The sequence below is a fragment of the Porticoccus sp. W117 genome, assembly GCF_030341905.1.
Classification (GTDB): Bacteria; Pseudomonadota; Gammaproteobacteria; order Pseudomonadales; family Porticoccaceae; genus SCSIO-12696.
The window spans coordinates 1-55410 of sequence record NZ_JATAAF010000008.1 but is presented as its reverse complement, the minus strand read 5'-3'; the positions used below and the strand labels follow the sequence as shown (position 1 = coordinate 55410).

The window sequence follows — 55410 nt, the reverse complement described above, 5'->3', positions numbered from 1 at the left end:
GACGCCCGCGGCCGTATCAAACTGACCATGAAAGATATTCAGGAAGAAGGTGGTGCCGCTGAAGAATCAGCCACAGAGGCGCCTGCAGGGGAATAATTCTTCTGATTAAAGGTGTGATGAAAACGGGGCTTCGGCCCCGTTTTTTGTTCGCCCAGCGTCATCCTGAGGAGGCGTAGCCGACGTGAGGATCTCACAATTTGCAGGCTCTGAGATCCTCACGCCGCTACGCGGCTCAGGATGACAGTATTATCCAACGTCATTGCGAGTCGCGCAGCGACGTGGCAATCTCGTGTCTTGTATTCCGCAATCAGGTTTCTTCATGAAATTCGCCAATCGCTGCCGCGATATCACCTCTTTCAAAGCCATGGATATTCTCGCCGCTGCCATGGAGCTGCAGGCGCAGGGTAGGGATATTGTGCGCATGGAGGTGGGAGAACCCGCGTTTGCCACGCCACAGCCGGTGCTTGAAGCAGCGCAGCAGGCCATGGCAGCGGGCCACACCAAGTACACCGCTGCCTGTGGTATTCCTCAATTGCGCGAGGCGGTGGCGGAGTTGTATCGGCGGCGTTATGGAGTAACCGTGGCACCCGGGCGGGTGGTGATTACCACCGGCAGTAGCGCCGCTCTGGGTATGGTGTGCGAATTGCTGCTCAACCCCGGAGACGGCTTACTGCTTTCTGACCCCGGTTACCCTTGCAATCCCAACTTTGTTCGCCGTCTTGATGCCGAGCCGCAACGTGTGCCTGTAGATGCCAGCAATAATTTTCAGCTGACCGCAGACTTGGCGCGCAGCCATTGGCAGACAAATACACGCGGTGTGATGGTTGCTTCGCCCAATAATCCCACCGGAGAAATTATCACGCGCGAAAATCTGGTTGCCCTGCATCAGCTGACTGCAGAAAAACAGGCAGCATTAGTGGTAGACGAGATTTATCATGGTCTTACCTACTCTGATACAGAAAGTGATGCCACCGACGTTGCCTCCATACTGGAAGTGACCGATGACGCTTACGTCATCAACAGCTTTTCCAAATACTTCGGTATGACCGGCTGGCGCTTGGGCTGGGCAATTGTGCCGGAAGTTGCGCAGGAAAAGATCAATACCCTGGCGCAGAACTTCTACATCTCCAGCCCCGCTATTTCCCAATATGCCGCACTGGCTGCGCTGCAACCGGAAACTGAAGAAATTCTTGAACAGCGCCGCCAGGAATTTCAGCGCCGCCGCGATTTTCTGGTGAACGGGTTAAGAGAAATCGGCTTTGGCATCAACCATCTGCCCGCCGGGGCTTTTTACGTATACGCCAATGTGGAAAAACTCACCGACAATGGCGAGGGGTTTTGTTGGCGAATGCTCAGAGAGCAGGGTGTGGCATTTACGCCGGGCACGGATTTTGGCGTGCACAATGCCAATAAATATGTGCGTTTTACTTATACCGCTGAGATGGACAGGTTGGAAGAAGCGTTGGAGAGATTGGCGGTGGGGGTGCTGTCATCCTGAGCGTAGCGAAGGATCTCTTTGCTGGATCAAGCGTCGAGATCCTTCGCTACGCTCAGGATGACAGCAAAGAATTATTCGCTGGCCTCACGTAAAACCTTAAACAATTTCCGACTCGCCGCTGGCGACTTTTGCTGCGATTGTTCTTTCTGGGCCTGGCGAATCAATTGTCGCAGCTGGTGTCGATCTGCATCGGGGTGCTCGGCCATCCATTCATTAAGGGCACTATCACCTTCGGCAACCAGACGATCGCGCCACTGTTCCAGCTGATGGAAGTGCTGGCGAAAGGCACGGCTCTGCTGGTCAAACTGTTCCAGCTGTTGGCGGATTTCTGTCACGTCGATATCGCGCATCAGCTTGCCAATAAACTGTAGCTGGCGGCGGCGCCCCTCCCGGTGTTTGAGTCGACGAGCCAGGTATATGGCGTCGCTTAGTTGTTCCGGCAGGGTAACTTTTTCCAGTTGCTTTTCTGGCAGATCAACCAGGGTTTCTCCCAATTGTTGCAGTTCCTGCATGTCCCGTTTCAGCTCAGTTTTGCTGACCAGAATTACTTCTTCCGGGTCTTCAGGGTCTTTGCCATAGTCGTCAGGAAAATCAATCATAAAAGCACCTCTAAAAATGCGCTATTTCCGCGATAGCTGCGTTGGCAGCGTACTCGCCTCCTCATGTATGCCTTATACACTGCGGGCCTCCGTGCGCTGCCGCCTCGCCTAAAGCGCCTACTTTTGGTGCTCTCACGAAAATATCACTATTTTTAGAGGCACTTTTCGCTTTTATTGTTTCAGTTACGGGAGCAGGTATATGGTCGCCAGCCCCAGGAAAGCGAGGAAGCCCACCACGTCGGTGATGGTGGTTAGTACTACACTCCCCGCCAGCGCAGGATCAATATTGATAGCGCGCAGGAATATGGGAAGCAGGGCGCCAAACACGGCGGCGGTAATCAGGTTGATCACCATGGCCGCCGCGATTACCCAGCCAATGTTTTCAGTGTCAAAATAATAGCCTGCAGCCATGCCCATAACCGCCGCCCATAGCAGGCCGTTGAGCAGGCCAACGCCGAATTCTTTATTCAGCAACCAGCCCAGGTTGCTGCGGCCAATCTGGCCCTGGGCCATACCGCGTATCACCACGGTCAGTGTCTGGCTGCCGGCGACACCACCCATGCTGGCGACAATAGGCATCAGTACTGCCAAGGCGACAATGGTCTCGATGGAATCGGAAAACTGTTTGATCACCAGAGAGGCAATAATCGCGGTAATCAGGTTGATGCCCAGCCACAGGGCGCGGCGCGGTGCGGTGCGGCGCACGGAGCCGAAGGTGTCTTCTTCATCACTGAGGCCCGCCAGACCCAGCAGGGAGTGATCCGCTTCTTCGATGATCACATCCACCACATCATCGATGGTGATACGGCCGAGCAACTTGCCGTCATCATCCACCACCGCTGCCGATAGCCAGTCATGGCGCTCAAACAGGTGCGCTACTTCGGCGTCTTCGAGAGTGGCGGGAATGGCTTCCACTTCGGTATCCATCAGCTCCCGCACAGTGATGCTGTCGGAGGAGGTGAGCACTTTACGCAGTGGCAGGATGCCGAGAAAAACGTCTTTGCGGTTGACCACAAACAGGTTGTCAGTGCCTTCGGGTAATTCCTCGTGGCGACGCAGAAAGCGCAGTACCACGTCGATGGTGAGGTCGGGGCGTACGGTGATGGTGTCGGTGTCCATCATGCCGCCGGCGGTGTCTTCGTCGTAGGTGAGTACGGTTTCCACCCGTTGACGGTCTTGATCACTCATGGCCTGCAGCACTTCTGCGGTAATGCGATCCGGCAATTGCTGCAGAATATCCGCCATATCGTCCACGTCCATGCCTTCGGTAAGGCTGGCCAGTTCCTCGCTGTCCATATCTTTCAGGAACAGCTTTTGGACGTCCTCATCCAGCTCTTGCAGCACATCGCCTTCGGACTCCTTGTCCACCAGCTCCCAAAGCACATGGCGCTCTTTGGGTGGGGAGGACTCAATCAGGTCGGCGATTTCCGGCGCTGACAGGGAGTTCAGCATATGACGGGTGTGGTGCAGGGTGCCAGAATCCAGAGCCTCGCTGATAAGCTCCAGTTGCTCGAGGTGGTTAGCGGTGTTGGTAACCGATGGCATCGCGTATTCCCCCTCATTGACTGGTCTGAACAGTAAGTAACTGGATAGATGGCGGGTAGTGTACTGATTTTGCTGGAAAATATATAGCTGCGGGCTACGAGCTTCTGGCTGTGAGCAGAGCGGTAGAACTTTAGCGGGCGCGGTTTTATTGGCTGAGAGTAACTTGCCTGGCTATCAGGTTGGCGATGTCGGGATCGAGGCCAAAGCAGGGCAACAAGGTGATGGTGCAGTGGGGGTTGTTTTGCTGTTGCTGCTCAAGAATTGATGGAACATCTTTGGCTACGTGAACGCCCGAGTTGAGGAAGTAGGGTAGTACGTTGATTCTTGTAGCGCCTTGGCTGATAGCATCGTTTATGGCAGTTGCTATATCCGGAGTTGTGGAGCCGAGAAAAGCGCCTTTCACCAGGGAATATTGCCCTGCTACTTTTTCGGCGACTGACTCCACCAAAGATAAAAATTCCTCATTGGCCTGGGCTCTGGGGCTGCCGTGGGCGATTAAAATCAGGGCATTTGGCATGGGCTTACTGGCCTTCACCAAAGAAGCCCGCAATCAGTTCGGCAATGGTATCCATAGCCTCCTGCTCGTCGTTGCCGTCAACTTCAAAAGTAAGTTGAGTACCTTTTGAGGCTGCCAGCAGCATGACGGCCATCACGCTTTTGGCGTCCACCATCTTGCCGCTGTGGCCGCAGCGAATGGTGCTGGCAAAGCGCCCGGAGGTTTGCGCCAGTTTGGTGGCGGCGCGAGCGTGCAGGCCGAGCTTGTTGACGATGGTCAGTTCGGTAGTGATCACGACAGTTCCCTGTGATGCACCTGAACCACATTGGCCACGTGAGTGGAGAAGTATTCGCACAGCTTGTTGCACAGGTACACCGAGCGGTGCTGACCACCGGTACAGCCGATGGCCACGGTCAAATAGCTGCGGTTATTGGCCTGGAATTTAGGCAGCCAGCGCTCCATATAACCGATGATATCTGCCAGCATATGGGCCACGTCCACTTGTTGTTCGAGAAACTCCACCACTTCCGGGTCGTTACCGGTTTGGGCGCGCAGCTCTGGTTTCCAGTAGGGGTTGGGCAGGCAGCGCACATCGAACACAAAATCCACGTCGGCGGGAACGCCGCGTTTGAAGCCGAACGACTCGAACAAAATAGCCATGTCACCCTGATTGTCTGGCACCACCTGTTTTTTGATCAGGTCCCGCAACTGGTGCAGATTCATGGCGCTGGTATCGATGGAGCGTGTGGCAATGGTAGCCACCGGTTCCAGCAGTTTGCGTTCCAGCTTGATGGCTTCTTTCAGTACAAGACTGTCTGAACTGAGTGGGTGCTTGCGGCGGGTTTCGCTAAAGCGTTGCAGCAGTATTGGTGTGCGCGCGTCGAGGAAGATAACTTCGTGGTTGACGCCGCTGTCTTTCAGTTGTGCCAGAATTTGTGGCAGTTGGGTGAAATCACCCAGCAGGTTGCGGGCGTCGATGCCAACGGCGATTTTGTGGTCACTGTGGTTGCCTGATGCCTGATATTGCTGAAACAGCGGTGGCAGAAGTTCGGCGGGCAGGTTGTCGATGCAGGTAAAGCCCACGTCCTCCAACACGTGCAGCGCGGTACTTTTGCCTGAGCCTGAGCGGCCACTGATCACTACCAATCGCATGGGTCGTTATCCTTGCCCTTGTGTGGCGCTGTTGTACAGCGTCCGGTTGTCCTGTGCCTCGCGCAGCTGTTCTCGTCGCTGCGGGTTTTGCATCAATTCGGCAATGCTGGCCAGTGTGTTGAGGTGCTCGTCGTTGGCCTGGTTGTCGCCATCGTCTTTGGGCACGATCAAGGCGAACACCAGGTCCACCGGCTGGCCGTCTATGGCGTCGAAGTCGACACTTTTTTGCAATCTCAGCAGCACACCAACCGCCTCCTTAATGCCTTCCATGCGACAGTGAGGGATGGCCACACCATCGCCAATGCCGGTGCTGCCAAGGCGTTCTCTGGCCAGTAACTGCTCGTACAGCACCACATTGTCGGCGTCCGGGTTCAGCTGCGCCAGAAAGTTGGCCAGGTACTCCAGAACCCGCTTTTTACTGCTGCCGGGAGCGCAGCAGTTGGTACGCTCCAATGTCAAAATTTCAGAAATTTGCAATGTGCACCTCTAAAAATGTGCTATTTCCGCGATAGCTGCGTTGGCAGCGTACTCGCCTCCTCATGTATGTTTTATACACTGCGGGCCTCCGTGCGCAGCCGCCTTGCTCTCACGAAAATATCACTATTTTTAGAGGTACACATGGTTCGTATGACAGTTGTCAGGCGCTGAGGTTTATCGGCCCCGTTGTTTTTCTTTGTGTTTGATCAGTTGCCGGTCGAGCTTGTCTATCAGTGTGTCGATGGCGGCGTAGAGGTCGTCGTGTTCGCTGTCGGCAAAAAATTCGCCGCCGCTGACGTGAACGGTGGCTTCCGCTTTCTGCACCAACTTTTCCACCGACAGGATGACGTTGGTGCTGGTGATTTTGTCGTTGTGCCGCTGCAGGCGGTCGAGCTTGCTGATAACGTAGTTGCGCAGGGGTTCGGTAACTTCTACATGGTGCCCGCTGATGTTCAATTGCATAGTGCGCTCCTCTACTTGGTTGTGGCGAAAGTTAGTCGTTATTTAATACGGTATTTTTTGCGCTCGCTGGATGAGGGAATATTGAGGCTTTCCCGGTATTTGGCCACAGTGCGGCGGGCCACCTGTATACCCTGTTCGTCGAGTATGGCCGCCAGCTTGTTGTCGCTCAGGGGCTTGGCGGGGTTTTCCTCGCCGATCAGTTTTTTCAGCATGGCGCGAATGGCGGTGGACGAACACTGACCGCCACCGGAGGTGCTGACATGGCTGGAGAAAAAGTATTTCAGCTCGTACATGCCCCGCGGGGTGTCGATAAATTTCTGGGTGGTCACCCGTGAAATGGTGGATTCGTGCAGTTCCAGGCGTTCGGCCACGTCTGCCAGTACCATGGGCTTCATTGCTTCCGGCCCCTGATCCAGAAACCCCTGTTGCATTTCCACAATACAGGCGGCCACCCGCAACAGGGTGTCGTTGCGGCTTTGCAGGCTGCGCAGAAATACCCGTGCCTCCTGCAGGTTGTCTCGCAGAAAGCGGTTTTGCTCGCTGCTGTCGGCGCGGCGAATAAGCTGCGCGTAACTCTGATTGATGCGCAGGGCGGGGGTGATGTCGTTATTGAGGGTCACCTGCCAGCGGTTGTCTTTTTTGTCCACTTTCACGTCTGGAGCGGTGTATTGCATCTGGTTGCTTTGCACCAGATCACCGGGGCGCGGTGACAGAGTCTGGATCAGGGCAATGGCTGCTGCCAGGCTGTCCGGGCACAGGCCGGTGAGTTTTTGCAGCTGCTTGTAGTCGCGGCTGGCCAGCTGTTCCAGGTGAGATTCTGCCAGGGTCATGGCCTCAGACAGATACGGAGTTTCTTGCGGCAATTGCCGCAGTTGTATAAGCAGGCAGTCACTCAGGCTGGTGGCACCCACACCCACTGGGTCGAAGGTCTGTACCCGACGCAACACGGCCATCACCTCGTCCAGCTCCAGACGTTCTTCCTCCGGCTGGCTGTCGTCCATCTGACTTTCATCGAGCAGACCTTGCCAGATGTCTTCAATGGGCATACAGAGAAAACCGTCGTCGCCGATGGCGTCGATAATGGCGGCGGCAATTACCTGGTCGCTGTCAGACATGGGGGTGAGGTTAAGCTGCCACAGCAGGTGGTCTTGCAAGGAATCAGTAACCGCCTGAAAGCTGTCGAAGTCGCGGCTCTCGCCGACGCTGCCGGTCTGTTTTGCCGGGCTGGCGATAGAAGCAGTTTCGTAGAGGTCGTCCCAGCTGGCATCTACCGGCAGTTCGTCGGGTATCTTGCTATCCCACTCGCCCTCCGGAGCGGCGATTTCACTTTCAGCGGTTGCCTCTGTTTGGGTGCTGGTTTCGGCCTGCTGCTCCGGGTTGTCTGTGCTTTGCTCCTGCTGGTTTTTTTTGCGCTCTTCTTCTTCCGCCAACTCCAGCAGAGGGTTGTCGTACAGCGCTTGTTGTATCTCCTGTTGCAGATCCAGCGACGACAGTTGCAGCAGGCGGATGGCCTGCTGCAGTTGTGGTGTCATGGTCAGGTGCTGACCAATTTTTAATTGCAAACTTGGCTTCATAGGGGCTTAAGGTACCCGGTGGCTGCCAGAGAGCCGTTGTTATTATGTAACTTTCTAAAGCTCAAAGTTTTCCCCCAAATAGGTGTCGCGTACTTGCTGGTTTTTCAGTACTTCTTCAGCGCCGCCTTCGGCGATCACATGGCCCTCACCAACGATGTAAGCGTGGTGGCAGATATCCAGGGTCTCGCGCACATTGTGGTCGGTAATCAGTACCCCGATGCCCTTGTCTCGCAGGTGGCGAATAATCTGTTTGATGTCGTTTACCGAAATCGGGTCTACCCCGGCAAAGGGCTCGTCCAGCAAAATAAATTGGGGTTCGGTGGCCAGTGCCCGGGCAATTTCTACCCGGCGGCGTTCACCGCCGGACAGGCTCATACCCAGGCTGTCGCGAATGTGGGTGATGTGGAATTCCTGCAGCAGTTCTTCGAGTTTTTCGTGGCGCTGTTTGCGGTTGAGGTCGCTGCGGGTTTCCAGAATGCCCATGATGTTGTTTTGCACACTGAGGCGACGAAAGATCGATGCCTCCTGAGGCAGATAGCCCAAACCCTTGCGGGCGCGGCCATGCATGGGCAGGTGGGTGACGTTTTCACCGTCGATCAGGATCTCGCCACCGCCCAGAGGAACCAGGCCAACAATCATGTAGAAGCAGGTGGTTTTGCCCGCACCATTCGGCCCCAGCAAGCCGACAATTTGACCGCTGCTCACGGTCATGGAGACATCTTTAACAACCGCGCGGCGTTTGTAGGATTTGGCCAGATGGCGAGCTTCAAGAGTCGCCATCGACGCCTTCCCCTTGTTTTTTGCCATCAGTGGCAGGAGTGACGGCGGGGGGTAGTACGGTAATTCCCCCTTCCACTGTCCAGGTTTCGCTGTCGATGTTGTAGGTGATGGTGTCGCCCTGGGTAAAGGAGCCGTCTTCTTTGGTGATAACGGCATCTTTGGATAGTTTCAGCTTGCCGCTGCTGCGGTCAAAGTACAGTTCTTCTGCCTTGCCAGTCACCAGCCCGTAATCCACCGTGGTGAGTTGAAAGGTAGCGGGCTTGCCGGTGCAGCGAATTGTCTGCTGATTAATCTGCGCCACCACTTTGTCGGCCTTGAGTTGCAGGGAACCCTGGGTGATTTCCACCTCGCCGCTGTACACCAGGTTGCCGTTAACGTCGCCAGCATTGTGTTCCGCTTTTATTTGCAGCGGTTGCAGCCGATCTTCTGGCAGTGCCATGGCGGTTTGGCTCAATAAGCCGGCAATTGCCAATGAGGCCAGGCAGTTGCGGAGAAAGCACTTGGATGAATAGTTACTTGTCTTTGTCGGATGGGGCAGTGGCATCCAGCTGTCCTTTTACGCGAGAGAGTAGTTGATAATCGCCGGTTTTCAGATTGGCTTTGAAACCCACGCCGGATGTCTGGGCACCGGGCATGGTTATTGTAACGTCTTTGTCGCTTTCCGCGTATTGTTTATCGGGCAGGAAAAGCAGCTGCGGGGTGTTCAGGGTGACTGTGCGTTCTTTCTGAAAACGGCGGCCCACGACGTTGTTTGTAAGTTGGATGCTCTCGCCGTTTTTCTCTACCAGGCCGTTTTCTGCAGAGATATTCCAGGGTGGGGAGTCGCTCTGAAAGGAAGTGATGTTGGGGTCTTCCAACACAAAGCGCCGGGCCTCGGTGAAGTGTTCGCTGCGCTGGGAGGTGAGCCGGTAAGCGAGCTGACCCTGTTCGTTGAACTGGCGGGTGTCGGTGTTCAACATATAGACATTGGCTTTGGGAACATCCGCTGTGGTTGGCGTCGGTTTGAAAAAGCTCTCTGGCGGGGATATCCAGAACTGGCGAAAATTCCACCCCAAAGCAGCGATCAGGGCAAAGATGGCAAGAGCTCGCAGCACTCAGGTTCTCCTTAGAGACTTTTCAATTAAAGAAAGTGAGCCAGGGTGTCGTCCAGTTTGCCCTGAGCGGACAAAATCAGCTCCGCCACTTCGCGGATGGCACCTTCGCCACCGGGTACGCTGGTTTGCCACTGGGCGTGCTCGGCGACAAAGTGATTGGCGTTGGCCACGGCAATGCCCAGACCCACCCGGCGAATTACCGCCACATCCGGCAGGTCGTCACCCACATGGGCAATTTCTTCCAGCTGATAGTCGCAGGTTTCCAGCAGTTCATTGAGGGCGGTGAGTTTGTCTTCCCGGCCCTGCACCACTCTTTCTATGCCTAGCTCCGAGGCGCGGCGGGCCAGCAATTTGGAACTGCGACCGGTGATAATACCCACCTCTATACCATTGTGTTGCAGCAGCTTGATGCCCTGGCCATCCTGGATGTTGAACGCTTTGGATTCGCTGCCGCTCTCGCTGTAATAGAGCTTGCCGTCGGTGAGTACACCATCTACATCCAGTAGTAGCAGGCGGATTTTTTTTGCTGCTTCCCTGACCCTTTCCATTGATGTGCTATTCATTACATCACTCTTTTTACATAACCCCCGCGCGCAGCACGTCATGCATATGCAGTACGCCACAGGGTTGTTGATCGTCGTTTTCCACCACCAGTGCGGTGATTTTGTAATCTTCCATAATGCCCAGCGCTTCTGCTGCCAGCATATTGCGGGAAATGGTTTTGCAGTTGAGGGTCATCACATCGCCCACGGTGGCGGTGTTGATGTCGGTGCGTTGGTCGACTGCGCGGCGCAGGTCGCCATCGGTAAAAACCCCCAGCAAATGCTGCTGCTCATCTACCACGGTGGTCATGCCGAAGCCTTTTCCGGTCATTTCCACCAATGCGTCGCGCACCGAGCTGTCACGGCTCACCCGTGGCACTTCATCGCCCTTGTGCATAATGTCTTCCACTTTTAACAGCAGCTTGCGGCCCAGAGCGCCACCGGGGTGGGAGAAGGCGAAATCTTCGGCGGTAAAACCGCGGGCTTCCAGCAGGGATACCGCCAGGGCATCGCCCATTACCAAGGTGACGGTGGTGCTGGATGTGGGTGCCAGGCCCAACGGGCAGGCTTCGCTTTCTACACTGATATCCAGGTGTACATGGGCGGCTTCCGCCAGTGGCGATGAAGGCTTGCCGGTCATGCTGATCAGCGGCACGCCGAGGCGTTTAATCAGTGGCAGCAAGGTAATCACTTCAGCGGTGGAGCCGGAGTTGGAAATAGCGAGTACCGCATCTTGTTCGGTAATCATGCCCAGGTCGCCGTGGCTGGCTTCGCCGGGGTGGACGAAAAAAGAGGGGGTGCCGGTACTGGCCAAGGTGGCGGCGATTTTGCCACCGATATGGCCGGATTTTCCCATGCCGGTGACAATCACACGACCTTCGACAGCCATCATTAATTCGCAGGCTTGCTGGAATTCATCACCGATGCGGTTTTCCAATTGGCGTACCGAATCGCCCTCAATATGAATAGTGCGGCGGCCACTTTCGATAAATGCTGAAGTCATGGGTGATTTCGCTGGTGATGAGAGGTGAATTTAGAGCCTGTTAACACTAATTGAGTCATCACTGCTGGGAGCCATTTTTTTGCCCAGCAAGGCAGAAGGAGTGTAGTGTGGTTATTCCACATAAGCGACTGATAACGCAGCTGGGCGGACTTCCTGTTTCTAAAAAAGGGGCCCCAGCCCTCCGGGTTGCGGCTATAAAAGCGCCACTCGGTGTTGCTCGTCACTCATTTGGAATAACCAAGCCACTCTCCTCGCGCCTTGATTGGCGCTTTTTTAGTCACAACAGTGGCGATTCAATTAGTGTTAACAGGCTCTAGTATAGCGCCTTTACAGCAAGGTGTAATAAGCCCCATAGAGTATTACCAGCAGTACGCCAAAGCGCCTGCCAAGGCGGCCGCTGCGTTGGGCGCCACTGCGTTTGCGCAGGGACCAGATAACGCCGATTAATAGCAACCCGGTAAGTAAGGCCATGGCGGCGAAATCTCGGTTGAATACCTGGGGCTCCAGCGCCAGAGGGGCGATCAGCCCCGGCATGGACATCACCGCCAGCAGGTTGAACAGGTTGGAGCCAAAAATATTCCCCAGGGCAATGTCGTGGTGGCCACGCAGGGCGCTGACAATGGAGGTGGCAAGTTCTGGCAGGCTGGTGCCCACCGCTACTACGGTAAGGCCGATCACCAGCTCGCTCACTCCAAGTGCCTGGGCGGTGCGGGTAGCGCCGTTAACGAGAAACTCTGACCCCAGCAGCAGTGTTGCCAATCCCAGTAGCAACCAGCCCATTGCGGGGGCGGTGCCCAAGGTGGGGATTTCTTCCAGTTCTTCCGCTACTTCAGCCGGTGACAGCTCGCCACGCTTTTTACTCAGAGTGAACCACAACAGCGGTACCAGCAGACCCAGAAGAATTACCCCGTCCAGCCGCGACAGGTAGTTGTTCATCAACAGAATTCCGGCGACCAAGGTGACCAATAATAGCGCCGGCCCCTCTTGCTTGATCAGATGCGGTTGGGTGGGTAGCGGTGCTACCAGAGCGGTTATTCCAAGTACCAAACCGATATTGGCGAGATTGGAACCCAAGGCATTGCCCACCGCCAGTTCGCCACTGCCAGACAGAGCGGCATTAATGGCGACGATAATTTCAGGTGCTGAGGTGCCAATGGAAACAATGGTCAGACCGATTACCAGCGGCGACATGCCGAGATTGCGGGCGGTGGCGGCGCTGCCCGCCACAAAACGGTCTGCCCCCCACACCAGGCCGACCAGCCCCAACAGGATCGCCACCCAGGCAGGGATGGATGAAATTAGCTCGGTCATAAGTGTGAACAGGCTCTACGCGAAAAGGGGCTGCAATGGTATAGTGCGCGCACTTTTAAGTCAGCCTTTTTTGCAGTGGCTTTGTCGGCTGCAGGTCAGCGTTTGTGTGCGATTGACGTTAACCGCAGAAATTCTGCTTATTCGCTGTCAAAGAGCTGATTTGTACCATTGAGGAAGTGATTTGTTATGTCTGTTTTCAAACTGAAAGCCATTATTTTGTCTTTGTTGATCAGTGGTTTCACGCTGGCCAGCGAGCCCCATTCTTTAATCGAGTCCATGACCGATGACCTTTTGACCGGTATGGAGCAGTATCGCGATACTGCCGATGAAAATCCCGAGCCATTCTTTGTCTATCTGGAAGAGCGCCTCGATGGCGTGATCGATTTCAAGTGGATCGCCAGAAATGTGATGGGGAAATACCGCAAAACTGCCAGCGACGAACAGCGCGCCCGTTTTGCCAAGGTGTTCCGCCGTGGTTTGGTGGAAACCTACGGTCGCGGTTTGCTGGCCTACAGCGATGAAAAAATCGTGGTATTGCCACCAGCGGGCGACAGCGGCAAAAAGCGGGTCACAGTGAAACAGGAAATCCACGGCAAAGACAAAGTCTATCCGGTGGCCTACAGCATGGGTCGCAACAAACAGGGCCAGTGGAAAATCGTCAACGTGGTGATTGGCGGTGTTAACCTGGGTAAGACGTTCCGCAACCAGTTCACCCAGGCGGCACAGAAGCACGGCGGCGATGTGGATAAAGTGATCGATAACTGGTCCACCAAGGTATAATTGCGACGATGACTATTGAACAGATAAAAGAATTGCTCACTGCCGGACTGGAAGGTTGTGATATTCAGGTTGAGGGAGAGGGCAGCAATATCAATGTTACCGCCGTGGGTGATATTTTCGATGGTCTGCGGCCACTGAAGCGCCAGCAAATGGTGTACGGTTTGCTGGCGGATTTGATTGCTGATGGCACCATTCACGCTGTGAATATGACCACTCTCACAACAGCTGAAGCGGCGCAATAACCCCCCTTTTGGTTGCATCAAGCCCTTGGCTTGTTAATACTCAGCTTATTCATACTTTCCAGCTCATACTCTCCAGGTTCAATCCCCATGGATAAACTACAGATTACCGGTGGCGAAGCCCTGAAAGGCAGCATTCGCATATCCGGTGCAAAAAACTCCGCGCTGCCCATTCTGGCCGCGTCGCTGTTGACTGAAAATCCGGTCACCATTGGCAACATTCCCCATCTGCACGACATCACTACCATGGTGGAGTTGCTCGGCTGTATGGGCGGCAATGTGGTGGTGGACGAGAAGCTGGAGCTGGAAATTGACTGCGGCTCGCTGCACAGCCGCACCGCCCCCTACGAGCTGGTGAAAACCATGCGTGCTTCCATTCTGGTGCTGGGGCCCATGCTGGCCCGTCACGGGGTTGCCAATGTGTCTTTCCCTGGTGGTTGTGCCATTGGTAGCCGCCCGGTAGACCTGCACTTGCGTGGCCTGGAGCAGATGGGTGCCAAGGTCCAAATTGAAGATGGTTATATCAAAGCCACCAGCGATGGTCGCCTCAAGGGTGCCCATATTCTGATGGATACGGTCACCGTGGGCGGTACTGAAAACCTGATGATGGCGGCAGCCCTGGCGGACGGTACGACGATTATCGAAAATGCCGCTCGCGAGCCGGAAGTCACCGACTTGGCCAACTGCATCAACGCCTGGGGCGGAGATGTGCAAGGTGCCGGTACCGATACCATTACCATTAATGGTGTTGAAAAGATGCCCGGTGGTTATTTCCGGGTGATGCCCGACCGCATTGAAACTGGAACTTACCTGGTGGCCGCAGCGGCTACTGGTGGTTCTGTGACAGTCAAAGATACCGACCCGTCCACGTTAGAAGCCGTGTTGCTGAAGCTGGAAGAAGCGGGCGCTGATATTACCTGCGGTGAAGACTGGATTGAGTTGGATATGCACGGCAAACGTCCCAAGGCGGTCAGCCTCAAAACTGCCCCCTATCCCGGCTTCCCCACGGATATGCAGGCCCAGTTTACCGCCATGAATGCGGTAGCCGAAGGGGTGGGTATGGTCACCGAGACGATCTTTGAAAACCGCCTGATTCAAACCCATGAATTGAATCGTATGGGTGCCAAGATTTCCCTGGAAGGGCACACCGCCATGGTCACCGGTGTTGAGCGTTTGAAAGGCGCTCCGGTGATGGCTTCTGACCTGCGTGCGTCGGCCAGTTTGGTAATTGCCGGCTTGGTGGCAGACGGTGCTACGCTGGTGGATCGTATTTACCACATTGACCGTGGTTACGAGTGTATTGAGGAGAAGATGCAGCAGCTGGGGGCTAATATCCGCCGTATTGGATAGGCTTTCTTTGAGGCAAAACAAAAAGCCCTGATCGCAAGATCAGGGCTTTTTCGTATCCACGTCGGTAAAAAACTTAGGCAGTAGCCAGTGCTTTTACCTGGGCGTTCAAACGGCTCTTATGACGAGCGGCTTTGTTCTTGTGGATAATGCCTTTGTCGGCAATGCGGTCGATTACCGGAACGGCAGCGGTGTACGCTTCTTGAGCGGCTGCGGCGTCACCAGCTTCGATAGCTGCGTAAACTTTCTTGATGTAGGTGCGCACCATAGAGCGCAGGCCTGCATTGTGAACGCGACGCTTGTCGTTTTGGCGTGCGCGTTTGCGTGCTTGGGGAGAGTTAGCCACTTAGTGTGCTCCTCTAATAAATTCTGGTCAGGTTTCAAGGACGCGGCAATATACAGATTTTTGGGGTTGTGTGCAAGTTTGTTTTTGCTTGGTGTGGGAGGCCTGCGGTAGAGCTTCCAAGACACGCCGTGCATACGTCCATGTAGGCTTCTGTGCCGCATCCCTGCGGCACAGAGTCTTGGAAGCTCTACCGCAGACCTCCTGCAAGTTCGGAGTGCATATTCTGGATGTTAAGAGGTGGTGTGGGGGTGCCTTCTGAAACTCTGTGCGACAAGGATGTCGCGCAGAAGCCTACAGGGATGCTTACTTTGATAAGAAAGGCACGGCGTGTTTCAGGAGGCATCCCCATTCCGCCTCGCCGCTAAAGTTCTTGGTGGATATTAGGCTGCCCCGTACAATCGCCCCATGAATTCTGTAGAACAACAAGAAAAACCAACAAAGCGCCGCGGACTACTGGGTTCCAGCCTGATTACTGGCTCTATGACCATGATGTCGCGAGTGTTGGGGTTGGTGCGCGATATCGTATTTGCTCAGACGATTGGTGCGGGCGGTTCTGCAGATTCCTTCTTTCTGGCCTTCAAAATTCCTAACTTTCTGCGTCGCCTGTTTGCCGAAGGGGCGTTTGCCCAGGCGTTTGTGCCGGTTCTTAATGAATATCATGAAAAGGGCGGTATCGCCGCGGTAAAAGAGTTGGTAAATCGGGTGGCCGCATCGCTGGGCTCGGTGGTATTGGTACTGACTTTGTTGGTGGTGGTGTTTGCTCCACAGCTGGGCTCATTGCTGGCTTACGGTTTTGAGTATCGCGGTGATGGGGAGAAAGCTGAACTCGTCGGAGAGTTATTGCGTATTACTTTCCCCTATCTGTTCTTTATCTCCATGGCGGGGATGCTGGGGGGCATTCTTAACAGTTTTGACCGCTTTGCAGTGCCCGCATTTGCCCCGGTATTACTGAATATTTGCATGATTGCAGCGGCTTTTATTGGTGTCAGTTACTTTGAAGAACCAGTAATGGCATTGGCCTGGGGGGTATTTGTGGCTGGGGCGCTGCAGATGCTGTTCCAAATGCCGTTTTTGGCGAAGCTGCATTTACTGCCGACGCCCAAATGGGATTGGAACCATCCGGGGGTGAAGAAAATACTGCTGTTGATGGCGCCGGCAATTTTCGGTGTTTCCATCAGTCAGATAAATCTGTTGCTGGATCAGGTATTGGCCGCTTTTATGCAGGATGGCGCGGTGGGCTGGTTGTACTACTCCGATCGCCTCTATGAATTGCCACTGGGGGTATTCGGAGTGGCCATCGCCACGGTGATTCTGCCCAGCCTGTCGCGGCAGCATACCGCTGGCAGTGGTGCACAGTTTGATGCCACCTTGGGCTGGGCCATGCGCAGTGTGTTGTATATCGCTGTACCGGCGATGGTAGCGTTGTTTATGCTGGCGGAGCCGCTGATTACTACGTTATTCAAATCAGACAAGTTTGATGTGGCTGATATCGATATGGCGGTGCTCAGCCTTCGTGCTTATGCCCTTGGCTTGGTGGCATTTATGCTCACCAAGGTGCTCGCTACTGGGTATTTCTCGCGCCAGGATATGAAAACCCCGGTGCGTATCGGCATTATCGCCATGGTTACCAATATGGTGTTTAACTTGGCACTGGCGATTCCTCTTGAGTATTACTATCAAATTGGCCATGTAGGCCTGGCTCTGGCAACCACATTGTCAGCCATTCTCAATGCAGGATTGTTGTATCGCGGGTTGCGCAAGGAAGGGGTGTATCAGCCCCAACCGGGACGGGCACGTTTTGTGTTTACCCTGATACTGGCAACTGCGGCGATGGCGGCGACCTTATATGGCTTTAACCAGTGGTTTACCCAGTGGCAGGAATGGCTTTGGTGGCAGCGAGGCTACCGTATTCTGATTGTCTGCGGCGCTGGTTTTGCTGTGTATGCGGGGGCGCTATTTGCTGCTGGTGTGCGCTTGCGTGATCTCAAGGCCAGAGAGGTTTAACTTCTACACTCTTTCGTCTCCCATATCCCGTACAAACATTGCTATACTCGCCCGTTTTGACAAGCTGGTCGCCCGTCTGTGCCTAACTCCTCGCCGCTGTTTATCCGGGGTATTCACAACCTGCCAATAGCTGATGATGGCAGTGTGGTAACTATTGGCTCGTTTGATGGCATTCACCTTGGACATCAGGCGATTCTTCAGCAGTTGCGAGAGGAATCACAGCGGCTGGACTTGCCGTCGGTGGCGGTGATTTTTGAACCCCAGCCGAGGGAATTCTTTGGTGGAGAGCTTGGTGGTGAGCAGGTGCCGGCGCGTTTGATGCGCTTGCGTGAGAAAGTCACCGGATTGTTTACCCAGGGCATTGACCGGGTCTGCTGCCTGCAATTTAACGCTCGCTTTCGCAGTTTCACGGCCAGGGAATTTATTCAGCAGATTCTGGTTGAAGGACTGAAGGTGCGCAGCCTGATTGTTGGGGATGATTTTCGCTTTGGCTGCGACCGGGATGGGGATTTTGCTCTGCTGCAGCAGGTCGGCAGCGAGCAGGGCTTTGCGGTGCAGGATACCTGCACTGTTAGTCGCGACAATGAGCGCATCAGCAGTACACGGGTACGCCGGGAACTGGATGCGGCCAACTTTGATGAAGTGGCAGCTTTGCTGGGTAAGCCTTACAGCATCAGCGGCCGAGTGGTGCGCGGCCAGCAGTTGGGGCGCCAGTTGGGGGTGCCCACCGCCAATATGCATTTGCATCGCTACCGAGCGCCACTCAGTGGTGTGTTTGCGGTTGAGGTGTCTGTTGCCGGGTTGCAGTTGCAAGGTGTCGCCAATGTGGGGGTGCGCCCCACGGTTGAAGAAAGTGTTAAACCGATTCTGGAAGTGCACCTGTTTAACTGGAGCGGTGATATATACGGTCAGCGTATGACGGTCACTTTCCGCCATAAAATTCGTGAAGAAATGAAATTTGCCTCGCTGCAAGAGTTGCAGGGGGCTATAGCAAACGATATTGAACAAGCCAAACAGTTTTTTGGGCTGTGACGCCAGTGTGAAGCCAGAGATATGACTGACTATAAAAAGACACTTAATCTGCCAAAAACCGCTTTTCCCATGAAAGCCAATCTTGCCCAGCGTGAGCCGGGCATGTTGAAGGCGTGGCAGGATAGCGGCATCTACGAAAAAATCCGCGAAGCCCGCGCCGGCCGCGATCAGTTTATTCTTCACGATGGCCCGCCCTACGCCAATGGCGATATTCATATCGGCCACGCGGTCAATAAAATTCTCAAAGATATCGTGGTCAAATCGCGCACCATGAGTGGTTTTGATGCGCCTTATATTCCCGGTTGGGATTGCCACGGTCTGCCCATCGAACACAAGGTGGAAACCAAAAAAGGCAAGGCCGGCGTCAAGCTGCCTCACAAGGCGTTCCGCGACGAGTGCCGCAAGTACGCCAAGCGCCAGGTGGAAGGCCAGAAAAAAGACTTTATCCGCCTCGGTGTACTGGGTGAGTGGGACAATCCGTACCTGACCATGGACTACCAGTTTGAGGCGGACATTATCCGCTCACTGGGAAAGATCATCGATAACGGCCACCTCACCAAAGGCTACAAGCCAGTGTACTGGAGTGTGGTGGGCGGTTCTGCGTTGGCGGAAGCGGAGGTGGAGTACCAGGATAAAACCTCGTTCTCTATCGACGTGGCCTACGCTGCAGTGGATCAGGCGGCTTTTGCCGAGGCGCTGAATGCCGAGGGCGAAGGTGAAATTTCTGCGGTGATCTGGACCACCACTCCCTGGACTTTACCTTCCAGTCTGGCGGTCAGCTTGCACGGGGAATTGGAGTACGTATTGGTTCAAATCCAACGTAACGGCGTCTCGCAACGTTTGCTGCTAGCGGAAGCGCTGGTGGAATCTGTGGTGGCTCGCTGGGGTGTGGAAGCACACACAGTTGTTGGCCGTTGCAAGGGCACAGCACTGGAAAACCAGTTGTTGCAGCATCCGTTTTATGAGCGCCAAGTGCCGGTAATCCTCGGCGACCACGTGACCACCGATGCTGGTACCGGTGCAGTACACACTGCCCCCGATCACGGTGCCGACGACTTTGTGGTGGCGAAAAAATACGGCATCGAAACCGTTAATAATATCGACGACAGTGGCCTGTTCCGCGACAAGGTAGAGCTGTTCGCCGGCGAGCACGTCTACAAAGTGGACGAGAAAATCATCGCTGTTGTGGAGGCCAATGGTCACCTGTTAGCGCAGAGCAAGTTTGAGCACAGCTACCCACACTGCTGGCGCACCAAGACGCCGCTGATTTTCCGTGCCACCCCCCAGTGGTTTGTCAGCATGGATAAAAAAGGGCTGCTGGAACAGTGTCAAAAGGCGGCGGACGACGTGCAATGGCTGCCAGGCTGGGGTAAAGCCCGTATCGACTCCATGCTGGACGGCAGTCCGGACTGGTGTATCTCCCGCCAGCGTACCTGGGGTGTGCCTATCGCTGTGTTTGCCCATAAAGAAACCGGTGACTTACACCCAGATACCTCGCGCCTGATCGAGGAAGTGGCACTGCGGGTTGAGAAAGAAGGTATGGACGCTTGGTACGATCTGGATGCCAACGAACTGCTGGGTGCCGATGCGGATAACTACCAGAAAGTCACCGATACCCTGGATGTTTGGTTTGATTCCGGTGTGACTCACAACGCGGTTATTAATCGCCGCGACAGTCTGAGGTTCCCGGCGGACTTGTATCTGGAAGGCTCTGACCAACACCGTGGCTGGTTCCAGTCTTCCCTAAAAACCTCCATCGCCATGAACGGCGTAGCGCCCTATGAGACTGTATTGACTCATGGCTTTGTAGTTGATGCCAATGGGCACAAGATGTCTAAAGCAATAGGCAATACAGTAGCACCACAAAAGGTTATCAATGAGTTAGGGGCTGATGTATTGCGCTTGTGGGTCGCGGCAACTGACTTTAGCTCAGAAATGAGTGTTTCAGATGAAATTTTGAAACGTACTTCAGAGTCCTACCGCCGTATTCGCAATACCGCTCGTTACTTTCTTTCTAATCTGGACGGCTTTGATCCAGCAGAGCATCTAGTGGCTGCTCAGGATATGCTGGCTCTGGATCAGTGGGCGGTTAGTGTTACTTCGCAGCTTCAGGAAGAAGTAAAAGCCGCTTACGACAGTTACAACTTTCACCTGATTTACCAGAAGGTGCATAACTTCTGCGTCAACGAGATGGGCGGTGTGTATCTGGATATCATCAAGGATCGCATCTACACCGGTAAAACCGACAGCCTGGCGCGCCGCTCGGCACAGACGGCGCTGTTTTATATTGCCGAAGCCTTTACGCGCTGGGTGGCACCGATTCTGAGCTTTACCGCCGATGAAATCTGGGGCTTCTTACCCGGCGAACGAGCCGAATCGGTATTGTTGGCGGAATGGTATGAATTGCCAGAGCTGACAGATGCACGCCTGAATCCACAGGAATGGCAGCAACTGATTGCGGTAAAAGAAGCGGTCAACAAAGCCATCGAAGCCAGTCGCAATGAAGGTGTGATCAAGGCTGGCCTCGAAGCTGAAGTGGCGCTCTATGCAGAGCCACAGCTGCAAGCGACTCTGGAAAAACTTGGTGATGAGCTGCGCTTTGTGCTGATTACCTCCGGTGCGACGGTTGAGCCCTTGGAAAAAGCGGGCGAGATAGCGGCCAGTGAGCTGCCCGGCTTGGGTGTGGTGTTGACCAAATCCAGCCATGCCAAATGCGAACGCTGCTGGCACTTCCGCGAAGATGTGGGCAGCGACAGTGAACACCCGACGATTTGTAGGCGCTGTGTGGACAATGCTTTTGGTGATGGGGAGGCTCGTCAGTTTGCATGATGCGATCGTCATTCCCGTCTTCGCAGGAATGACAAGCTCTGAACTATGAACGACATGAATTTTAAACAAGCACTCCCCTGGTACTTGCTGGCGCTGGTAGTGATTATACTCGACCAGCTCACCAAGCACTGGGCCGTTGCGGACTTACAACTTTACCGACCGGTAGAAGTGACTTCTTTTTTTAACCTGACACTGGCCTACAATCCCGGTGCGGCCTTCAGCTTTCTCGCCGATGCGGGTGGTTGGCAGCGCTGGTTCTTTGCTGGTTTGTCGGCGGCGGTATCAGTAGCTTTGGTTATCTGGATCAGCAAGCTAAAGCGGGCCGAGCGCTTGTTGGCTATCTCTTTGGGCCTGGTGTTGGGTGGTGCTGTCGGTAACCTTTACGATCGTGTTGTATTGGGTCAGGTTGTGGACTTTCTCGACTTTCACTGGCAGGGCAGCCATTTTCCTGCGTTCAATATTGCCGATTCCGCCATATCTATTGGTGCGGTGTTGCTGGTGTGGGAAACCCTGTTTGGCAAGAGCGCAAAGGAGCCTGCCAATGATTGAGTGTATTGCTGAAGGCGCAAAAGTCACTTTGCACTTCTCACTGAGTCTGGAAGATGGCCAACTGGTGGATTCCAATTTCGACGGAGAGCCCGCTACCTTTACGGTAGGCGATGGCAGCTTATTGCCGGGCTTTGAACAATCTTTGTTTGGTCTGAAGGCTGCTGAGAAAAGGCAGTTTGCTGTGGCTCCTGAAAACGGATTTGGCCAACCCAACCCCAATAATATTCAGCAGGTGGATCGCACCAACTTTGATACAGATACCCAGCTGGAAAGTGGATTAGTGATGACCTTCCTTGATGCCAACAAGGTGGAAGTGCCCGGCGTGGTCACAGAATTTGACGAAAAAACCGTAACCGTGGATTTTAATCACCCGCTGGCTGGACGTACTATTCTGTTTGATGTTCATATCCTGTCGGTGACTGCGTCATGACTGCTTCCGCTGCCATAAAACTGGCCAACCCCCGCGGCTTCTGTGCCGGTGTTGATCGCGCCATCGATATTGTCGAGCGTGCTCTGGATAAATTCGGTGCGCCTATCTATGTGCGCCACGAAGTGGTGCACAACAAGTACGTGGTGGACAACCTGCGGGAGCGGGGCGTGGTGTTTGTGGATGAACTCCACGAAGTACCCGATGACGTCATTGTGATTTTCAGTGCCCACGGAGTTTCTCAGGCGGTGCGTAATGAAGCAGAACAGCGCAATCTGAGAGTATTCGATGCCACTTGCCCGCTGGTCACCAAAGTTCATATGGAAGTTGCGAAGTACAGCCGCGATGGCAGCGAGTGTGTACTGATCGGCCATGCGGGCCACCCTGAAGTGGAAGGCACTTTAGGACAGTATGACCATAGGAATGGTGGCGACATGTACTTGGTTGAAGACGAGCAGGATGTGTCTAAACTCGAAGTGCGTAACCCTGATAAGCTCTCCTATGTAACTCAAACCACCTTATCCATGGACGATACGGCCAAGGTGATCGATGCCCTGCGAGGGAAATTCCCCAATATTCAGGGGCCACGCAAGGATGATATCTGCTATGCCACCCAGAATCGCCAGGACGCCGTCCGGCAATTGGCTCTGGAATGTGATTTGGTGTTGGTAGTGGGTTCACCCAACAGTTCCAACTCCAACCGTCTGCGGGAATTGGCAGAACGCTGTGGCAGTGCCGCGTACCTGATTGACTCGGAGCAAGATATTCAACCGAGCTGGCTGAAAGGTATTAAATCTATAGGTATTACCGCCGGAGCCAGTGCTCCCGAGTTGTTGGTGGAGGCGGTGATCGCCCGTTTGCGTGAATTGGGTGCCAGTGTTCCCGAAGAACTCAATGGCGAACCGGAGAACATTCGCTTCTCCGTCCCCAAGGAATTGCGAGCGTAAATACGGCTTCGCGCGGCGTGCTTCGTGCTGCGAGTAGATCGAGCGTAATTGTCGTCCTGAGCGCACTAAATTTAAACCGCTATCATTCTGAGGCCACGTTGTGGCAGTGAGAACCTCATAACTTTCGACTCTGCTACCTTCAAATCGCTGCGCGTAGAATAACGATTAACTGCCAACCTGCTCGCAGCCCGAAGCCCGCTGCTCGTAGCTTTTCTTCAAAACCACCCCAATTTGCCCCTGACTCATACTTTCCGCTTAATGGTTTATCGCTTGTTAACGACCGCTTATCCTGTTTACGAAATCGTCAAGAGTTACCGGTCTGCTAACTGCCACCAATAGTCGATTGGTGCGGGTGCCTACTTTGGCAATCCTCTAAAGTAGCGGCATGAAAACTCTACGCCAAAAACACCCCAAACAAGCGGGTTTTACTCTGATCGAATTGATGGTCACTGTTGCCATTCTGGCTATTCTGGTGGCTGTTGCCGTGCCCGCCATGACCAGCTTTATGAACAGCAATCGCCTTACTGCTCACACCAGCGCTTTAAAGCAGGCGATTCAGTACGCCCGCAGTGAAGCGGTGGCGAAAAACCAGAATGTGAGCGTTTGTGCCAGTTCTGATGGAGCAACTTGTACAGGGGCTTGGAATCAGGGGTGGATAGTGCGATTGGACTCTGATGGCACAGTGCTTCGTGTATGGAGCGGACTGTCGGACAGCTTTTCTTTCAATGCGGCTCCGCCTGCTGCCCCGGGCATCGTGTTTAGCTCTACAGGTGAAAGCAGTGGGGCTGTGAACTTCATACTAAGAGACCCAACAAATACGGCAGCAGCGCGCCATAGTAGAACTCTGACTGTTAACAGTGTTGGTTGGGTAACAGTTGCAAGAGGTGGTTAGTCGATGAAGCAATCCAGAATACAGCAATGCTATGGTGCGACCATGATCGAGGTGCTGATTTCTTTGTTTGTGCTCGCCATTGGGCTTCTAGGGGTATTGGGTATGCAAGCTGAGGGTACCCAAGCCAACCAGCGGGGCCTGTTTTCCACTCAGGCGGCGTTTTTGGCACAGAATATGGCCGACCGTATACGCACTAACCCTACTGGTGACTACAACAATACGGATACAGAAGACGGCTATGCCGTTGGCACAGACTGTGCGGCTGCCAATTGCGGTATTGCCGCTTTGAGGGATTTTGATCGTGCGGAGTGGGAAACGGACTTGGAAGCCCAATTGCCTGATGCACGAGGCGTAGTCAATTTTGCCGACCCTATGTATACCATTACCGTTATATGGTCAGAGCGTTCGTCCAGAGCGGAGGGGATCAGCAACGATTGTGGCGGCCTTGATATTGAAGATGGGCTCGCTTGTTACCAACTGGAGATGCGCCCATGAATCGGTTCAGCCGTTTTACGCCATATACCAGCAAGGGGTTGTCGCTGGTTGAACTGATGATCTCCATTGCCTTGGTGGCCATTATTTTGGCTGGGGTTGTCAAACTCTATGCAGATTCTCACCGCAGCTCCCTGGCTAACGAAGGGGTTGCCCGTACCCAAGAGGGCATTCGCTACGCCATTGATCATATCAGCCGCAGTGCGTCCCGGGCTGGCTATATGGGTTGTGTCGATTTCTTTACCGATGCCGATAGTGGTGGCCAGAACCTTGAAGTACTGGTTACTGCTGATGCGGGTGTTAATGGGCGCTTTAACTTCAACAACCCGGTGAGTGGCACGGACAGTGGAGACGACGCTGTGGCGGATACGTTAACCCTGCGCGCCGCCCAGTCTTCAACTGGCCTGATTGTTAACGGGGAAATGACGTCAGAGAGTGATGTTATTCGCGTTGACGCCACTCAACTTGGTAACTCCACTATAGAAGCTGGAGACGTGTTAGTAATCAGTGATTGCAATCGCGCCTCGGTATTTATGGCCACCTCAGTGGGTGGTGGGCAAATTGGCCATGACACAACAGCTATAGATAGCCAGAGCAATAGTAGAGCCAATTTCAGTTATGTTTTTGGCCGCGAGGGCCGTTCAATTCCTACAGTTTACTCTGCGGGTGATACAGCCATTAACTACACTATTGGCGACAGTACGGCTGGAGCTTGTGCAGCTGATTCACCACAGTTTTGCGCCTTGCTGGCTAACGGAGACGAGCTTTTGCAAGGCGTTGAAAATATGCAAGTGCTTTACGGTGAACGCAACATTGCTGGTGCTATTCAGTACCGTTCTGCAGACGCTGTTATCGATTGGCGTTCTGTAGTCAGTCTTGAACTGACACTGACACTTAATTCTGTGGACAGATCGTTTAGTACTGGTGCGGATGCAGGTGTTGGTGGTTTGATTCGCAAAGAAGTCAGTCAGATTATCGCCATTCGTAATAACAACCTATAAAGATGAATTTGCAGGAATTTATCTATGAAAAGCCGACAAATAAAACTTCCCAAAAAACAGCAAGGCGCTGCTTTGGTGGTGTGTTTGATAGTACTGCTTGTGATGACAATTATAGGTGTGACTTCAGTTTCTAACTCCACTATTCAGCAGCGTATGGCCTTTAACCTGCGACAGCAGCAGTTGGCAGAAAATGCGGCTGAAGCTGCATTGCGAGCAGCAGAAGATCAGCTAGAAGCACAGATTGTTTCTTTGGGGAGCATTGCCAATTTTGACAATGGCGCGGGACGGTATATCAGTCGGCGTGATAATGAGCTCCAGATCGCGTTGGCAGAACACGACCTGACTGACCTGACTGATCCAGCAAGCTGGACAGCGGCAAACAGTGTAGAGGTGACCGACCTGAGCGAAGATGCGGTTGGTACCAATAACCCTCGTTACATTATTGAATACATCGGTCGCGCCGACCCGCCAAATATTGGCAGGGCTTCGCAAATTTCGAGCTTATCTGGTAACCCGCCAGAGTATATCCACTTTGCTTTTCGTATTACCGCCATTGGTTGGGGCGTAGACCCCAATGCCTATGCAGTATTACAGAGTACATTCCGGTCGCAGGATTTTATCGTGTCGCAATAAGGCGCGGTTATGGAGATGGTTATGAATACACAGAGAAAAGTAATTTCATCCGTGCTGGCAGTGGCTTTGGCCACCCAGCCATTGATGTTGGCGGCGGCGCCGGGAACGCTTTCCCAAGACCCCTTATTTATTGAAAACAGGGTGCAACCAAATATTTTATTTTTGGTGGATGATTCGGGGAGTATGAACTGGGAAATACTTTTGTCAGAAGGTGCTTTCGAATTATTTCCTGGGCAGGATCCTAATTCAAATAGTGGTGCACGTTTTCTTGAACACAGGCCTCGTAATAATTCAGAAATTCGAGAATTGTGCGTTGGCTATAATGTAATGGCCTACGATCCCACCGAAACTTATACACCTTGGGTAGGTGTTGATGATTCTGGAAACCCTTATACGAATAAAACTTTGACAACCGCACTGAACAATCCGTTTGACGATAGCGATATTGATAATATCAGTAGCCATATTTATTTTGCTTGGAACGATACGGGAAATGTTGGCGAGTATGACTCTGGAGAGTGTCCAGCTGACTTCAGTGCATACAATGTGAATGGAGGGAGTATTATTTCTGAAGCAGAGTGTGAGTCAAACCCTGCTGCTTCAGCAGGCTGTCAAAGTGTTAATGACTTACCACTTGTAGGTACTGCTGCATCCCCTAATAGCCAGCAAAATTACGCCAACTGGTACACCTACTACCGTAAACGCGAATATGTCGCGAAGCGTGCATTGTCTGAGGTCATGGATCAGGCGACAGGGCGCTTAGGTTTAGCTACTCTTCATAATAACGCCATCGATCAAACATGGGTTGACTTGAATGAAAATGGTCGGCAATCGCGTGATGAATTTTTTGGTATTGGGGTGGGTACAGAAATAAAGGATGTAGATAATATTTCCACGCCTGTTTCCAATCCAAATGCAGCTGGTAATAAAAATGCACTGATGGAAAACTTATTTCGCATTGATTCTCGATTTGGTACGCCACTCAGGCAAACCTTAGAGAGGGCGGGCAATTATTTTGAAGAAAATGAAGACTCGGGTGTTACCGCATTATTTGGTAGTGCGGCCGGTGTGTTGTCAGATTTTAACGATCCTGGGGCAGCAGGAACTATTGTGGATTCTCCAATTTTGTCTTCTAGTAATGGTGGAAGTTGCCAGAAAAACTTTACTGTTCTGCTATCCGATGGATTTTGGAATGGAGGAGCGCCGAGTGTAGGTAACACTGATGGGCCTGGATCTGGTGATACAGATTTTGACGGTGGCTCTCATGCTGACGATTATTCGAATACACTTGCCGATGTAGCAATGGAGTTTTTTGAAAATGATTTGTCTAGCACTTTAGATGATGATGTCAATCCGCTGGGCGATGATAATAATGAAGCCCAGCACTTGGTGACCTATACAGTTGCGTTCGGTGTAAACGGTGATGTATCAAATAATCCCCCAGACCGAGCTAGCGCGTTTACGGCTGCAGATGGAGGACCTTGGCCTGAACCAGTAGCGAATGACCCCTCAACAATTGATGATATGCGCCATGCGGCTTGGAATGGCCGCGGTCAGTTTTTAAGTGCTGGTGATCCACAAACATTAATCGACTCATTTAACGAGACTTTTAATGATATTCAGAGTCGTACATCGTCTGCTGCATCAGTTTCTTTTAACTCAACCAGCTTGGAGAGCGGTGCACTGCTATTCCGCGCTCGTTTTGATCCATCTACTTGGTTTGGTAGTTTGGTAGCACTGGATGTAACTACTGGCGGTGTAAATACCGAAACTCCGGTATGGAATGCGGCGGATGACTTGACTGGGACAATACCAGAAAGTGTCGCTATTGCCAGTGGCCGAAATGTCATCACTTATAACGGTACTCAAGGTATTAATTTTGAGTGGCCATCATCATATCCAACTTTGTCTAATGACACTTTATCCTCTGTGCAGGTGGATGATCTGCTAGTTGGCAATCCAAATCCGGGGGATACGGATGCGACCAATGTTTTTGGTGCACAAATAGTCAATTTCCTTAGAGGTGACGCTACTGGCGAAACACGCAATGGTGGCGCTTTCAGGGATAGAGCCGATGGGCCGTTGGGTGATATTGTTCACTCTGCACCTGTATTTGTTGGTTCTCCCAATGAACGTTACCCGGATAGTATCGCTTCTGTACCTTATTCCAGCTTTATTGCCAATGATGTGGCAAGCCCGCGCACAGAAATGGTTTATGTAGGTGCCAATGACGGTATGTTGCATGGCTTTAATGCGAATACTGGTGATGAATTGCTTGCTTATATTCCCCAGTTTTTATCCTCTACAGAGACCCAGGAAGGACTGCACTTTCTAGCCGACGATGCTTACACACACCGCAGTTATGTGGATTTAACGCCCACTGCACGTGACGTATTTGTCGGTGGGCGGTGGCGCACTTATCTGGTGGGAGGAGCCAGAGCAGGGGGCAGGGGTATTTACATTCTGGATATTACCAATCCAGGTGCTTTAGACAACCCAGCAACAACTGTCGTGCGTGAATTTACCAGTGCCGATAACCCTGATCTTGGCTTTACCTATAGTGAAATAACCATCGCCAAACTGAATAATGGCGAATGGGCGGCTATTTTCGGCAACGGATATAACAATACCGGTGATGGTCAAGCTAAACTGTTTATCGTTTATCTTGATGGTGCGGGTCCAGGTGGTACCCATCTCACGCTAGATGTTGATGATGGTGCAACTATCGTAAATTCTGATTGTGCCGACCCAGGCAGTAATTGCAATGGTATGTCCACCCCAGAAGTATTGGATATGGATGGCAATGGTACAGCCGACCGCGTATATGCAGGCGATCTGTTCGGTAATATGTGGGCATTTGACTTATCAAGCAGCAACAGTGCCAGCTGGGGAAGCGATTATGGTGCAGATGATCCCTTATTTACGGCATCTGTAGGTGGTGTACCACAACCGATTACTTCAAAGCCTTCAGTAGTTGCTCACCCGACTCGTTTCAATAACACAACAGCTCCTAACTTGCTGGTGACTTTTGGTACTGGTCAGTACATCACTCCTGGTGATCCTGCCACCACAGGTACGCAGAGCTTTTATGGTGTTTGGGATGCCGGTGTTCCGAATTTAACCCGATCAGATTTGCAGTTCCAGACACTGACTACTTTGCCACCACTGCCATCAGGTGATGTAGTGCGCTCAGTGACCAGTGAGCCTGTTGATTATATTGTTAATTCCGAGATGGGTTGGGGTATTGATTTTATTGCGAGCAGAGAACGTCAGGTTGTAGACCCTGTTGTATTGGGGCCAATCGTATTCTTCAATACGTTAATCCCGGACAATGAACCATGTGATTTTGGTGGTGATGGCTTCCAAATGAGTGTGTCGGTACTCAATGGAGGATTGCCCCCCTTCCAGGTTTTTGATGTTGTCAATAATAATGGGGTTTATGCAGGTATTCAGACGGATGGTATTCCCACAGCGCCAGTATTTGTCAGTAATAAGGTAGGCGGGCAGGATGCGGATCGTTACGTGAATACCAGCCGAGGTATCAGCCGGGATTCGGTGACCTTTGATGGTACACCGGCTGGGAGAACTTCCTGGACCAGCTTGACGCGATAAAGGTGATCGTATGAAAAAGTTATGGATTATATTATCTGCCTTATCTATGTCGGTGGCTTTACATGCCGAGCAGGCCGATATGATAGGTAGTGTAGATGGAATTCGTTATCAAGACCGTAGTATTGTCGTCGACGATGGTTTTGCTAAGTTGGCACTGGGTGTCAAAGTGTTTGATGTAAATGGCGAGCCCACGACTATTTTTGCCATCAAAGAGGGTAGCCTTGTTCGGGGTGTATTGGGGGATCGCGTTGGCCGGCAGCCTATTATTGTGGAGATTAGACTGCTATCTGAACTTCCCCCGTCCGATGATGACCTGGAAGATCAGCGTAGAGAAGAATAACAGGTGGCATTTCAAATGAGTACGATACATAACTTACCGCGCCCAAGTGGCTTTACCTTGATAGAAATTATTATCGCAGTTGCCATTGTTGCTATCCTGACCGCGATAGCATTACCTGCCTATCAAGATCAGGTGCGTCGCACCAAGCGGGCTGATGGGAAAGGATTTTTGTTGGAAATAGCCGCGGCTCAGGAACGCTTTTTTACGCAGAATGTAAGTTATGCAGCAAATATGGCGGCTTTGGGTTATGCCAATGGCAATAGCCCGGAAGGTTATTACACAATTACTTTTCCTGTGAGAACTGACACTACGTTTACTTTGCGAGCTACCCCTACTTTTACTGACACAGAATGTGGCAACCTTGAGCTTGACCACACCAACATGCGTGGTAGCTCGGCGGGCAATGCCGATGACTGCTGGGACTAATCATCCCAGTTCTTCCAAACTAGCAGCCCACATTCTCTCCACTTGCCCGGTTGGGAATTCCATCTCCGTTAGTATCCTTGCCATACCTCGCCCGCCCGCTCCTGGAAATAATCAACAGCCGAGCGTGTTCTTCTTTGCCGCTGGCAGGGCAGTAAATCAGGCTGCCAAAGGTACTGTTGGTATGTCCCTGTGGAGTCATTTGAATATAGCGTCGGCCGGCTGAAAACGACCAGTGCAACTGACTATTCTCCGGCAGCGGCTGCATTACTCGATACAGCTCATCGTCACCATCAATTTCGCGGTTTCTATTGCAGTCAGAAAACACCATCACCGGCGCATCCATATTGCGTGAGCACTGCACACGATCATCACTGGGGCACATAATGGTGTGGCAGCCATGATGTACGGCATTTTCTCGCGCCAGTGCCACCAGGTTGCGCACTTCGCTGATAATTGCTCGAGATTGGTTGCGTTCCAGAAAATCCATCATGGCGGGCACGGCGGCTGCCAGTAGAATCGCCATGATGGCCAGACTGATCATCAATTCAATCAAGGTAAAGCCGCTGTTGTTGCGGTGAGAGGTTTTGCGGTGGTTGGCAGGTGTAAAAGCGAGCATGATTCCTCCTTGAATGCATCGTTAGTCCCTTAGTTGCTTTTTAAATATAGACGATATTTCTTCCTGTTTCCTGTTTCCTGTTTCCTGTTTCCTGTTTCCTGTTTCCTGTAGGGCGCAGCCCGCCCTGTAACCTGTTTACTCGACCTCCATCCCCAACTTTTGAATCTTGTAACGTATCTGCCGCAGGGTCAGGCCCAAATCCCTGGCGGCGGCTGTGCGGTTGCCGTTATGTTTTTGGATGGCCACTTCCAGTATTTGTCGTTCAATGTTTTCTAGGTAGTCATCCACGGAATCCAGTTGATCCACAAAGTGCTGGTCGATGCATTCCCCGGCGACGGTGCCGTCGGTGTTGTTGCCGGGTTTTAGTTGCAGGTCGTCGGCGGTGATCTGATCGTTGTCACACAGGGTCATGGCGCGCTCAAGAATGTTCTCCATTTCGCGCACATTGCCGGGGAAGTGGTATTGCTTGAGGGCATCCAGCGCGCCGCTGGTGAGTATGGCCTCAAGACCAGACTCTTTTGCCAACCGTTGAAGAATAGCTGCTGCCAGTTCCGGAATGTCATCCCGGCGGCGGCTCAGGCTGGGTACCGGTAACTCGATGACGTTGATACGGTAGTACAAATCCTGGCGAAAACGGCCTTCTTCCACTTCCGCTTCCAGGTCTTTGTGAGTGGCGCTGAGTATGCGTACATCGGTGGCGATTTCCCGCTCCTCGCCCACCGGGCGCACCGCTTTCTCCTGAATAGCACGCAGCAGTTTTACCTGCATGGACAGGGGTAGGTCGGCCACTTCATCCAGAAATAGGGTACCGCCCTCAGCGGCCTGAAACAGGCCGTTCTTGTCTTTGTGGGCGCCGGTAAAGCTGCCTTTTTTGTGGCCAAAAAATTCACTTTCCATCAGTTCCGATGGAATGGCTCCACAGTTCACTGGGATAAAAGGCTCGCTGGCACGAGGGCTGAGGTAGTGAATGGAGCGTGCCGCCAGCTCCTTACCGCTGCCGGATTCCCCGCTGATAAATACCGGTGCCTGGGTGCGGCTGACGCGACCAATCTGGTTGCGCAGTTTATCCATGGCCGCAGAGTGGCCCAATAGGCCGGGAATGTTTTGCTGACTGCTGGGGGTGGCTTCGCTCAATTCCAGAGCAGAGCGCACAATGGCTCGCAGGCGTGCCAGCTCTACCGGCTTGGAGACAAAATCAAAGGCGCCTTTTTTCAGGGCATCTACGGCGATTTCCATATTGCCGTGCGCTGTAATGACTGCCACCGGCAGCTGCGGGCAGTGTTTTTGTATGTGTTCAACCAGCGACAGGCCATCGCCATCTGGCAGTCGCATATCGGTCAGGCAGAAAGTGAAACTCTCGGTGTTCAACAGGCGCATGGCGTCTGCTAAATCACCGGCTTCCGCCACCTCCAGATCCAGTTGCTGCAGGGTGTAACTGAGCAATTCGCGAATATCCGGTTCGTCATCGACAATCAGTGCGCGACCCTTGGCGTAGCTCGGGCTCATTATTGCTCTCCTGGCAGCAGACTATTGGGATGGGCAAAACCGATGTGAAAGCAACCGCTGCTGTCGCCATTGGCTTTACCGGTCGGAAGATAGTTGAGTGTAGCAAAGTTGAGTTCGCACAATTCCCGGCACACGTATAAGCCCAGGCCGGAGCCTTCGTGAGAGGTGGTGAAGAAGGGCTCAAAGATGCTGTTTTGTTCCGAGCCGCGAACGCCGGGGCCGCGGTCGAATACGTCCAGGTAGGGGTGGCCGCTCACCGCATCGATGCTGGGTCGCAGTTCGGCCCAGTATTCCCCCGTTTGCTGGTGGCTGTAGCGGATGCCGTTGTCCAGCAAGTTGCTGAGTATCTGGGTCAGGTGCGATGGGTCGAACAGCACTCGGCAGCGGGGGGCATCGTCCAAGTGGATAGTAATGTCCTGTTTGCGGCCTTCGCAGTAATCCCGGATAAAGCCTTTTAGCCAGCTGTTGAGTTCCAGTTTTTTCAGGTTGGGCGTTTGCTGGCGGGACAGCTGCATCACGTTTTCGATAATCTGGTTCACCCGATCTGACTGTTTTTTGATGATTTGAATCATGCGGCTTTGGGCGCCCAGCTTCGGATCTTCTTCCAGCAATTGGGAGGCATGGCTGATGGCACCCAAGGGATTGCGGATTTCGTGGGCAATACTGCCGGTCAGCCGCCCCAGAGAGGCTTGTTTGATCTGTTGAGCGTGCTGCGCCAGGGTGCGGGTGTCTTCCAGAAAAATCAGCGTCTGTACTTTGCCGTCCTCGCCTTCTTCCAGAGTGGTGAAGTTGGCCTGCACCTCGCGGCTGGCGTTGCGCTCTTTGAATGGCATGGTGCGCAACCAGGGGGCATCGCGCCAGTGTTTTAGCTGATTGTGCAGAGTAGGTGCCAGCTGGATGGAGTGTCCTGCTGCCAGGGTGCCGGACACCGGGTGGCCACCCAGCAGTTGCAGGGCTGCATCGTTAATCAGGCGAATGGTGTCGTCTTTATCAATCACCACAATGCCGGTGCGCATGCGGCGCACAATGTGCTCGTTCAGCTGTTGCAGCTGCGAGGCGCTGCGGGTTTTTTGTCGCGCTTCCTGCTGGGCGGTGTGCAGTCGCCGGGTCAGCAGTTGGAAAATCAGCGCAGTCACGAACAGTAATATGCCCAGCAGGCCCGCCTGGAATACGGTGTTGCTTGAAGATGCCTGGTTGAGCAAACCGCTGGCACTGGAAACGATTACACAAACACTGGCAGAGGCAGCCAGCAGCAGCGCCAGTTGGCCGGACACAAACAAACTGCCCGCCGCCACGCACACCACCAGCAAAAAAGCCAAGCCGCTTTGAATGCCGCCACTGGCGTTCATCAACAGTGTGATGGCGAAGATATCCAGCAGCAAGGCGGCAAAAATCTGGACGGTTCTGGGGTTAAAGCCCTGGCGCCCAAACAGCAGCAGGGTGGCAAAGTTGAGCAGAGCGTAACTGGCGGAGCCGTAAAGGAACAGCTGTGGCTGGCTGGCGCCGAGAATTTCGTCCCCCAGGCCGGTGACGTACATGGCGCAGAGCAGTGTGGCCAGCAGAAAGCGATAGTAACTGTAAACCCGCAGCAGGTTGCTGTTGTTGTGTTGCTCGTTGTGGTTGGGGCCTGCCATAAACTGAGCGCTATCTAGTTAAGAGAGTTTAGTCATTCCCGCGCAGGCGGGAATCCAGTGTTTCGAGCTCTTGCCAATATGGATCCCCGCCTTCGCGGGGATGACGAATTTTTTTGTGCGATTCAGTGGATGGCATTTTGCCATAAAGGAGCTTCAGTCGTAGATGGTGGGTATGGGCTGGCGCTTGTGCTGGGTACGCAGGTAGATGGCAATCAGCTTTTCGCTAACGACATCAGACACCGGTTTGCCTTCAAGAAAGTCGTCGATTTCGTCGTACTTTAAACCCAGAGCTTCTTCATCGGCTTTGGACGGGGTAAGGCATTCCAGGTCGGCAGTGGGTGCTTTGTGAATCAGTTGCTCAGGGGCGCCCAGTGTTTCTGCCAACAAGCGCACCTGCCGTTTGCTAAGGCCGAACAGGGGCACCAGGTCACAGGCGCCATCGCCGTACTTGGTGTAGAAACCGGTGATGTTTTCCGCTGAGTGATCGGTGCCCAGCACCAGCCCACCCAACAAACCGGCTACTTGATACTGCACCACCATGCGGGCGCGGGCCTTGACGTTACCTTTGACAAAATCGATATGGGCATCGCTGGCGGTCAGCAGGCCGTGCTCCTTCATCATGCCCAGAGTTTCTTCGTTGATGCCGTCGGCACCGAGGCGAATATTCACCGGCAGGGATTCGCTGGGCTGGATAAACGCCAGTGCCGCCTGAGCATCGTGCTCATCTGCTTGAACCCCGTAGGGTAGGCGCAGGGCGATAAACCGGTAGCCGCCCCCATGCTCTGTGTTCAGCTCATCTACCGCCAATTGTGCCAGTCGGCCACAGGTGGATGAGTCCACACCGCCACTGATGCCAAGAACCAAAGTGTGCGACCCAGCTTGGGTCAACTGCTGTTTGATAAAGCCAACCCGGCGCTCAATTTCGTAGTGCGGGTCAATCTCTGGCAATACCCGCATTTCGGCGACTATTTCAGCAGTAAGGGCTTCTCGATTCATCGGCTGTTTACCGTAGGGTGTGTTGGCCAAAGGTGCGCGGAGTTATTTGCCAAACAGCCCAAAGGTCAGGCGGTTGAGCCAGGAACGCTCTTCTTTATCTTCACCTTCTTTGCGCTTTTTGCGGTTCTCTGGCTTGAAAACCGGATTGTAGAGTTCGCGGCTGTCGTAGCCGGGGGGCTCCGGATTGTCTACCAAGCCAAAGGTGAGTTTGTTTACCCAGGAACGGGATTCACCACTGACATCACGGCTGAAATCGAATTGCCCATCGCTGTTAAATGCTGTGTGCTTTGGGTAGTTGCTGGCCAGTACCTGAACGGTGCTGTCGGCAAGATCCTGTTGCCCCAACAGATAATAGCCTTGGGCCATCACTGCCAGTGCGTCGGGCACCGCCGGAGTTTTCGGATAGTTTTCCACCACATGGCGACCGCGGTTTACTGCCGCCAGGTAAGCGCCGCGGCGAAAGTAGTAGTTGGCCACGTGAATTTCGTAGCGGGCCAGGTGGTTGCGCAGGTGGATCATGCGCTTGCGAGCGTCGGCGGCGTACTGGCTGTTGGGGTAGCGCTTCAACAACTGGTTAAAAGCGGCGAACGATTCCCGGGCGGCGCCGGGATCGCGCTTGGTGCCGTCCACGGGCAGGTAACCTCCAAGCACGCTGCGGCTCTCGCTGTAAGAGGCTAACCCCTTGATGTAATAGGCGTAATCAATTTGCGGGTGCTGGGGTTGCAGGTCGATAAAACGGTCAGCAGCGGCAATGGCCGCTTGGTAATCGCGGCTGCGGTAATAGGCGTGAATCAGCTCCAGTTGCGCCTGCTCCGCGTACACCCCAAAGGGGAACTGGGCTTCCAGCGCCTGCAGGTTTCTGATGGCTTGCTCCCAGTTGTGAGAGCGTACATTGCGTTCAATAACCTCGTAAAACTGGCGCTCGGTAAAGCCGGCGGTTTCGCTGCCTTTCTCGTCATTGGAGGAACATCCCGCCAAACAGATAATGAGGCCGAGGCTGACAGCAGGTAATATACGCATTTTGGCGTGTCCTTGAGAAAAACCGCTATTTAACCATAGCCGGAACAACGACAAAAGAGACTGAAACCGCATCACGAAAAGAGTTGGAGCTGCTATTGGACTCACAGGATTACAGCGAAACGATCGATCTGGCTGCCACCGCCGATATCGCCCACAGCGGCAAGCGCCTGGACCAGGTGGCGGCAGAACTGTTTGCAGACTACTCGCGCTCGCGCATCAAGCAGTGGATCGACAATGGCGCACTGCAAGTAAATGGGGAAGCGCGCAAGCCCAAAGACCGCCTGGTAGGTGGTGAGCAGCTGACTTTACAGGCCACTGTAGAGCCCGCCGGGGAATGGCAGCCAGAGCCAATGGCGTTGAATATTGCCTATGAAGATGACCACCTGTTAGTGATCAACAAGCCTACCAACCTGGTGGTGCATCCGGCGGCGGGTAATTACTCCGGCACATTGCTCAACGGTTTGCTGCACCATTGCCCGTCGCTGGAGAACGTGCCCAGGGCTGGAATTGTTCATCGCCTGGACAAAGACACCACCGGCTTGATGGTGGTGGCGAAAACCCTGGCGGCCCATCACAATCTGGTGCGCCAGCTACAGGCCCGCAGCGTCAAGCGGGAATACGAAGCGGTGGTGCAGGGCACCATGACCGGCGGTGGTACCGTGGAGGCCGCCATCGGCCGCCACCCTCGCTCGCGCATCAAGATGGCGGTGGTTGCCCATGGTGGCAAAGAGGCCATTACCCACTACCGCTTAATTCACAAGTTTTGTGATCACACTCATATCCGCCTGGGGCTCGAAACCGGCCGCACTCACCAGATACGGGTACATATGGCCCATATTGGCCACCCCCTGGTCGGGGATGCCACCTACGCGGGCCGAATGAAACTCCCCAAAGGCGCCAGCACTGAGCTGGTTGACATGCTGCGCACTGGCTTTAAACGCCAGGCATTGCACGCTGCCTCGCTGGCGCTGGTACATCCTCACATTGGCGACATTATGGAGTGGGATGCGCCGCTGCCCGCAGACTTTGAACATCTACTGACGGTATTGGCGAACAATGAAGCTGATTAAACCGGACTGGCCCCTGCCGGAAAATGTTCGCGCAGCGGTAACTGCACGCATTGGTGGCAACAGCAGTGGCCCTTGGCAAAGTGCCAACTTTGGCCTCAACAGTGGTGATGATATCGCCGTGGTTAATTCCAACCGCAAAGCGTTGCAACAGCAGTTGGGGTTGCAACGCTCACCCTGCTGGCTGCGCCAGGTACATGGTACGACGATTGTTGAGGCAGGCTCCGACTCCCTGGAAGCTGAGGCGGATGGCGCCATTAGTCGCATACCCGGTTTGGCCGCAGTGGTGTTGACCGCTGATTGCCTGCCAGTGCTGTTGTGCGACCGCGCTGGTACCGTGGTGGCCGCTGTGCACGCCGGTTGGCGCGGCCTGGCGGCAGGCATTATTCGCGCTTGCGTTGCCGATATGGGGGTGGCTGCCGACAATCTACTGGTTTATCTCGGTCCGGCAATTTCGCAGTCTCAATTTGAGGTAGGGCCAGAAGTGCGCCAGCAATTCGCAGCCAGTGCCATGGGTGTAGAACATCAGCAGCTAATCGAAGCCAGCTTTACCGCCGGCGATGGCGACCGCCTGCAGGCGGACATCTACCAACTGGCCCGTGCCGAACTCGCCATGCTGGGAGTGAACGACGTTTACTGTGGCCACTACTGCACCGCCAGCCAGCCGGAACTGTTCTACTCCTACCGTCGCGAGGGGGTAACCGGGCGCATGGCGTCGTTGGTTTGGATTGAATAGGGTTTCGAGTTACGGGTTTCGCAACCCGCAACGCATATTCATCAAATATCCATTTTATTTCCCGCCCGAATCCCTCACACTATGGCGCCAATAAGGCAATGAGCAAAAACGGCAGGGTTATCAGTTGATTGGGCGCCTTTCAGGGGTGTTGCTGGAAAAGCAGGCACCGGATTTGTTACTGGACGTGCAGGGAGTGGGGTACGAAGTCCAGGTTTCCCTGACGACCTTTTTTGAGCTACCCAATACCGGTGAGCCGGTCACTCTGTACACACATTTTGTGGTGCGCGACGATGCCCAGCTGCTCTATGGTTTTGCTGGCCAGCGGGAGCGGGAGCTGTTTCGCACTCTGGTCAAAGTGAATGGCGTCGGCCCCAAAATGGCGCTGGCGATTCTCTCTGGCATGAATGCGGATGAATTTGTCCGCTGCGTGCACAGCAACGATGTGGCTGCTCTGGTGCGACTGCCTGGTGTTGGCAAGAAAACCGCAGAACGCCTGATTATTGAAATGCGCGACCGCCTTAAAGAGTGGGGCATTGACGCCAACGCACCAGCTACCGAGCAGGCAGCGCCCACCGCATCCGTCAGCGAAGAAGCGGAGAGCGCGTTGATAGCTCTCGGCTACAAACCCCAGGAAGCGGCGCGCATGATCAGCGCTGCTGCCAAACAGGTGGATAACCCCAGTTGTGAGGCACTTATCCGTCTGGCACTTCAGAAACTGGTAAATTGACCGCCATATTCATTGTGAATATGGCGGTCATCGCGAGCGAAGCGTGGCGATCTCGTCCAGTGTGGCAGAGACTTGATGGAGATTGCCACGGCCTGCGGCCTCGCAATGACGACTCTGCTTGATATGCAGAATGACATAATCTCAAAACCGTAAATGATCGAAAAAGACCAACTGGCTGCTGACAGCCGCCTTGTTTCCCCGCAACTTGCACCCAGCGAGGATCGCGTCGACCGCGCTATCCGGCCGTTGAGCCTGGACGACTATGTGGGCCAGAGTGCGGTGCGTGAACAGATGGAAATCTTTATCGGCGCCGCTCGCAATCGCAATGAGCCTCTGGATCACACCTTGGTATTCGGCCCACCGGGGCTGGGCAAAACTACCCTGGCCAATATCATCGCCAACGAAATGTCGGTGGATTTGAAGACCACCTCCGGCCCGGTGCTGGAAAAAGCCGGTGACCTGGCGGCGCTGATGACCAATCTGGAAGCGGGCGATGTGCTGTTTATCGACGAGATTCACCGCCTCAGCCCGGTGGTGGAAGAAATTCTCTACCCGGCTATGGAAGACTATCAACTGGACATTATCATCGGTGAAGGCCCCGCCGCCCGCTCCATCAAACTGGATTTGCCTCCGTTTACCTTGGTAGGAGCCACTACTCGCGCCGGATTGTTGACGTCGCCCTTGCGAGACCGTTTTGGCATCGTTCAGCGTTTGGAGTTTTATTCGGTGGAAGATTTGACGTCCATCGTCGCCCGCTCTGCATCCATTCTCGGTATCGCCATGGAGCAACAGGGCGCTTACGAAGTGGCTCGCCGCGCCCGTGGTACACCGCGCATTGCCAACCGTTTGTTGCGTCGAGTGCGGGATTACGCCGAAGTGAAAGGCGATGGCACCGTTACCGCCGAGATCGCCGATCAAGCCCTGAATATGCTCCATGTGGACCAGTCCGGCTTCGACCATATGGATCGCCGCCTGCTGCTTGCAATGATTGAAAAATTCGACGGTGGCCCGGTGGGCGTCGACAGCCTGGCGGCGGCCATCGGTGAGGAACGTGACACCATTGAAGATGTGCTGGAACCCTACCTGATTCAGCAGGGTTTTATGATGCGCACTCCGCGGGGGCGAGTGGCTACTACCACCGCCTACCAGCACTTTGGTTTGCAGCGTTCAGATAGTGCCCAGCAGCAGCTGACTTAATGGAGCACGCAGTGAGTGAATTTGTATTGCCGGTGCGCGTCTATATCGAAGATACCGACGCTGGCGGCATTGTGTACTACGTCAACTACCTGAAGTTTATGGAGCGAGCGCGCACCGAACTGTTGCGCAGCTACGGCTACGACAAGCCGGCGTTCTGGGCGGATAACCTGATGTTTGTGGTGCATTCAGTGCAAGTGAACTACCGCAGCCCTGCTCAGTTGGACGATGAATTGCAGGTGAGTGCGGTTATTGAAAAAGTCGGCCGCACCTACTTTGATGTCGCCCAGCAAGTGCGCCGGGGCGACACAGTGTTGTGCGAAGGCGTGGTGCGGGTGGCCAATGTGACTCGCGATGGTATGAAACCGAAGGCACTGCCGACAGATATGCGGCAGCAGTTAACGGGCTAACCGTCATCGCGAGCGTAGCGCGGCGATCCAGAGGCTTTAAGACACTAGATTGCTTCGCTGCGCTCGCAATGACGAAGTGTTTTGATAAATGAATAAATGTAAGGAGCAATTGTGGCAGCAGAACTGTCCCCTTGGGAGCTGATTGTATCGGCCTCATTCCTGGTAAAGGTGGTAATGCTAATGTTGGTACTGGCATCCATCGTTTCCTGGGTGATGATCGTGCAGCGTGGCCTGTTTTTGAATCAGTCTCGCCGCTTGTTTCAAAGTTTTGAACAAAACTTCTGGTCCGGCATCGACCTGAACGAACTGTTTCGTGATGGCAGCGCGCGGGTGCAACAAAATCGCATGGTCAGCGGTGCCGAAAGTGTGTTTCGTGCCGGCTTCCGTGAATTCAATCGGCTCACCAAAAAGGGCAGCCCTGATCCTGATGCCGTGATTGAAGGTACAGAGCGCGCCATGCGCGTGGCGCTGTCCCGGGAAGAAGAAAAGCTCAATGCCAACTTGCCATTTTTGGCCAGTGTTGCCTCTACCAGCCCGTATATTGGCTTGTTTGGTACCGTGTGGGGGATTATGCAATCGTTCCTTGGTTTGGCGAATGTACAGCAGGCGACCCTGGCCGTAGTGGCACCCGGTATTGCCGAAGCACTGATTGCCACCGCCATGGGCCTGTTCGCTGCCATTCCGGCGGTGCTGGCGTTTAACCGCTACTCTGCCCAAGCGGACAACCTGTTTGGCAGTTACCAGACCTTTGCGGAAGAGTTTTCCAGCATTCTGCACCGTCGCGTCCACAGTAAATAGTGCCCACAGCGAACAAAAAGTACAGTCATGGCAATACACGTTAAAAAGCCCAAGAAAAAGCTCACCTCGGAAATCAACGTAGTACCGTTGATTGATGTCATGCTGGTGTTACTGATTGTGTTTATGGTGACTGCGCCGTTGCTCATGCAAGGGGTGAAAGTGGATTTGCCGGATGCTGATCCCGCGCCCCTTGAAGATCAGGATCAGGAACCGCTGATTGTGTCCATCAAAGCCGATGGCAGCTACTGGATTGACCTGGGCAGCGAAGAAGGCGAACACAAACAGGAAACCCTGACGGTAATCACCGACCGGGTGGGCAAAATACTCCGTCAGCAACCCAAGACCCAGGTTCTGGTATGGGGTGATACCAATGTGGATTACGGTTCCGTGGTGCAGCTGATGACCGAACTGCAAAACGCCGGTGCCAAAAGCGTGGGTCTGGTAACCGAACCGGCCAAAAACTAGTTATGGGCAAATGGTTCAGCTATTCAACCGCTACCCTGTGCAGCATTGCCCTGCACCTGGGGGTGGCTGTGTTGGTGGCTAACAAGTGGGGCCACGAAGAGACCGAGCGCAAAATTGTGGCGCCCAAATACATTGATGCCAAACTGTTGCAGCTGAAAGAGAAGGAAAAGCCGAAACCCAAAAAGGATAACAGTGCTGCCAAGCGGCGCGAGCAGGAGCGCCAGAAAAAGCTGGCTGCTGAAAAAAAGCGCAAAGCCGAGGCGGAGAAAAAACGCAAACAGCAGGAAGCAGAAAAACGCCGCAAAGCCGAAGCCGAGAAAAAACGTAAACAGGCAGAAGCGGAGAAAAAGCGCCGTGAAGAAGCTGCCCGCAAACAACGTGAACAGGAGCGACAAAAAGCCCTGGAAGATGAACTGTTCGGCGAACTGGATGAAGATATCGAAGGCCAGATTGCTGAAAACGACGAGCAGGTGGCCAGCAGTTACCTGGCCATCATCCAGAGGCGGGTATCGGGTAACTGGAGTCGCCCACCCAGCGCCCGTTTGGGAATGGAGGCGGAGTTGATTATCCAGCTGGTGCCTACCGGCCGGATAACCAGCGTGCGTATCGTTAAATCCAGTGGCAATGCAGCTTTTGATCAGTCTGTGGAGCAGGCTGTGCAGAAGGCAGACAGCTTTCCGGAGCTAAAAAACCTGGAATCCCGCGTGTTTGAAAAACATTTCCGTAACCTGCGCATGGTATTTAGACCAGAAGATTTAAGGATGTAAATCGTGAAACAACTGAAAAATAATCTGTTGGGCCTTGTTGTTCTGTTCTGCCTGGCGCCTGCAGCCGCCATGGCCGAACTGGTAGTAGAGATTACCAGTGGTGTGGACAACCCCACCAAAATCGCCATTGCGCCAGTATCCAGCCGCGGTGTCACCCTGAGTGAGAACATCAGCAAGATCGTCTCCGACGATCTGACCCGCAGCGGCCTGTTTAAAACCATCCCCCAGCAGGACATGCTGTCATTTCCGGCTACCGCCAATGCAGTGCGCTACCGGGACTGGAAAATACTGGGGTCGGAATATCTGGTGGTTACCCAGATATTGCCCCGCGAAGGCGGGCAGATGGCGGTTACCTTCAGCCTGATGAACATCACCGCCCAGAAAGCGGTGTTTACCACCACACTGAATGGCAGCACCAACGCTGCCCGCAAAATGGCCCATATCATCAGCGACAAGGTGTACGAAGCCATTACCGGTGTGCCCGGCGCTTTTTCCACCCAATTGCTGTATATCACCTCGGAACGCGGTTCTAACGGTAAAATCATCTATCGCCTGATGCGTGCTGATGCCGATGGCGCGCGAGAAGTGGAGTTGCTGCGTTCATCAGAGCCGGTGATGTCCCCCGCCTGGTCACCAGATGGCAAAGAGGTGTTGTACGTCTCCTTCGAGAGTGGCCGCTCTGCCATCTACCGCCAGAACATCGCTACCGGCCAAAGTGAGCAGCTGACCAACTTTAAAGGCATCAACAGTGCCCCGGCCTGGTCGCCGGATGGCAACCAATTGGCACTGACCCTGTCGAAAGACGGCAATCCGGAGCTGTACCTGTTTGACTTGCGCACCCGGCGCTTCAAGCGCCTGACCCGCCATTTTGCTATCGACACCGAACCCACCTGGATGCCGGACAGCAAACACCTGTTGTTTACCTCCGATAGGGGAGGTAGTCCACAAATCTACAAAATGAATGTTGTCAATGGTAAAGTGCAACGTTTAACCTTCCGCGGCAGTTATAATGCCCGCGGTCGATTGGCCCCGGACGGCCGCACGTTGGTGATGGTGCACCGCGACAATGGCCGTTTCCATATCGCTGCTTACGACTTGGTGAGCAAGGTATTCCAGGTGCTGACGCAAACCAGCTTGGACGAATCGCCCACAGTGTCGCCTAACGGCGCCATGGTGTTGTACGCCACCAAGCGTGGCAATAAAGGCGTGTTGGCGGCGGTGTCTCTGGACAGGGGCGTGAAGTTTTACCTGCCAGCCCGGCGCGGTGATGTGCGCGAACCGGCCTGGTCGCCCTTTTTAAGGTAGATGGTTAAGGTAGATAGTTGAGATAGACAAGGCAAATGGCTGGCACTGCCAGTTGAGTATTTAAGTTATTTTTTAAACCCAGGGGCCTGCCCCAAGAAAACGTTAGTCACAGGAGACTGAAATGAAACAAGAAAACCTGAAGCTGGGCCTGTTGGGCGCATTGCTTTCCCTGGTTTTGGTTGGTTGTACTACCCCGGACGATAAGACCGGCGGTGCTGGCGATCAGCAAACTGTTGAAGATGATGCCACTTCAACCCGTGTTGGCGTTGACGACGGCTCTGACGTTGGTGTAACCGACGGCGGTTCAGACCCTCTGGCCGGCGTAGACACCATCTTCTACTTCGATTTCGACAAAGCCGTGCTCAAGCCGGAAGCTCGTGAAGCTCTGCTGATCCACGCTGAAGCCCTGCGCAACAACCCGCGCAACATTCGTCTGGAAGGCCACGCCGATGAGCGCGGTACCCGCGAATACAACCTGGCTCTGGCTGAGCGCCGTGCCAATACCGTGCGCGACTTCCTGTTGCTGCAAGGTGTTAATGGCTCTAACGTTGAAGTGATCAGCTACGGTGAAGAAAAACCCGCCGTATTTGGTACAGACGCAGACTCCATGGCCCTGAACCGCCGGGTTGAGCTGAAGTAACAGTTGCTTTACAACCCCGGCTACTGGTTGGGGTTGGTGTTACACAGTGTTATAAATAGCGTGCAGGTCACATGGCCTGCGCGCTTTTTTCCGTTATCAGGCTGAGGATAGCCATGAAAGTTTCATTACTGCTGCTTGTATCAATATTGTCTGCTCACACTCTGGCGGCCCGCGCCCCGGTAGAGGAAATTCCCGTTAATGGCCAACAACAGAATGGAGGCCAGCAGAACGGAACCTTGATCAATCAGCAACAAACCGAGATGTTTTACCAACTGCAATCGTTGCTGGAAGAAGTACGCCAACTGCGTGGCATGGTGGAAGAACTGACCTATCAGGTGGACGAACTGAAACAGCGTCAGCAAGACGATTACCTGGATCTGGATCGCCGTATCAGTGCAGCAGGCAGTGCTGTTGGTGTACCTGGTGCAGAACAACCCGCCCCTGGAGTGGGCCAGCCCACCTTGCCAGTGGCCGGTGACGATGAAAAACAACTCTACGGCCGCGCCCAGAGCCTGCTGAAAGCCAAGCAATTTGATGACGCCAGCGCCGCGTTTGAGAATCATATTGCCAGTTACCCCAGCGGCAAGTTGGTGGCCAACAGCCACTACTGGCTGGGGCAAATCTATATGGTGAAAGGCAACCTGGACAAAGCTCGTCAGGCGTTCGCCCAGGTTGTGGAGAAATACCCCGGCAGCAACAAGGCGCTGGATTCTGCGCTGAAACTGGGCCGCGTATATCACCTGCAGGGAGATAACGCCAAAGCCCGCGACTTGCTGGAAAAGGTGGCCGCCGGTAATACGGAAGTTTCCCAACAGGCGCGGGACTATATCGATGCCAATTTGTGATGACCTCTGATTTAAGCCTGCGAATCACCGAGATTTTCCACTCGCTGCAAGGGGAGACCAGTACCACCGGTCTCCCCACTGTTTTTGTGCGCCTTACTGGCTGCCCGCTGCGTTGCCACTACTGCGACACCGAATACGCCTTTTATGGCGGCGAGCGCCAGAGTCTGGAACAGATTGTGGAGACCGTAGACAGTTTCGGCGCACGACATGTCACCGTCACCGGCGGCGAGCCGCTGGCCCAGCCCAACTGTATTCCACTGTTGGAACAGCTGTGTGACCAAGGCTATACGGTTTCTCTGGAAACCAGTGGCGCTATGGCGGTGGATAAGGTGGATGCCAGGGTGGTGAAAATCCTCGACCTGAAAACCCCGGCCTCTGGCGAAGTAGAGCGCAATCTCTACGACAATATTGCTCATCTGCAGCCTCACGATGAAGTGAAGTTTGTGATCTGTGATCGCGGTGATTACGAATGGGCACGTCTGAAAATGGATGAACTGAACCTGCAGGTGCGAGCCCGAGAAGTGTTGTTCTCCCCCAGCCAGGGACAGCTCAACCCCACCGAACTGGCCCAGTGGATACTGGACGACAAGCTGCCGGTACGCTTTCAGATGCAGCTGCATAAAATTCTCTGGGACGACGAGCCAGGGCATTAGTATTATTTCCGTAGGGTGGATTAGCGCAGCGTAATCCACCTGTTCCTAGCCTGTTATTGGCGGATTACGCTGCGCTAATCCGCCCTACATGATTCGTTATCTTTCGATAGATATGACCAAAAAAGCCGTAGTCCTAGTGTCCGGTGGCCTCGACTCCACCACCGTTCTCGCCATTGCCCGTAGCCAGGGATATGAGTGTTACACCCTGAGTTTCGACTATGGTCAGCGTACCCATTCGGAGCTGGCAGCTGCCGAGCGCTGCTCCCGGCAGCTGGGGGCGATGGAACACAAGGTGGTTAGTCTCGACCTGCGCACCATCGGTGGCTCTGCCCTCACCGATAACAGCATCGATGTGCCGGAACAAGAAACCACGGGCATTCCCGTTACCTACGTACCGGCGCGCAATACCGTGTTTCTCTCCATTGCTTTGGGTTGGGCGGAAGTGCTTGAGGCCCAGGATATATTTCTGGGGGTGAACGCCGTGGATTACTCAGGCTATCCTGACTGCCGCCCGGAATTTGTCAGGGCTTTTGAGGCCCTCGCCAACCTCGCCACCAAGGCTGGCGTTGAGGGGCAACAGCTGCGGGTTCAGGCACCATTGATGCACATGACCAAAGAGCAGATCGTCGCCAAGGGCATTGAACTGGGTGTGGACTACGCCGATACCGTGTCCTGCTATCAGGCGACCGAGAATGGTGAGGCTTGTGGTTTGTGCGACAGTTGCCGCTTGCGCCGGGAGGGATTTGAAAAGGCAGGGGTTGACGATCCTACGAGGTATCAACAGGTTGGATAGAGGCTTTTAAAAATCCGAAAAAAATACTTGATCTGGGAAAATGGATCAGTATGATACGCACCTCTCCGGGTCGTTAGCTCAGTTGGTAGAGCAGTTGGCTTTTAACCAATTGGTCATAGGTTCGAATCCTATACGACCCACCATTATTAAAGGGTTTGCAGGTTAGCGCTTGCAAACCCTTTTTCTTTTTGCCGACAGTCCTTTTTGGCCGCACCGATGCACCAGCGAGAGTGTCGGCGTCTGGGCAATCCCACGATCCGTAATTCGCCCAACAGCTTCAATCAACTCGCTCAGTTCGGCCGCTGAGTAATGGGTTGTGATATCCCCGTTTGCGTGGCCAATTAGGGCTTTCCGGGTTTCCAATGGAATACCAGCAGCGCGAAGCCTGCGCCCGAAGTTATGCCGTAAGTTATGAACTCCTTTTGGCACGCCTAGTATGCAAACAGCCTGGCTTCCACGCTTACAAGCTGGCAAAGGTTGAATGGGTTGACAGCCGAATCAACTGGTCCGAGAGTTTGATGTTCCAGTGCCCAATACGGTTTGATGTGGTGGTATTGCCTATATTTGGTTTGGAAGCCACTGGTGTGGTTAGGAAGTGTACAGAAAACTGGTGGCGACTCATTGAGCGCCACATCAATGCTAAGTTAGACTTTAACCACGGATTAACGTATTAGACCAATAAGCAATGTCTTGGCCCTGCAGGACATGAACATAAGGAAGTAGACGCATGAAGTTCTTTATCATCTTACTTATTAGTTTATCGCCTGTACTGTATGCTGACGATTCGTTAGCACCTCAAACTATCAAAAAGGTTAGTACGGGATGGGCTAATGAAGGGGTTTATATAGAACTTTCTCAAACAAATAACGCTGATGGTTGCCAAGCTTCTCGAGTAAAGTTTGACGCTGCTCACCCCTTTCTTAAGGAGATATTATCAATTGCTCTTTCTGCATTTCATGCAAAGTCAAATGTGCAGATAAGGGTCTCCGGGTGCACTGGTATTGACTTCAACGGAATTGCGATAGAGATATCCGAATAATTATATTTAGATATCTCTCTACTATATAGGTAGATGCGATTATTTGTTTTTGATTTCCAAATGGCTTGAGTTTGTCATCCTCTTTTGGTTAACTTCCCACTAGATGTCCCATTGATGGGGCGTACGGAAACAATGCTAAGGCATTTCGAATAGGGGAAAGGTTGAACGGAGCCAGCTTCAAGCTGATAAGCGCTATTAGAATCAATAATCATGCGCAAATTAAGCTCTCAATAACATTCAGCTAAACACCATCACGATTGCAGCGTCCTCAGATTTATAACTGAGGGTAGTTGTGTGGTGCTAACTTCTCTCTGCCGAAATGTCCTCAAACTCACACTTGAGGCTATTGTTGTGGCAAACCTATTAATCTTGCTGAAACCAAAGATATTTATCGCTTTGGGTACCGCTCTTATAGGCTTGTTAGTTTTTGCTGGCCCTTATTCTCCTTGATGTGTGTCTGCAGATTACCCTAACAGTGAGATATATGAAGAAACTACTTTTAGCCAGTTGCTTTCTATCGATAGCAGGAACAGCAATCTCTGCCCCAGCTTGGTACTCAGGCAAGATAACGAGAATTTGGCACCATGGTAATGATGGTTTCATAGTGACATTCGATTCTGATGATTTGAACGACTGTAAATACAAGTACGCCTACTTTAAACGCTCGGTGATTGGTGACGAGCAAGGAAAAGCTGTATACAGCATGGCTTTGTCTGCTTTTCATACCGGCCAAACCGTCAGTGTTGTCATCGATAAGCAGGGTCCAGGTGAATATTGCGATGCACTAAGTATGGATATGCGAAAAGCGCCAGCTAACTCAGGTCAATAAAGAGGTTTTTATGCTACCAAAATCAATATCCGCCAAAGCCATTTTTTTTGCATTGACCATCATTTTTTCCAACATCTGCGTGGCAGAAATGGTCGATGTATCTGATGTTGAAATCGTAGAAGTCTATATCTAATTACTGATAGTAATGGCGCTATCGTTGATCAATTTTCATTTGATCCTTGGGGTAAGCGGCGTGCAGCGGTTGATTGGACTCAAATGAGTGAGGCAGATCTTATAGCCTTTACCAAGCGTACGACGCCTGTGACCTCCAACTCTGGGTTATTTGATCTGCGTCAGCGCTTCACACGTGGCTTTACTGGGCACGAGATGCTGGACGAGGTGGGGATAATTCATATGAATGGCCGCATCTATGATCCGCATCTGGCCAGGTTTGTTCAGGCGGATCCGATTGTTCAGTCTCCGTTTAATACCCAGAGCCTGAACCGCTATTCTTATATTTGGAACAATCCTCTTAACGGCATAGATCCTAGTGGTTTTACGGGGGAGAGATTTAGTGAAGATAACTCTTCTGGTGGCGGTGATTCAGGATTTACCTTTAGCTTTAGTTTCAATTTCAGCAGCTCTGATTCATTGGGCTTTGCTCGTGTGCGTCCTGCGCCGGGTATTAACGATGCCAGCTTTGGGAACGTATCATCTGGGTTAGCTGGGGGTGACTCGAACTCGGGTGCTGTGGGCCTCCCTGAACTAAGCCATCTTCAGTTTAGAAATGCATCATTTGCTGCACAAACAAGAGGGCTGGGGCTTACCTCTACCGGGGAGATTGCAGCTTTCTTTGAAATCCTTCAGGAAGAACGTATTGCTCACGGTTTATCTACTGACGACGTGATGCTGGCTGAAAATGGTGCTGCCATTGTAGAGGCTAGTATAGATATTTTGAGTGCGGCGCCCGGGGCGAGTGAGGTTGTAAGATTAGCTTCCGGTGCCTCAAGGTTAGTTGTAAGGAGGCTGCTCCTCGAGAATTACCAGAATTATGTTAAAAAACGTATTCGTGAGAGGCTTCAGCTACTTAGATTTGCGCCTTTAAAATTCCCCAAAAATTTAAAAAATTTACAATCTAAATTCGACGAACTTGCACAAGCTCATTTACTTCCCCAGTTTAGGAAATTGGATCCTGACTTAAAATCTGGTATTACTGGATCTTTTAAAACGGGTTTGGTAGGTAATAAAAGAAAGGAAAGGTTTGGGCTTCCTATTGATTTAAATGACTTTGATATTGATTTCTTTATTAAGAGCGATATTCTATTTAAAAAATACGGGAGTAACTTGAGGGCTAACCCAGAGTTTAGGAAAATTTTATCGAACACCCCTGGCTTTGAGGGTTTGAGGCCAAATAAAAAAGGGTTTTCAATTAAGTTTCAACCATCTTCTCAATGATTAAAGCTTATGAAAAATGAAATTTATGGCGCTAAAGCCTTAGTTTATTTAAAGTACGAAGGAGATATTGCCACACTTGCTCGTAAATTGGGTTCAGGGTTGCTTATTCCTGAATTTTGTATCGAAGAAAGGGAGTGCCCTCCTCATGATTTACTAGCAACTTGCGAGGTTTTTGGTTTAGAAGCGTGGCTTGAATCGTCAGTAGAAATTGATGGTTTTGCATATAGCTTTAAGGTGGAAACAGAGCATAGTTTAGAGGAGTCATTTAATGACAGGATGCATGACTTATCTTTATGGCTCGCTAGGTTTATATTTTCGATTTGTGAGGTTGAGACTTTCGTGCCTAATTCTGATGGATGTGCAGGTATGAACTTTTCGTTTGTCAGTCAGCAGCAGTAGGTATCATATACACTGCGTGAGATAAAAGTGTCTACATTATCGGAAGTGGATTGGTTGGGCGCTTTCTTTTTTATCAGGCGGATTGCACGAGGGTTTTGACTACAAGTAACAGAAGGCGGACAGCTCGAACTTTTGAGCCGAACACTGGGCGTTTGACAGAAATCAACAGACGAAAGGGGACAGTCCCCTTTCGTCAAAAAACTAAAACTGAGCTAGTTGAGTTTGTTAGAAAGATAATGGAGTGTGAGTGAATTGAAGAAGAAATAGACAATTGGTTATCTGAACTCAAAAAAAGCGTTACACATCCAGAGGTATCTGATCCCATCTTCTATCCAGAAGGTGATGATATGGCGCCAGAAGATATAGTGTAGGTGGTATTATCTTACAGGTCCACTAGCATGTAGTTAAGTGAATGGAGCTTGAAGAACCACTGTGGCAGTAGTGCTTGGGCGGTTCTGTGAATCCATGAGAGCCTCGGCGTCAGACAATTCCACGATTGATAATACGCTCAGTGGTTCCGAGAAATTTGCTACAAATCTGCTGTTTGAGCAGTTGGTTCAGCACCAAATGGTCGAGAGAATACGGCTTGATGTCTTTATGAGTTAATAAATCTATTTATTATAGGAATTGAAAAAGTATATTTTTATGAAACATTTTAAAATTAACAGTGCTGTACTGTTTTTTCTTGCTCTATTTATGCCAAATTTTGTGAGTGCCGCAGAGCTTACAGTTGTTGAAAAGAAAGTGACTAAAGTACAAGTATATGAAAGGAATGACGGGACTGTTAGTGCTTGGATTCACTTGGATGGAAATTCAAGGATTGGACCTAATCCTGATAACCCTAATACTACTTGTGAGTTGTGGACCTATGACAAAGCTGTTCACGCCACTGCCTTAGCAGCTTTGTTGTCGGGCAAAAAAGTCACTGTACGCTATGTAGATCGTGGAGAAGGAACCTACTGGTGTAAGGTGAAAGACCTATCAATTATTTCTGACTGAACCTGCTTGTTAGCAAGGTAATGTTCATAAATCTGTGTTATTTCTTTAGGCTGAAGAATCATAAGGTGACTCATGATCAGTTGGTTGCCTCAGCACCAAATGGTCAGTTTTCTTACGATGCTCAATACATCAACACGCAAGTGCTAACGGGTTGGTACTTCGACTCGGAAATTATGAGCTAGCTCGCCACCTGTAAAGCTGATGAGATCAAGAATATGAAGAAAGTGAAAAAAGCATTTTTATCCTGTGCCTTGCTTGTACTTTTTGGCTACGCCTATGCAGCTTCAGGAACAAATTCGGGAAAAATCACAAACCTTCGATGGTATGAGGGGCATAGTGGCTTATTGGTAAAGCAGGAAGAAATGTCTGACTTGGGTGGTTGCGGCCGCGCCGATTACTACATCTTGAGTGACCAACACCCTTACTTTGATCAAGTGTATGCGCTCATACTCTCTGCCCATATTGCAGAGCAGCCGTTGAGTATTGCCGTAGATGGCTGTTTGCAAGGGATATCCAAGATTAAGCATATATCGAGCAATAAATAATTGTTGCTGGCAATCCTCAGAGAGCTATAAAAATTGGAGTGGTCTATGAAGATGTTCTTGTTATTTCTTTTCTTTTTTTCCAGCAATAACTATGCAGGTCAGGCTACAGGTAAAATTAAGGATATCTTGATAAGAGATTCAGATGGTTTGGTTTACATCATCCTAAAAAATGATGCTCAAGTGTCGGATAAGCCTGCTTGCGCGACAAACAGCTATTGGATGATAAAAGATGAAAATTCTGAAACCGGAAAAAGACAGTTATCCGCACTGCTGGCCGCCCAACTGGCAGGAAAAGAGATTACTATCGTTGGATATAACACTTGTACCCGATGGGGAGATGGAGAAGATATCAACCTCGTCAGGATCAGAGATAACAGTTAAAAATCCGGAAAAATAACATGAGGCGTTTAATAACTTTTTTCTTAATTGCAGCATCTATTGGTTATGCTGCTTACGCTTTAGCTGGCGGTGGTCTAACAAAGAATAAGATTACTAAAGTTGCTTTCCAAACAGGCGGTTTCTTTATGTATGCCGATAATTGGCCAAACCCCAATTCCTGTGATCGTTCTGACGCTATTGTACTGTTAACCTCAGATCCAAATTACGACAAGGCCTATGCACTTCTTCTGGCTGCTAATATGTCAGGAAAACAAGTTCAAGGTTATTCCGATGGCTGCGCAAATTTTGATGGCAAATCCTATAACACCATTCGGGGCTTCAAATACTTGGTTGTGGAATAGTTTTCACGAAATTGCCAAATAAAGTCAATACTCTACTGCTAATTTCGGATTTTTAGGAGCTAAGGATGAAGCAATTAATACTGGCACTTATTTTGGTTGTTTTGCCATCAATGTCCTGGGCTGAATGCTCGGGAGGGTCGTGTAAAGCAGTCAAGGTTACACGGATGGTGGTTAAAGCAAATGGCGACGTTAATATAGGTACGTCCGGCGACGAGAGTAATTTAACTTGTGAGGATGGTGGACATGGTTATATTAAGCTTGAAAAAGATTCAAATGGCTTTAATCAAGTTTATTCCCTACTTCTTACTTCACACACTACAGAACACCCGATTTGGATTCGAGCCAATGATGACTCAGGCGAATGTCGAGTAGTTTATGTTGTGTCTGACAAGTGAGCTAAAACCTATATGTGACATTACGTTTCTTTATACTCCATTGTCCTTCTTAAAAACACTCAGCAAGGAAAAGCTCGTGAAACAAATTATTATTGGATTAGCCTCTCTAATTGCCACACCAGCTATGGCGGGTAGCTCCTTTGGAGAGCATGAGATAACTAGGGTTGTTATACATGACAGCAATACCAAAATTTTGGTCTATTTAGATACACCCTCTACTGATAATGAACCTTGTCAACACAAGGATTTTTAGTGTTGGATAAGGCTCGCCCTTTGTTTGATTAAATATACGCCGCAGTTTTGTCATCGTTTCATGCAGGCGGAAAAATTCGCGGTTGGGTTCATGGGTGTGACTCTTCATTCGATAGGCCTTTATTGACTCGACTAGACCTAATTAAGGAGTAGTAGAAATGACTTTTTCAAAATCAGGAAAATATATAGTGCCAGTGATATTCACAGCTCTGCTAGGGAGCCAATTGACTTTTGCAGCGAGCCATTATGTGTCTGGAAAAATTAGCTCTCTATTGGCACATGCTACTAACCCAGCCATTCGTATTTCAGGGAATATTACTCCAGATGATTGTGATGGTGGCGGTTATGGGTGGTTATACTTTGCTGGAACTGTTGAAGAACGAAACAGGCTGTATTCAAGTGCATTAGCCTTTTCTTTGGCAGGAAAAACTGTGACAGTCTATACGAACAATGATGGTCAAGTATGCAAAATTCACAATATTCAAGTCACAAGTGGTTTGGAATAATACGGATATTTTTAAACGGCATTTACTCAACAATACTCGTATAAAAATCAAAAATAGCCGCATGGAGCCCTTAAGATGAAAACACTGATAGTGGTGATTGGCCTTTTCTTGCCTTTTTATGCCTATTCAGCGACTTATGAAGGAGGCGAGCGTACAGTTTCTAGCATTCGATTCTCTGAAGACTATATAAAAATTCGATTCAGTCCAGCCCCTCAGGGGTGTGAAGGTAATGACGACTACAGAATGCATGTTCATATAGATCAGAATGCTGAAAATAAAGATGAACTTATCTCGGCCTTGTTGGCTGCTTATGCAGCAAAGTTAAAAGTTGCACATATTTGGTATGAAGAAGGTGGTTCTTGTGGCCCAGGCAGCACACTAAAGCTGACTGCTTTTGAGCTGAAACAAGAATAATTTAAAGAACACTTTAAATAGGTTTATCTAATGAAAAAGATTATTTTAATAGCTATGGCTTTCTGCGCTTCTTCGCAAGCTTTTGCCGGCACTTTTACGGCGAAAGTTGAGCAGATATTACTATATGATGAAGGAAACATTGTATATGTGTATCCGAAAGGTGGCGTTCAGAATCCTCCTTCTTGCCACGGTAGTAATGGGGATTATGCCACCATAAAGATGGATCGACCCATGGCGAAGGAGTACCTCAGTGCCCTATTGGCAGCAATGATGGCCAAAAAAGATGTTATTTTTAGAGTTTCTGATGACTGCCAGGAACAATCTTTCGCAGTCAAATTGCGGTACTTCACAGTCAAGGATGAATGATTGCACATAACTCGGTATGTTGTATTAATTTTTTGGGTTACCCTAGTTTTTAAGGGAGAGGATAGTGAGAAAATCAATACTTAGTGTTGTAGTAGCAGTTTTTTGTGTGTCGACATTGGCTTGGGCGGGAACAAAAAGCTTTTCTGGCAAAGTGTCGGGGTACAGCGTATCTATCTGGTCAGGAAAAGAGCTTTTTATGTTTAAGCTTGATAGTTCAGTTTCAGAAGGCTGTAACACTACAGGCAGATATGCAATAAATAGTGACAGCATGCAGTACAAATCTATCAAAGCAGCGGTTATGTCTGCTTACCATGGAGGTTCAGATGTACTGGTCAAGGCGAATGATGTTTGTACTGTTATCAGCAATTCTTACGATGTGTATGGTGTACGTATTGGAGATATGCCATTTTAAATTTGATGCGCCGCCACCACTTGCCCAATACAGGCATTAATTGATCAATTATTAAGTTAAGACCTGTTTAGGCAGCTATGACGACATTTTGCCGACATCAGTGCTACTTTGTTATACTTTGTACGCCAAAATGGGCAACAGGCGGCGTCTTTTAGGTCAATAAAAACAGTGAGTTACAATCAATTGGTTAACTTTTAACCAATTGGTCATAGGTTCGAATCCTATACGACCCACCATTATTAAAGGGTTTGCAGGTTAGCGCTTGCAAACCCTTTTTCTTTTTGCCGACACTTTACCGACAGTTTTTTTTGGCCACACCGATGCACCAGTGAGAGTGTCGGCGTCTGGGCAATCCCACGATCCGTAATTCGCTCAACAGCTTCAATCAACTTGACCTTTCCCCAGCTTTAGTACCACAGCTTCGATGAGACTTGCCCAATCTATGCCGCCTGATTTGCAAAAGCAACGGGCGGCAGATAATTCAATGAACTATGTGGCCGAACGTGATTGTAGTGTTG

68 protein-coding genes and 1 tRNA gene (1 of these 69 only partly in view) are annotated in these 55410 nt (G+C 52.0%); 48 read left to right on the top strand and 21 right to left on the bottom strand.

The features are described from left to right. On the top strand, window positions 1–96 hold the final stretch of the coding sequence (gene pnp, locus QSV34_RS07950; protein WP_289153538.1) for a polyribonucleotide nucleotidyltransferase. Its footprint begins 2040 nt before the window's first position; only the last 96 of its 2136 coding nucleotides appear in the window; the start codon falls outside the window, past its left edge; it ends in the stop codon at window positions 94–96. Window positions 97–319: 223 nt separating this feature from the next. Then, the gene (locus QSV34_RS07945; RefSeq protein ID WP_289153536.1) at window positions 320–1498 is read left to right on the top strand and encodes an aminotransferase class I/II-fold pyridoxal phosphate-dependent enzyme; all 1179 of its coding nucleotides are present in this window, start codon (window positions 320–322) and stop codon (window positions 1496–1498) included. A gap of 71 nt (window positions 1499–1569) precedes the next feature. On the opposite strand, the gene yjgA is transcribed toward QSV34_RS07945, so the two are convergent. From yjgA to QSV34_RS07875, 14 genes are all read right to left on the bottom strand, one after another. Beyond that, complete coding sequence (gene yjgA / locus QSV34_RS07940) at window positions 1570–2097, bottom strand: ribosome biogenesis factor YjgA (protein ID WP_289153533.1); 528 nt, start codon at window positions 2095–2097, stop codon at window positions 1570–1572. A gap of 183 nt (window positions 2098–2280) precedes the next feature. After that, complete coding sequence (gene mgtE / locus QSV34_RS07935; RefSeq protein ID WP_289153531.1) at window positions 2281–3642, bottom strand: magnesium transporter; 1362 nt, start codon at window positions 3640–3642, stop codon at window positions 2281–2283. A gap of 145 nt (window positions 3643–3787) precedes the next feature. Further along, entirely contained in the window at window positions 3788–4159 is a 372-nt protein-coding gene (locus QSV34_RS07930; RefSeq protein WP_289153528.1) for a sirohydrochlorin chelatase, read from the bottom strand. A gap of 4 nt (window positions 4160–4163) precedes the next feature. Then, window positions 4164–4433 (bottom strand): HPr family phosphocarrier protein, encoded by a 270-nt coding sequence (locus tag QSV34_RS07925; RefSeq protein ID WP_289153527.1) that lies wholly within the window; start codon window positions 4431–4433, stop codon window positions 4164–4166. Next, a complete protein-coding gene (gene rapZ / locus QSV34_RS07920) occupies window positions 4430–5290 on the bottom strand; it encodes an RNase adapter RapZ (RefSeq protein WP_289153526.1) in 861 nt (286 codons plus the stop codon). The genes QSV34_RS07925 and rapZ overlap by 4 nt, the downstream gene beginning before the upstream one ends. Before the next feature lie 6 nt (window positions 5291–5296). Then, entirely contained in the window at window positions 5297–5767 is a 471-nt protein-coding gene (locus QSV34_RS07915) for a PTS sugar transporter subunit IIA (RefSeq protein ID WP_289153524.1), read from the bottom strand. 174 nt (window positions 5768–5941) lie between these two features. Continuing rightward, window positions 5942–6229 (bottom strand): ribosome hibernation-promoting factor, HPF/YfiA family, encoded by a 288-nt coding sequence (gene hpf, locus QSV34_RS07910; RefSeq protein WP_289153522.1) that lies wholly within the window; start codon window positions 6227–6229, stop codon window positions 5942–5944. Between the two features lie 38 nt (window positions 6230–6267). Then, window positions 6268–7803, bottom strand: coding sequence for an RNA polymerase factor sigma-54 (locus tag QSV34_RS07905; RefSeq protein ID WP_289153519.1), 1536 nt, complete (start codon window positions 7801–7803; stop codon window positions 6268–6270). 54 nt (window positions 7804–7857) lie between these two features. Next, entirely contained in the window at window positions 7858–8583 is a 726-nt protein-coding gene (gene lptB, locus QSV34_RS07900) for an LPS export ABC transporter ATP-binding protein (RefSeq protein ID WP_289153517.1), read from the bottom strand. Further along, window positions 8570–9127 (bottom strand): lipopolysaccharide transport periplasmic protein LptA, encoded by a 558-nt coding sequence (lptA, locus tag QSV34_RS07895; protein WP_289153515.1) that lies wholly within the window; start codon window positions 9125–9127, stop codon window positions 8570–8572. The genes lptB and lptA overlap by 14 nt, the downstream gene beginning before the upstream one ends. Next, complete coding sequence (lptC, locus tag QSV34_RS07890) at window positions 9096–9677, bottom strand: LPS export ABC transporter periplasmic protein LptC (RefSeq protein ID WP_289153514.1); 582 nt, start codon at window positions 9675–9677, stop codon at window positions 9096–9098. Before lptC ends, lptA begins: the two co-directional genes overlap by 32 nt. Window positions 9678–9703: 26 nt before the next feature. Then, window positions 9704–10240 (bottom strand): KdsC family phosphatase, encoded by a 537-nt coding sequence (locus QSV34_RS07885; RefSeq protein ID WP_289153512.1) that lies wholly within the window; start codon window positions 10238–10240, stop codon window positions 9704–9706. Between the two features lie 13 nt (window positions 10241–10253). Further along, on the bottom strand, window positions 10254–11222 hold the full coding sequence (locus QSV34_RS07880) for a KpsF/GutQ family sugar-phosphate isomerase (RefSeq protein WP_289153510.1): 969 nt from the start codon (window positions 11220–11222) through the stop codon (window positions 10254–10256). 327 nt (window positions 11223–11549) lie between these two features. Then, on the bottom strand, window positions 11550–12533 hold the full coding sequence (locus QSV34_RS07875; RefSeq protein ID WP_289153508.1) for a calcium/sodium antiporter: 984 nt from the start codon (window positions 12531–12533) through the stop codon (window positions 11550–11552). A gap of 186 nt (window positions 12534–12719) precedes the next feature. Between QSV34_RS07875 and QSV34_RS07870 the strand changes: the two genes are divergently transcribed. The 3 genes from QSV34_RS07870 (at window position 12720) to murA (ending at window position 14902) form a co-directional block, all read left to right on the top strand. Further along, window positions 12720–13313, top strand: a complete 594-nt coding sequence (locus QSV34_RS07870) for an MlaC/ttg2D family ABC transporter substrate-binding protein (RefSeq protein WP_289153506.1) — start codon at window positions 12720–12722, stop codon at window positions 13311–13313. An 8-nt stretch (window positions 13314–13321) separates the two neighbouring features. Then, window positions 13322–13555 (top strand): BolA family protein, encoded by a 234-nt coding sequence (locus QSV34_RS07865; protein ID WP_289153504.1) that lies wholly within the window; start codon window positions 13322–13324, stop codon window positions 13553–13555. A gap of 87 nt (window positions 13556–13642) precedes the next feature. Beyond that, window positions 13643–14902, top strand: coding sequence for a UDP-N-acetylglucosamine 1-carboxyvinyltransferase (gene murA / locus QSV34_RS07860; RefSeq protein ID WP_289153502.1), 1260 nt, complete (start codon window positions 13643–13645; stop codon window positions 14900–14902). Window positions 14903–14975: 73 nt separating this feature from the next. Here murA and rpsT read toward each other — a convergent pair whose 3' ends face one another. Then, window positions 14976–15245 (bottom strand): 30S ribosomal protein S20, encoded by a 270-nt coding sequence (gene rpsT, locus QSV34_RS07855; RefSeq protein WP_289153500.1) that lies wholly within the window; start codon window positions 15243–15245, stop codon window positions 14976–14978. A gap of 405 nt (window positions 15246–15650) precedes the next feature. On the opposite strand from rpsT, the gene murJ reads away from it, so the two are divergent. The 13 genes from murJ to QSV34_RS07790 all read left to right on the top strand — a co-directional run bounded on the left by murJ (window position 15651) and on the right by QSV34_RS07790 (window position 30429). Next, the gene (gene murJ, locus QSV34_RS07850; protein WP_289153497.1) at window positions 15651–17249 is read left to right on the top strand and encodes a murein biosynthesis integral membrane protein MurJ; all 1599 of its coding nucleotides are present in this window, start codon (window positions 15651–15653) and stop codon (window positions 17247–17249) included. A gap of 78 nt (window positions 17250–17327) precedes the next feature. Beyond that, complete coding sequence (gene ribF / locus QSV34_RS07845; RefSeq protein ID WP_289153495.1) at window positions 17328–18281, top strand: bifunctional riboflavin kinase/FAD synthetase; 954 nt, start codon at window positions 17328–17330, stop codon at window positions 18279–18281. A 21-nt stretch (window positions 18282–18302) separates the two neighbouring features. Then, window positions 18303–21110, top strand: a complete 2808-nt coding sequence (gene ileS, locus QSV34_RS07840; protein ID WP_289153493.1) for an isoleucine--tRNA ligase — start codon at window positions 18303–18305, stop codon at window positions 21108–21110. 45 nt (window positions 21111–21155) lie between these two features. Further along, window positions 21156–21659 (top strand): signal peptidase II, encoded by a 504-nt coding sequence (gene lspA / locus QSV34_RS07835; RefSeq protein ID WP_289153492.1) that lies wholly within the window; start codon window positions 21156–21158, stop codon window positions 21657–21659. Further along, window positions 21652–22089 carry an FKBP-type peptidyl-prolyl cis-trans isomerase gene (gene fkpB / locus QSV34_RS07830; protein ID WP_289153490.1) on the top strand — a complete coding sequence of 146 codons (438 nt, stop codon included), beginning with the start codon at window positions 21652–21654 and terminating at the stop codon, window positions 22087–22089. The genes lspA and fkpB overlap by 8 nt, the downstream gene beginning before the upstream one ends. Further along, complete coding sequence (ispH, locus tag QSV34_RS07825; RefSeq protein ID WP_289153488.1) at window positions 22086–23033, top strand: 4-hydroxy-3-methylbut-2-enyl diphosphate reductase; 948 nt, start codon at window positions 22086–22088, stop codon at window positions 23031–23033. The genes fkpB and ispH overlap by 4 nt, the downstream gene beginning before the upstream one ends. Window positions 23034–23418: 385 nt before the next feature. Beyond that, window positions 23419–23925, top strand: a complete 507-nt coding sequence (locus QSV34_RS07820) for a GspH/FimT family pseudopilin (RefSeq protein ID WP_289153485.1) — start codon at window positions 23419–23421, stop codon at window positions 23923–23925. A gap of 3 nt (window positions 23926–23928) precedes the next feature. Beyond that, window positions 23929–24420, top strand: coding sequence for a type IV pilus modification protein PilV (gene pilV / locus QSV34_RS07815; RefSeq protein ID WP_289153484.1), 492 nt, complete (start codon window positions 23929–23931; stop codon window positions 24418–24420). Further along, window positions 24417–25418 carry a PilW family protein gene (locus QSV34_RS07810; RefSeq protein WP_289153482.1) on the top strand — a complete coding sequence of 334 codons (1002 nt, stop codon included), beginning with the start codon at window positions 24417–24419 and terminating at the stop codon, window positions 25416–25418. The genes pilV and QSV34_RS07810 overlap by 4 nt, the downstream gene beginning before the upstream one ends. Window positions 25419–25442: 24 nt before the next feature. Continuing rightward, a complete protein-coding gene (locus QSV34_RS07805) occupies window positions 25443–26051 on the top strand; it encodes a pilus assembly PilX family protein (RefSeq protein ID WP_289153480.1) in 609 nt (202 codons plus the stop codon). Between the two features lie 21 nt (window positions 26052–26072). After that, window positions 26073–29663, top strand: coding sequence for a pilus assembly protein (locus tag QSV34_RS07800; RefSeq protein ID WP_289153478.1), 3591 nt, complete (start codon window positions 26073–26075; stop codon window positions 29661–29663). 10 nt (window positions 29664–29673) lie between these two features. Beyond that, window positions 29674–30003, top strand: a complete 330-nt coding sequence (locus QSV34_RS07795; protein WP_289153476.1) for a hypothetical protein — start codon at window positions 29674–29676, stop codon at window positions 30001–30003. Between the two features lie 3 nt (window positions 30004–30006). Further along, window positions 30007–30429 (top strand): type IV pilin protein, encoded by a 423-nt coding sequence (locus tag QSV34_RS07790; protein ID WP_289153474.1) that lies wholly within the window; start codon window positions 30007–30009, stop codon window positions 30427–30429. A 19-nt stretch (window positions 30430–30448) separates the two neighbouring features. On the opposite strand, the gene QSV34_RS07785 is transcribed toward QSV34_RS07790, so the two are convergent. The 5 genes from QSV34_RS07785 to QSV34_RS07765 form a co-directional block, all read right to left on the bottom strand. Next, window positions 30449–31045 carry a GspH/FimT family pseudopilin gene (locus QSV34_RS07785; protein ID WP_289153472.1) on the bottom strand — a complete coding sequence of 199 codons (597 nt, stop codon included), beginning with the start codon at window positions 31043–31045 and terminating at the stop codon, window positions 30449–30451. Between the two features lie 135 nt (window positions 31046–31180). After that, window positions 31181–32551: a sigma-54-dependent transcriptional regulator gene (locus QSV34_RS07780; RefSeq protein WP_289153470.1), complete on the bottom strand. Its 1371-nt coding sequence runs from the start codon at window positions 32549–32551 to the stop codon at window positions 31181–31183. Beyond that, the gene (locus QSV34_RS07775; RefSeq protein WP_289153468.1) at window positions 32551–34185 is read right to left on the bottom strand and encodes a sensor histidine kinase; all 1635 of its coding nucleotides are present in this window, start codon (window positions 34183–34185) and stop codon (window positions 32551–32553) included. The genes QSV34_RS07780 and QSV34_RS07775 overlap by 1 nt, the downstream gene beginning before the upstream one ends. 153 nt (window positions 34186–34338) lie before the next feature. Further along, entirely contained in the window at window positions 34339–35181 is an 843-nt protein-coding gene (nadE, locus tag QSV34_RS07770) for an NAD(+) synthase (RefSeq protein WP_289153466.1), read from the bottom strand. Between the two features lie 42 nt (window positions 35182–35223). Then, window positions 35224–36201, bottom strand: coding sequence for an outer membrane protein assembly factor BamD (locus tag QSV34_RS07765; RefSeq protein WP_289153464.1), 978 nt, complete (start codon window positions 36199–36201; stop codon window positions 35224–35226). Between the two features lie 95 nt (window positions 36202–36296). Here QSV34_RS07765 and rluD point away from each other — a divergent pair, with 95 nt between their 5' ends. The 30 genes from rluD to QSV34_RS07620 all read left to right on the top strand — a co-directional run bounded on the left by rluD (window position 36297) and on the right by QSV34_RS07620 (window position 54892). Beyond that, a complete protein-coding gene (gene rluD / locus QSV34_RS07760; RefSeq protein WP_289153462.1) occupies window positions 36297–37271 on the top strand; it encodes a 23S rRNA pseudouridine(1911/1915/1917) synthase RluD in 975 nt (324 codons plus the stop codon). Then, on the top strand, window positions 37258–38004 hold the full coding sequence (gene pgeF, locus QSV34_RS07755; protein ID WP_289153460.1) for a peptidoglycan editing factor PgeF: 747 nt from the start codon (window positions 37258–37260) through the stop codon (window positions 38002–38004). Before rluD ends, pgeF begins: the two co-directional genes overlap by 14 nt. Before the next feature lie 124 nt (window positions 38005–38128). After that, window positions 38129–38731 (top strand): Holliday junction branch migration protein RuvA, encoded by a 603-nt coding sequence (gene ruvA / locus QSV34_RS07750; protein WP_289153458.1) that lies wholly within the window; start codon window positions 38129–38131, stop codon window positions 38729–38731. A 153-nt stretch (window positions 38732–38884) separates the two neighbouring features. Continuing rightward, window positions 38885–39928: a Holliday junction branch migration DNA helicase RuvB gene (gene ruvB / locus QSV34_RS07745; protein WP_289153456.1), complete on the top strand. Its 1044-nt coding sequence runs from the start codon at window positions 38885–38887 to the stop codon at window positions 39926–39928. Window positions 39929–39939: 11 nt separating this feature from the next. Then, window positions 39940–40335 (top strand): tol-pal system-associated acyl-CoA thioesterase, encoded by a 396-nt coding sequence (gene ybgC / locus QSV34_RS07740; protein ID WP_289153454.1) that lies wholly within the window; start codon window positions 39940–39942, stop codon window positions 40333–40335. A gap of 111 nt (window positions 40336–40446) precedes the next feature. Beyond that, complete coding sequence (tolQ, locus tag QSV34_RS07735) at window positions 40447–41133, top strand: protein TolQ (protein ID WP_289153452.1); 687 nt, start codon at window positions 40447–40449, stop codon at window positions 41131–41133. Between the two features lie 27 nt (window positions 41134–41160). Continuing rightward, window positions 41161–41598, top strand: a complete 438-nt coding sequence (tolR, locus tag QSV34_RS07730) for a protein TolR (protein WP_289153450.1) — start codon at window positions 41161–41163, stop codon at window positions 41596–41598. Window positions 41599–41600: 2 nt separating this feature from the next. Beyond that, on the top strand, window positions 41601–42365 hold the full coding sequence (gene tolA / locus QSV34_RS07725; RefSeq protein ID WP_289153448.1) for a cell envelope integrity protein TolA: 765 nt from the start codon (window positions 41601–41603) through the stop codon (window positions 42363–42365). 69 nt (window positions 42366–42434) lie between these two features. Next, on the top strand, window positions 42435–43670 hold the full coding sequence (gene tolB / locus QSV34_RS07720) for a Tol-Pal system beta propeller repeat protein TolB (RefSeq protein ID WP_289153650.1): 1236 nt from the start codon (window positions 42435–42437) through the stop codon (window positions 43668–43670). 121 nt (window positions 43671–43791) lie between these two features. Continuing rightward, entirely contained in the window at window positions 43792–44310 is a 519-nt protein-coding gene (locus QSV34_RS07715; RefSeq protein ID WP_289153447.1) for an OmpA family protein, read from the top strand. 113 nt (window positions 44311–44423) lie between these two features. Then, window positions 44424–45155, top strand: a complete 732-nt coding sequence (gene ybgF / locus QSV34_RS07710; RefSeq protein ID WP_289153445.1) for a tol-pal system protein YbgF — start codon at window positions 44424–44426, stop codon at window positions 45153–45155. Next, window positions 45155–45808 carry a 7-carboxy-7-deazaguanine synthase QueE gene (gene queE / locus QSV34_RS07705; RefSeq protein WP_289153444.1) on the top strand — a complete coding sequence of 218 codons (654 nt, stop codon included), beginning with the start codon at window positions 45155–45157 and terminating at the stop codon, window positions 45806–45808. The genes ybgF and queE overlap by 1 nt, the downstream gene beginning before the upstream one ends. Before the next feature lie 112 nt (window positions 45809–45920). Then, the gene (queC, locus tag QSV34_RS07700; RefSeq protein WP_289153649.1) at window positions 45921–46601 is read left to right on the top strand and encodes a 7-cyano-7-deazaguanine synthase QueC; all 681 of its coding nucleotides are present in this window, start codon (window positions 45921–45923) and stop codon (window positions 46599–46601) included. A gap of 67 nt (window positions 46602–46668) precedes the next feature. Next, window positions 46669–46744: transfer RNA gene (locus QSV34_RS07695), tRNA-Lys, on the top strand. A gap of 219 nt (window positions 46745–46963) precedes the next feature. After that, complete coding sequence (locus tag QSV34_RS07690; RefSeq protein ID WP_289153442.1) at window positions 46964–47275, top strand: hypothetical protein; 312 nt, start codon at window positions 46964–46966, stop codon at window positions 47273–47275. 53 nt (window positions 47276–47328) lie between these two features. Further along, entirely contained in the window at window positions 47329–47640 is a 312-nt protein-coding gene (locus tag QSV34_RS07685; RefSeq protein WP_289153441.1) for a hypothetical protein, read from the top strand. 484 nt (window positions 47641–48124) lie between these two features. Then, window positions 48125–48469, top strand: coding sequence for a hypothetical protein (locus tag QSV34_RS07680; protein ID WP_289153439.1), 345 nt, complete (start codon window positions 48125–48127; stop codon window positions 48467–48469). A 216-nt stretch (window positions 48470–48685) separates the two neighbouring features. Then, window positions 48686–49864, top strand: a complete 1179-nt coding sequence (locus QSV34_RS07675; protein WP_289153437.1) for an RHS repeat domain-containing protein — start codon at window positions 48686–48688, stop codon at window positions 49862–49864. Between the two features lie 9 nt (window positions 49865–49873). Next, entirely contained in the window at window positions 49874–50263 is a 390-nt protein-coding gene (locus tag QSV34_RS07670; protein WP_289153435.1) for a hypothetical protein, read from the top strand. Window positions 50264–50514: 251 nt separating this feature from the next. Beyond that, window positions 50515–50634, top strand: a complete 120-nt coding sequence (locus QSV34_RS15240) for a bacteriocin immunity protein (protein WP_502929001.1) — start codon at window positions 50515–50517, stop codon at window positions 50632–50634. A gap of 274 nt (window positions 50635–50908) precedes the next feature. Then, window positions 50909–51262, top strand: coding sequence for a hypothetical protein (locus QSV34_RS07665; protein ID WP_289153434.1), 354 nt, complete (start codon window positions 50909–50911; stop codon window positions 51260–51262). Between the two features lie 215 nt (window positions 51263–51477). Next, window positions 51478–51807, top strand: coding sequence for a hypothetical protein (locus tag QSV34_RS07660; RefSeq protein ID WP_289153432.1), 330 nt, complete (start codon window positions 51478–51480; stop codon window positions 51805–51807). 45 nt (window positions 51808–51852) lie between these two features. Further along, window positions 51853–52188 carry a hypothetical protein gene (locus QSV34_RS07655; RefSeq protein ID WP_289153430.1) on the top strand — a complete coding sequence of 112 codons (336 nt, stop codon included), beginning with the start codon at window positions 51853–51855 and terminating at the stop codon, window positions 52186–52188. Window positions 52189–52205: 17 nt separating this feature from the next. Then, window positions 52206–52547 (top strand): hypothetical protein, encoded by a 342-nt coding sequence (locus QSV34_RS07650; protein WP_289153429.1) that lies wholly within the window; start codon window positions 52206–52208, stop codon window positions 52545–52547. A gap of 65 nt (window positions 52548–52612) precedes the next feature. Further along, complete coding sequence (locus QSV34_RS07645) at window positions 52613–52942, top strand: hypothetical protein (RefSeq protein WP_289153427.1); 330 nt, start codon at window positions 52613–52615, stop codon at window positions 52940–52942. A 76-nt stretch (window positions 52943–53018) separates the two neighbouring features. Continuing rightward, entirely contained in the window at window positions 53019–53195 is a 177-nt protein-coding gene (locus QSV34_RS07640) for a hypothetical protein (protein WP_289153425.1), read from the top strand. A gap of 157 nt (window positions 53196–53352) precedes the next feature. Continuing rightward, entirely contained in the window at window positions 53353–53700 is a 348-nt protein-coding gene (locus QSV34_RS07635; RefSeq protein WP_289153423.1) for a hypothetical protein, read from the top strand. Window positions 53701–53775: 75 nt separating this feature from the next. After that, window positions 53776–54114: a hypothetical protein gene (locus QSV34_RS07630; RefSeq protein WP_289153422.1), complete on the top strand. Its 339-nt coding sequence runs from the start codon at window positions 53776–53778 to the stop codon at window positions 54112–54114. A gap of 30 nt (window positions 54115–54144) precedes the next feature. Continuing rightward, window positions 54145–54480 carry a hypothetical protein gene (locus QSV34_RS07625; RefSeq protein ID WP_289153420.1) on the top strand — a complete coding sequence of 112 codons (336 nt, stop codon included), beginning with the start codon at window positions 54145–54147 and terminating at the stop codon, window positions 54478–54480. Between the two features lie 64 nt (window positions 54481–54544). Next, window positions 54545–54892 (top strand): hypothetical protein, encoded by a 348-nt coding sequence (locus QSV34_RS07620; protein WP_289153418.1) that lies wholly within the window; start codon window positions 54545–54547, stop codon window positions 54890–54892. A 440-nt stretch (window positions 54893–55332) separates the two neighbouring features. On the opposite strand, the gene QSV34_RS15190 is transcribed toward QSV34_RS07620, so the two are convergent. After that, on the bottom strand, window positions 55333–55410 hold a 78-nt coding region (locus QSV34_RS15190; protein ID WP_353738374.1), incomplete at its 5' end, for an integrase core domain-containing protein.

Bases quoted from the DNA above. Each gene is read 5' to 3' on its own strand.
- QSV34_RS07945 (WP_289153536.1), top strand. From the start codon at position 320: ATGAAATTCGCCAATCGCTGCCGCGATATCACCTCTTTCAAAGCCATG.
- yjgA (WP_289153533.1), bottom strand. From the start codon at position 2,097: ATGATTGATTTTCCTGACGACTATGGCAAAGACCCTGAAGACCCGGAA.
- mgtE (WP_289153531.1), bottom strand. From the start codon at position 3,642: ATGCCATCGGTTACCAACACCGCTAACCACCTCGAGCAACTGGAGCTT.
- QSV34_RS07930 (WP_289153528.1), bottom strand. From the start codon at position 4,159: ATGCCAAATGCCCTGATTTTAATCGCCCACGGCAGCCCCAGAGCCCAG.
- rapZ (WP_289153526.1), bottom strand. From the start codon at position 5,290: ATGCGATTGGTAGTGATCAGTGGCCGCTCAGGCTCAGGCAAAAGTACC.
- hpf (WP_289153522.1), bottom strand. From the start codon at position 6,229: ATGCAATTGAACATCAGCGGGCACCATGTAGAAGTTACCGAACCCCTG.
- QSV34_RS07905 (WP_289153519.1), bottom strand. From the start codon at position 7,803: ATGAAGCCAAGTTTGCAATTAAAAATTGGTCAGCACCTGACCATGACA.
- lptB (WP_289153517.1), bottom strand. From the start codon at position 8,583: ATGGCGACTCTTGAAGCTCGCCATCTGGCCAAATCCTACAAACGCCGC.
- lptA (WP_289153515.1), bottom strand. From the start codon at position 9,127: ATGCCACTGCCCCATCCGACAAAGACAAGTAACTATTCATCCAAGTGC.
- QSV34_RS07885 (WP_289153512.1), bottom strand. From the start codon at position 10,240: ATGAATAGCACATCAATGGAAAGGGTCAGGGAAGCAGCAAAAAAAATC.
- QSV34_RS07880 (WP_289153510.1), bottom strand. From the start codon at position 11,222: ATGACTTCAGCATTTATCGAAAGTGGCCGCCGCACTATTCATATTGAG.
- QSV34_RS07875 (WP_289153508.1), bottom strand. From the start codon at position 12,533: ATGACCGAGCTAATTTCATCCATCCCTGCCTGGGTGGCGATCCTGTTG.
- QSV34_RS07870 (WP_289153506.1), top strand. From the start codon at position 12,720: ATGTCTGTTTTCAAACTGAAAGCCATTATTTTGTCTTTGTTGATCAGT.
- QSV34_RS07865 (WP_289153504.1), top strand. From the start codon at position 13,322: ATGACTATTGAACAGATAAAAGAATTGCTCACTGCCGGACTGGAAGGT.
- murA (WP_289153502.1), top strand. From the start codon at position 13,643: ATGGATAAACTACAGATTACCGGTGGCGAAGCCCTGAAAGGCAGCATT.
- murJ (WP_289153497.1), top strand. From the start codon at position 15,651: ATGAATTCTGTAGAACAACAAGAAAAACCAACAAAGCGCCGCGGACTA.
- ileS (WP_289153493.1), top strand. From the start codon at position 18,303: ATGACTGACTATAAAAAGACACTTAATCTGCCAAAAACCGCTTTTCCC.
- lspA (WP_289153492.1), top strand. From the start codon at position 21,156: ATGAACGACATGAATTTTAAACAAGCACTCCCCTGGTACTTGCTGGCG.
- fkpB (WP_289153490.1), top strand. From the start codon at position 21,652: ATGATTGAGTGTATTGCTGAAGGCGCAAAAGTCACTTTGCACTTCTCA.
- ispH (WP_289153488.1), top strand. From the start codon at position 22,086: ATGACTGCTTCCGCTGCCATAAAACTGGCCAACCCCCGCGGCTTCTGT.
- QSV34_RS07820 (WP_289153485.1), top strand. From the start codon at position 23,419: ATGAAAACTCTACGCCAAAAACACCCCAAACAAGCGGGTTTTACTCTG.
- pilV (WP_289153484.1), top strand. From the start codon at position 23,929: ATGAAGCAATCCAGAATACAGCAATGCTATGGTGCGACCATGATCGAG.
- QSV34_RS07810 (WP_289153482.1), top strand. From the start codon at position 24,417: ATGAATCGGTTCAGCCGTTTTACGCCATATACCAGCAAGGGGTTGTCG.
- QSV34_RS07805 (WP_289153480.1), top strand. From the start codon at position 25,443: ATGAAAAGCCGACAAATAAAACTTCCCAAAAAACAGCAAGGCGCTGCT.
- QSV34_RS07800 (WP_289153478.1), top strand. From the start codon at position 26,073: ATGAATACACAGAGAAAAGTAATTTCATCCGTGCTGGCAGTGGCTTTG.
- QSV34_RS07795 (WP_289153476.1), top strand. From the start codon at position 29,674: ATGAAAAAGTTATGGATTATATTATCTGCCTTATCTATGTCGGTGGCT.
- QSV34_RS07785 (WP_289153472.1), bottom strand. From the start codon at position 31,045: ATGCTCGCTTTTACACCTGCCAACCACCGCAAAACCTCTCACCGCAAC.
- QSV34_RS07780 (WP_289153470.1), bottom strand. From the start codon at position 32,551: ATGAGCCCGAGCTACGCCAAGGGTCGCGCACTGATTGTCGATGACGAA.
- QSV34_RS07775 (WP_289153468.1), bottom strand. From the start codon at position 34,185: ATGGCAGGCCCCAACCACAACGAGCAACACAACAACAGCAACCTGCTG.
- nadE (WP_289153466.1), bottom strand. From the start codon at position 35,181: ATGAATCGAGAAGCCCTTACTGCTGAAATAGTCGCCGAAATGCGGGTA.
- QSV34_RS07765 (WP_289153464.1), bottom strand. From the start codon at position 36,201: ATGCGTATATTACCTGCTGTCAGCCTCGGCCTCATTATCTGTTTGGCG.
- pgeF (WP_289153460.1), top strand. From the start codon at position 37,258: ATGAAGCTGATTAAACCGGACTGGCCCCTGCCGGAAAATGTTCGCGCA.
- ruvB (WP_289153456.1), top strand. From the start codon at position 38,885: ATGATCGAAAAAGACCAACTGGCTGCTGACAGCCGCCTTGTTTCCCCG.
- tolR (WP_289153450.1), top strand. From the start codon at position 41,161: ATGGCAATACACGTTAAAAAGCCCAAGAAAAAGCTCACCTCGGAAATC.
- tolA (WP_289153448.1), top strand. From the start codon at position 41,601: ATGGGCAAATGGTTCAGCTATTCAACCGCTACCCTGTGCAGCATTGCC.
- tolB (WP_289153650.1), top strand. From the start codon at position 42,435: ATGGCCGAACTGGTAGTAGAGATTACCAGTGGTGTGGACAACCCCACC.
- QSV34_RS07715 (WP_289153447.1), top strand. From the start codon at position 43,792: ATGAAACAAGAAAACCTGAAGCTGGGCCTGTTGGGCGCATTGCTTTCC.
- ybgF (WP_289153445.1), top strand. From the start codon at position 44,424: ATGAAAGTTTCATTACTGCTGCTTGTATCAATATTGTCTGCTCACACT.
- queE (WP_289153444.1), top strand. From the start codon at position 45,155: ATGACCTCTGATTTAAGCCTGCGAATCACCGAGATTTTCCACTCGCTG.
- queC (WP_289153649.1), top strand. From the start codon at position 45,921: ATGACCAAAAAAGCCGTAGTCCTAGTGTCCGGTGGCCTCGACTCCACC.
- QSV34_RS07690 (WP_289153442.1), top strand. From the start codon at position 46,964: ATGGAATACCAGCAGCGCGAAGCCTGCGCCCGAAGTTATGCCGTAAGT.
- QSV34_RS07685 (WP_289153441.1), top strand. From the start codon at position 47,329: ATGAAGTTCTTTATCATCTTACTTATTAGTTTATCGCCTGTACTGTAT.
- QSV34_RS07680 (WP_289153439.1), top strand. From the start codon at position 48,125: ATGAAGAAACTACTTTTAGCCAGTTGCTTTCTATCGATAGCAGGAACA.
- QSV34_RS07675 (WP_289153437.1), top strand. From the start codon at position 48,686: ATGAGTGAGGCAGATCTTATAGCCTTTACCAAGCGTACGACGCCTGTG.
- QSV34_RS07670 (WP_289153435.1), top strand. From the start codon at position 49,874: ATGAAAAATGAAATTTATGGCGCTAAAGCCTTAGTTTATTTAAAGTAC.
- QSV34_RS07665 (WP_289153434.1), top strand. From the start codon at position 50,909: ATGAAACATTTTAAAATTAACAGTGCTGTACTGTTTTTTCTTGCTCTA.
- QSV34_RS07660 (WP_289153432.1), top strand. From the start codon at position 51,478: ATGAAGAAAGTGAAAAAAGCATTTTTATCCTGTGCCTTGCTTGTACTT.
- QSV34_RS07655 (WP_289153430.1), top strand. From the start codon at position 51,853: ATGAAGATGTTCTTGTTATTTCTTTTCTTTTTTTCCAGCAATAACTAT.
- QSV34_RS07650 (WP_289153429.1), top strand. From the start codon at position 52,206: ATGAGGCGTTTAATAACTTTTTTCTTAATTGCAGCATCTATTGGTTAT.
- QSV34_RS07645 (WP_289153427.1), top strand. From the start codon at position 52,613: ATGAAGCAATTAATACTGGCACTTATTTTGGTTGTTTTGCCATCAATG.
- QSV34_RS07635 (WP_289153423.1), top strand. From the start codon at position 53,353: ATGACTTTTTCAAAATCAGGAAAATATATAGTGCCAGTGATATTCACA.
- QSV34_RS07630 (WP_289153422.1), top strand. From the start codon at position 53,776: ATGAAAACACTGATAGTGGTGATTGGCCTTTTCTTGCCTTTTTATGCC.
- QSV34_RS07625 (WP_289153420.1), top strand. From the start codon at position 54,145: ATGAAAAAGATTATTTTAATAGCTATGGCTTTCTGCGCTTCTTCGCAA.